This is a genomic window from Pseudomonas sp. PK-RTE-24 (assembly GCF_054052265.1).
The window spans coordinates 2,091,392-2,149,062 of the sequence record NZ_CM133224.1; the positions used below are offsets into that span (position 1 = coordinate 2,091,392).

Genomic DNA, 57,671 nt, shown 5'->3' on the forward strand with positions numbered 1-57,671 from the left:
TTGGCAGCAAGGCTTCCGGCTCCTGCCAGGCCAGCAACGGCAGGGTCAGTGGCGTGGCAATCAGCGCCGCCAGCGAGCTGGTGCGGGTCAGGTAAAACGTCAGTAGCCAGGCACATACTGCCAGCAGCGCGGCGGGTGGATACAGGCCGAGCAGCATGCCGGCGGCAGTGGCAACGCCTTTGCCGCCACGAAAGCGAAAGTACAAAGGGAACAGGTGACCGATCACGGCGCATACGCCAATCCAGGCCTGATCCTGCACTGAAAGGCCCGCGCCCGAGGCGATCAGCACCGGCAGCAGGCCTTTGCACAGATCACCGAGCAGGGTCAGGATCGCCAGTTTGCGACCGGCCAGGCGCAGCATGTTGGTGGCGCCGGCATTACCCGAGCCACTCATTCGCGGATCCGGATTTCCGGTCAGGCGGCTGAGCAAAATGGCAAAGGACAGCGAGCCGAGCAGGTAGGCGAGAATCGCCAGTAACCAAAACATGCTAACTATTCCGGGCGAGGACGCCCTGATTCTAACGGCGCATCGCGCCCTTGTCGTGCAGCGGAGAGAAGTGCTTGGACAGAGTGTTTATCGAGGGCCTGGAAGTCGACACCGTGATCGGTGCCTACGACTGGGAGCGTGGCATCCGTCAGTGCCTGCGTCTTGATCTGAGCTTCGCCTGGGACAATCGCCCGGCCGCCGCCGGTGACGACCTGACCCTGGCGCTCGATTACGCCAGTGTTTCCACGCGCATTCAGGCCTTTGCCGAGCAGGCGCAGTTCCAACTGGTCGAAACCTTTGCCGAGCGTCTGGTTGAAGTGCTGATGGCCGAATTCAAGATCACCTGGGTGCGGCTGAAACTGACCAAACCGGGCGCGGTGCCGGCGGCCAAGGGCGGTGTGGGTGTGGAGATCGAGCGCGGATGTCGCTGACTCAGGTCTACCTCGGGCTCGGTAGCAATATCGAGCGCGAAACCCATATGCGCGCCGGTCTCGATGCGCTGGCCACGTTCCTGGTGGATATCCGTTGTTCGGCGGTGTTCGAGAGCCAACCGGTGGGCATCAAGAGCGGGCCGTTCTTCAATTTCGTGGTCTCGGCCTACACCGATCTGCCGTTGATGGAGCTTGACCGCCGCTTGAAATTCATCGAGGCGGACAACGGTCGTTATGCCCCGGATCGCAAAGGTCTGCCGCTGGATATCGACGTGCTGCTGTATGGCGATCTGGTGGGTAATTTCGATGGATTGATGCTGCCGCGTGCTGAAATCCTGAAAAATGCCTTTGTGCTGTGGCCGCTGTCGTTGATTGCGCCGGATCGGGTGCATCCGGGGGTGGGCAAGAGCTTTGCGACGTTGTGGGCCGAGGCGCAGATTGATCAGGTGTTGGCGCCGGTTGCGTTCGAATGGAATGGGCAGCAATTGACTCCGTCGAATCTTTAAAGCAAAAGATCGCAGCCTTCGGCAGCTCCTACAGAGGAATTTGCGTTTCCCTGTAGGAGCTGCCGAAGGCTGCGATCTTTTGATCTTGCTTCAGGCGTTGTCTTTGTAGATCTTCAATGCTTTCAACCGTTCCCGCTTCAGCGCTTCACCCAGTTCCGGCCCCTTGAAGCCCTTTTCCAGCAGCGGCTGCACCGCCACCGCTCGCGCAGCTTTCGCCGCTCCGCGCAAATAATCCGCCTGTGGATAACTGCGCTGCTCCAGGCCCTTGCGGCCACGGGCGTCCATCTCGCACGCGGCGATAAATTCCTCGAAGCGCTGTGGCCGGCGATAGATATCGAAACTTTGCAGCAACTCCAACAGCGTCGAGGCTTTCAGCTCCAGCGCCCGGTGCCCATGGGTGTGGTATTGCCCGACCAGCAGCGCCAGTTCCTGACAGTCTTTGGGGACTTTGAAGCGCTCGTTGACCGCTTTGATCAGCTTCAGCCCGGTGTGCTCATGGGCGATATGCCGAGGCCATTCGTCTTCCGGCGTCAGGCCTTTGCCCAAGTCGTGCAGCAGGCAGGCCCAGCGCACCGTCAGCGGCTGCCTGTGCAGGGCTGATTGCTCCAGCACGCTCAGGGTGTGCAAGCCGGTATCGATTTCCGGGTGATGAGTTTCCGGCTGGGGTACGCCGAACAGGGCATCGATTTCCGGTATCAGCTCTTTGAGCGCGCCGCAGTCGCGCAATACCTGGATGAAGACCTGTGGATGGTCTTCCAGCAACGCCCGGGAAATTTCCTTCCAACTGCGTTCGGCAGTCAGAGCCTGCAGTTCGCCGGACTGGCTGAGCTGGCGCATGAGATCCATGGTTTCGTCGGCAACCGTGAAACCCAATCCTGCGTAGCGCGCAGCAAAACGGGCAACACGCAGGACACGGAGCGGATCTTCGGCGAATGCCGGGGATACATGGCGCAGGATTCGCGCTTCAAGATCGCGCTGGCCATGGTACGGATCGGTAAGGTTGAGCTGATCGTCCTCGGCCATGGCATTGATCGTCAGGTCGCGGCGAATCAGGTCTTCTTCAAGCGTCACTTCGGGACTTGCGTAGAAGGTGAAGCCGCCGTAACCGCGACCGCTTTTGCGTTCCGTACGGGCGAGGGCATATTCCTCACCGGTTTTGGGGTGTAGAAACACCGGAAAATCGGCGCCAACCGGGCGGTATCCCTTGGCGAGCATTTCCTCCGTGGTGGCGCCCACCACGACCCTGTCGATGTCAGTGACCGGCAACCCCAACAGGCGATCACGTACTGCGCCGCCAACCTTGTAAACCTGCATAAAAAACCTCCGTCAGTCCGACAGGATAACCCTTGCGTCAGACTTTCGGAGGCCGGAACCGGATCAAAGATGAATCACGGCCAGATCGAGCCGGCCGTAATCGCCTTCGCTGTGTTCACTGCGTGGCGGCACGTGATGGGTTTTCATGATCTGGTCGCCTTGCAGGGTTTCCAGATGAATGTCGAAGCCCCAGAGCCGGTGCAGGTGCTTGAGGACTTCTTCGGTGGAGTCGCCCAAGGGTTTGCGGTCGTGCTGCTGATGGCGCAGGGTCAGCGAGCGATCACCGCGCCGATCGATGCTGTAGATCTGCACGTTCGGCTCACGATTGCCGAGGTTGTATTGCGCTGCCAGGGTTTCACGGATGATGCGGTAGCCGCCCTCATCATGAATGGCCGGCACCAGCAAGTCGTCTTTCTGGTCGTCATCGAGAATGCTGAACAGCTTTAGATCACGGATCACCTTGGGCGACAGGTACTGCAGGATGAAGCTCTCGTCCTTGAAACTGCTCATGGCGAACTTGATGGTCGACAGCCAGTCGGAACCGGCGATGTCCGGGAACCAGCGGCGATCCTCTTCGGTAGGCTCTTCGCACATGCGCCGAATGTCGCGGTACATGGCGAAACCCAATGCATAGGGGTTGATGCCGCTGTAGTACGGACTGTCGAAACCCGGCTGGAATACCACGCTGGTGTGCGAGGTGAGGAATTCCATCATGAAGCCGTCGGTGACCAGGCCTTCGTCATACAGGTCATTCATCAGCGTGTAATGCCAGAACGTTGCCCAGCCTTCGTTCATGACCTGGGTCTGGCGCTGCGGATAGAAATACTGGGCGATCTTGCGCACGATGCGCACGATCTCGCGCTGCCAGGGTTCCAGCAGCGGCGCGTGTTTCTCGATGAAATAGAGGATGTTTTCCTGCGGTTCGGCCGGGAAGCGGGCGTTGTCCTTGTCGCTGTATTTGTCCGCGCCTTTGGGAATGGTGCGCCACAGATCATTGATCTGCTTCTGCATGTGCTCTTCGCGATCCTTCTGCCGCCGGCGCTCTTCTTCGGCGGAAATCGGATACGGGCGCTTGTAGCGGTCGACACCGTAATTCATCAGGGCATGGCAGGAATCGAGCAGGTCTTCCACGGCATCGATGCCGTGGCGCTCTTCGCACTGCATGATGTACTGCTTGGCGAACACCAGGTAATCGATGATCGAACTGGCGTCAGTCCAGGTACGGAACAGGTAGTTGCCCTTGAAGAAGCTGTTGTGGCCATAGCAGGCATGGGCCACCACCAGCGCCTGCATGCAGATGGTGTTTTCTTCCATCAGATAGGCGATGCACGGGTCGGAGTTGATCACGATCTCGTAAGCCAGGCCCATTTGTCCGCGACTGTAGGATTTTTCGGTACTGAGGAAGTGTTTGCCGTAGGACCAGTGGTGATAGCCCAGCGGCATGCCCACTGAGGCATAGGCGTCCATCATCTGCTCGGCGGTAATCACTTCAATCTGGTTGGGATAGGTATCCAGCGCGTAGCGGGCCGCGATCCGGGCGATTTCGCGGTCGTAGGTCTGGATCAGCTCGAATGTCCATTCGGAGCCGGTGGAAATGGGTTGGCGCTTCTGCTCTTTGGCGGTCATGTCACTAACCTGCGCTGGAAGAGTTCACGGAAGACCGGATAGATATCTCCGGCCGAGACCAGTTGCTGCTGGGCAAACGTGTCAGAGAAGGCTTCGGCGATGCGTTCGTATTCGTACCACAGGGCCTGATGTTCGCGCGGGGTGATCTCCACGTAAGTGTAGTACTGCACAAACGGCATGATCTGATTGATCAGGATGTCGCGGCAGATCGGCGAATCGTCGTTCCAGTTGTCGCCGTCGGAGGCCTGAGCGGCGTAGATGTTCCACTCGTTGCTCGGATAGCGCTCGGCCATGATTTCCTGCATCAGCTTCAGGGCGCTGGAAACAATGGTGCCGCCGGTCTCACGAGAATAGAAAAACTCCTCTTCGTCCACTTCCCGGGCGCTGGTGTGGTGACGGATGAACACCACATCGATCTTGTCGTAGTTACGCTTGAGAAACAGGTACAGCAGGATGAAAAAGCGCTTGGCGATGTCCTTGGTGGCCTGCGTCATAGAACCGGACACGTCCATCAGGCAGAACATCACTGCTTTGGAGCTGGGGTTGGGTTGCTTGACCAACAGGTTGTATTTCAAGTCGAAGGTATCGAGGAACGGCACGCGGTGAATGCGCGCGCTGAGTTTCTCGATTTCAGCTTCGAGTTCCTGAATATCGCCGAAGTTGTCCGGTTCTTCGCGCTTGAGCCGTGCCAGCTCTTCCTTGGCTTCGCGCAATTTCGCGCGGCTGCTGCCAGACAGGGCGATACGACGCGCATGAGCCGAGCGCAACGTGCGGATGATATTGATGCGTGAAGGGTTACCTTCATTGCTGATCCCGGCGCGGACGGTTTTGAACGTGTCGGTGCCGGTCAGGTTGCGTTTGACCAGGTTCGGCAGTTCCAGATCTTCGAACATGAATTCGAGAAACTCTTCCTGCGTGATCTGGAAGACGAACTCGTCCATGCCTTCGCCTGAATTGCCGGCCTTGCCCGGGCCGCGCCCACCGCCGCCGCCCGGTGGACGGGCGATATGTTCACCGGCCGTGAACTCTTTGTTACCGGGATGCACCACGGTCTGTTTGCCGCCGCGTCCGTGATGAAGTACCGGTTCGTCGATGTCGCGACCGGGAATGCTGATCTGCTCACCGTGCTCCATATCGGTAATGGAGCGGCGACTGACTGCCTCTTCGACAGCCTTTTTGATGTGGTCACGGTAGCGCCGCAGAAAACGCTGGCGGTTCACCGTGCTCTTGTTTTTGCCATTGAGGCGTCGGTCGATCACATAGCTCATAAGGCCCCTCCGGGGAGCTTCAAGTTTTGAGCTGCAAGCTGCAAGTAGAGGCCGATTCACCCGGATGGGGATTCACGCGCGTTCTCCTTGCAGCTTGTGGCTTATAGCTTGCAGCTGCCTCACTGCGACTTGCGGACCCGCAGGTACCATTCGGACAGCAGGCGTACCTGTTTATCGGTGTAGCCACGTTCAACCATTCGCGTAACGAAGTCGTTGTGTTTTTGCTGATCCTCCTTGCTGGCCTTGGCGTTGAAGCTGATGACGGGCAGCAGGTCTTCGGTGTTGGAGAACATTTTCTTCTCGATGACCACCCGCAGTTTTTCGTAGCTGAGCCAGGTCGGGTTCTTGCCGTTGTTGTTGGCCCGGGCGCGCAGGACAAAGTTGACGATCTCGTTGCGGAAATCCTTCGGATTGCTGATTCCGGCCGGTTTTTCGATTTTTTCCAGTTCTTCGTTCAGGGCCACGCGGTTGAGGATCTCGCCGGTTTCCGGGTCGCGATACTCCTGGTCCTGGATCCAGAAATCCGCGTACAGCACGTAGCGGTCGAAGATGTTCTGACCGTATTCGCTGTAGGACTCCAGATAAGCGGTCTGGATTTCCTTGCCGATAAACTCGATGTAGCGCGGCGCCAGGTACTCCTTCAGATAGCGCAGGTAGCGTTCGCGGGTTTCGGCCTGGAACTGTTCCTGTTCGATCTGTTGTTCAAGCACATAGAGCAGGTGCACCGGGTTGGCGGCGATTTCATGCGGGTCGAAGTTGAACACCTTGGAGAGGATCTTGAAGGCGAAGCGGGTCGACAGGCCGTTCATTCCTTCGTCGACACCGGCCGAATCGCGGTACTCCTGAATCGACTTGGCCTTCGGATCGGTGTCTTTCAGGTTTTCGCCGTCGTAGACGCGCATCTTCGAATAGATGTTGGAGTTTTCCGGCTCCTTGAGGCGCGACAGCACAGTGAACTGCGCGAGCATTTTCAGGGTGTCCGGTGCGCAGTGCGCCTTGGACAGGGAACTGTTGAAAAGCAGTTTGTCGTAGATCTTCACTTCGTCGCTGACGCGCAGGCAGTACGGCACTTTGACGATGTAGATCCGGTCGATGAACGCCTCGTTGTTCTTGTTGTTGCGGAAGGTGTGCCACTCCGATTCATTGGAGTGAGCCAGCAGGATGCCGGTAAATGGAATCGCGCCGAGGCCTTCGGTACTGTTGTAGTTGCCCTCCTGGGTAGCAGTCAGCAATGGGTGCAGCACCTTGATCGGCGCCTTGAACATTTCGACGAATTCCATCAAGCCCTGGTTGGCCCGGCACAGCGCACCGGAGTAGCTATAGGCGTCAGCGTCGTTCTGTGGGAATTCTTCGAGTTTGCGGATATCGACCTTGCCGACCAGCGCCGAGATGTCCTGGTTGTTCTCGTCACCGGGTTCGGTCTTGGCCACGGCAATCTGATTGAGGATCGACGGGTACAGCTTGACCACGCGGAACTGGCTGATGTCGCCGCCGAATTCGGCCAGGCGCTTGGTCGCCCAGGGCGACATGATGGTGTTCAGGTAGCGCCGTGGAATGCCGAAATCTTCCTCGAGGATCGCGCCATCTTCGGTGGCGTTGAACAGACCCAGAGGCGACTCGAAGACCGGCGAGCCCTTGATGGCATAAAAGGGCACTTTCTCCATCAGTTGTTTCAGCTTCTCGGCCAGGGACGATTTACCGCCACCGACGGGGCCGAGCAGATAAAGAATCTGTTTCTTCTCTTCCAGGCCTTGGGCGGCGTGGCGGAAATACGAGACGATCTGGTCGATGCATTCTTCCATCCCGTGGAAGTCTTCAAAGGCTGGATAGCGGCGGATCACCTTGTTGGAGAAGATGCGCGACAGCCTCGAATTGGTCGAAGTGTCGAGCAGTTCCGGTTCGCCGATCGCCATCAACAGACGTTCGGCGGCGGAAACGTAGGCGCTGCGATCGTTTTTGCACAGCTCCAGGTACTCCTGCAGAGAGAGTTCTTCCTGGCGTGTGGATTCGAAGCGTTGTTGGAAGTGGCTAAAGATACTCATGACGTCACCTCGCTCGATACGTGGAGCCGACGCCGGATCACTCAGTCGATGCTGGCAGCAGTCGCTGTGGCAGCTGCTGTTTACCCCCCAGAATTCTCCCACGGTCGACAAACCGCGAAAGCTACTCCCGATGACCCGCGCGCCGGTGTACCGGCTCTCCCCTGTTTTGGATGGCCTGCGCTTAAGGATAGTTGGGAATTCGAGAGGTAAAGGCGAGATACGTAATTAGTTGTGGCAGACCGTTCGTCTGCCGCGCGCAGGCCCACGGCAGCCGGGGCCTGCGCCGCGCAAAAAAATTATTCGTCGGTGCCTTGCGCGGTTTCCGAAGGATAGGTCGTACGCCACAGCTCGAAACCGCCATCCATGCTGTAGACATCGGAGAAGCCCTGGCCGACCAGATAGGCAGCTGCGCCTTGGCTGGAATTGCCGTGGTAGCAGACCACGACGGTCGGTGCATCGAGGTCGGCGCCTTGAATGAAAGCGTGCAGGGAATGATTGTCGAGATGTTTGGAGCCGCTGATGTGCAGCGCGGCAAAGGTCGCCGGATCGCGTACGTCGACTACGACTGCGCCCTGTTCACGCAGGGCCTGCGCCTGTTCCGGGGGGATTCGTTTGAATTCGGTCATGACAAAGTACCTGTTGCTCTACTGAAGGCGCAGTCTAACGCGAGGCGTTGACGGGCGAATCGTTGGGGGTGAGTGGGGCGACTGATGGCGCAAGCCCGCCGTGCTCGTCGCATTTGCATGACAGGCGTTCGCCGCTGTCGACGTTCATAAGCGTCAGGCTGCCGCCCCATACGCATCCGGTGTCCAGCGCGGAAATGCCCGGCTCGTGGATATTGCCCTCGAGCGCGGCCCAGTGACCGAAGATGATGCGCAGGCCTTTGGTCTTGCGCTCCTTGTGCTGAAACCACGGCTTGTAGCCGGGCGGTGCGCTGTCGAGGCCTTCCTTGCTTTTGAGGTCGAGCTTGCCCTCAGCGGTGCAAAAGCGCATGCGTGTGAAGTAATTGGTGATTACCCGCAGACGATCAATGCCTTTGAGATCGTTGTCCCATTTTGCCGGTTCATTGCCGTACATACCGTCAAGGTAGGCGGGGAACACGTTGTCGTCACGCAAGGCGGTCTCGACTTCGGCGGCGCACTTCAACGCACGGCGCAGCGACCATTGCGGCGGGATGCCTGCATGGACCATCGCAACATCGCGTGTTTCGTCGTAATGCATCAGCTTTTGCTGGCGCAGCCATTCCATCAGTTGCGGCCCATCGGGGGCCTCGATGATTTCGCGCAGTGTGTCGCTTTTCTTCAGGCGCTCGATCTTCTTCGCGGCGGCCAGCAGGTGCAGGTCGTGATTGCCGAGCACGCAGACCAGCGACTCACGCATGCCAAAGAGAAAACGCAGGGTTTCCAGCGACTGCGGGCCACGGTTGACCAGATCGCCGACCAGCCACAGCCGGTCAAGCGCCGGGTCGAAGGCAGCTTGTTTGAGCAGGCACTTGAGCGGTTCGAGGCAGCCTTGCAGGTCACCGACGGCATACGTCGTCATCAGTGCAGGGCTCCGGGCACGGCGAGGCGAAACGGTTTGATGACGGCATCGAAATGTTTGCCGTCGTCGGCGAGCATTTGATAAGTGCCCTGCATGGTGCCGACCTTGGTGGTCATCACTGTGCCGCTGGTATACGTGTGGCTCTTGCCTGCATCGATCAACGGTTGCTGGCCGACGACGCCTTCACCGCGCACGTGTTCGACATGGCCGTCACCATCGGTGATCACCCAGTGCCGGGACAGAAGCTTGGCCGCAACCTCGCCGTTGTTCTGTACGGTGATGGTGTAGGCGAAGGCGAAACGGTCGTGTTCGGGTTGCGATTGGTCTGGCAGATAGCGGGTGACGACGCTGACATCGACCTGATAACGGGAATCGGACATGCAAGAAGGCCTTAACGAAGCGGAACGCGGGGCGTAGCTGATGGGGAATCAGTCTAGGCAAGTATCGGGCAGTAAACCAGAGTGGTGTGCTGCCCGATAGCGTTCATCGCGAGTCAGTCGGCGGCAGGAGTGGCCGGGACCTGTATCGCGAGCTGGTCGGCCAGACGCACGAATGCAGCCAGATCCAGCTGCTCGGGACGCAGGCTGCCATCGACGCCGGCGGCTTCGATTTCGGCATTGCTGAGCAATTGCTTGAGGGTGTTGCGCAAGGTTTTACGGCGCTGATTGAAGGCTTCGCGCACCACGCGCTCCAGCAACTTGTGATCTTTGGCCGGGTGCGGCAGTACCGCGTGGGGCACCAGACGAACGATCGCCGAGTCGACTTTCGGCGGCGGGTTGAATGCGCCTGGGCCGACGTTGAACAGATGTTCCACGCGGCAATGGTACTGGACCATGATCGACAGACGACCCCAGTCACCGCCACCCGGGCCTGCGGCCAAGCGCTCGACCACTTCTTTCTGCAGCATGAAGTGCATGTCGCGAATGATGCCGGCGTTGTTCAACAGGTGAAAAATCAACGGCGTGGAGATGTTGTACGGCAGGTTGCCGACCACCCGCAGGCTGTTTGGCGCGGCGTTCAGTGTATTGAAGTCGAACTTCAGCGCATCGCCCTGATGCAGGTTGAAATTACTCATGCCGGCAAACTGCTGGTTGAGGATCGGGATCAGATCCTTGTCCAGCTCCACTACGTCGAGTTGCGCGCCGGAGCCCAGCAAACCTTGGGTCAGCGCACCCTGACCGGGGCCGATTTCCAGCAGGCGATCGTCAGGCTTGGCATGGATGGAGCGCAGGATGCGGTCGATAACGCCGGCATCGTGCAGGAAGTTCTGACCAAAGCGTTTGCGCGCCTTGTGTTGATATTGCTCGTTCATAAACGGGTCTCGGCCATCTGGTAGGCGGTTTCCAGGGCGACTTGCAGGCTGCCGGTATCGATCCTGCCGCTGCCGGCCAGATCCAGGGCGGTGCCATGGTCGACCGAGGTGCGGATGATCGGCAGGCCCAGCGTCACGTTGACGGCAGCGCCGAAGCCTTTGTACTTGAGCACGGGCAAGCCCTGGTCGTGGTACATCGCCAGCACTGCGTCGCAGTGCTCCAGATATTTGGGGGTAAACAGAGTGTCGGCAGGCAGCGGGCCACGAAGGTCCATGCCCTCGCCGCGCAGGCGCTCTAATGTCGGTTCGATGATGTCGATTTCTTCATGGCCCAGGTGGCCGCCTTCACCGGCATGCGGGTTGAGACCGCAGACCAGGATGCGGGGCCGGGCGATGCCGAATTTGTCTTGCAGGTCGGCGTGCAGGATTCGCGTGACCCGCTCCAGCCGCTCCGGGGTGATCGCGTCGGCAATCTCGCGCAGGGGCAGGTGGGTGGTGACCAGCGCCACGCGCAAACCGCGAGTGGCCAGCATCATCACTACTTGCGCGGTGTGCGTCAGGTCGGCGAGAAATTCAGTGTGTCCAGAGAACGCGATGCCCGACTCGTTGATCACACCTTTGTGCACGGGCGCGGTGATCATCCCTGCGAAATCACCGTTCAGGCATCCGTTGCCGGCGCGGGTCAGGGTTTCGAGGACGAATGCAGCGTTGGCCTTGTCCAGTTGCCCGGCGATTACCGGTGCGCTGAGCGGCGTGTCCCAGACGTACAGGCTGTTGGCCGGTGCTGGAACATCTGGCCACTGCCCCGGCGCGACATCCAGCAGACTGACGGCCAGCCCCAGCTGCGCGGCCCGCTCAAGGAGTAGGTCGCGGCTGGTGATGGCAATCAGGGGATGTGGCTGGGCTTGCGAGGCGAGCAGCAGGCACAGGTCGGGACCGATGCCGGCCGGTTCGCCGGGTGTCAGCGCGAAACGCTTGGGTTTCACTGCGCTGCCTGGTCTGCACCAGGAAGTTTGATCTCTACGTACGCTTCGTCACGTATCTGACGCAGCCAGGTTTGCAGCTCTTCATCGTATTTGCGGTTACGCAGTACGGACATCGCTTGCTGCTCACGGGCCTGTTCGGTGCCGTCAGTGGCGCGACGGCCAAGGACTTCCAGCACGTGCCAGCCGTATTGGGTCTGGAATGGCTTGGACAGCTGACCTTGTGGGGTCGAAGCCATCACTTCGCGGAATTCCGGTACCAGCACGTTCGGGTCGATCCAGTTCAGGTCGCCGCCGTTGAGGGCGGAACCCGGGTCTTCCGAGTAGTTTTTCGCCAGCTCGGCAAAGTCTTCGCCGGCGGTGATGCGGTCATACAACGATTGCACCAGTGCCTTGGTCTTGGCTTCGTCGCGGATCGGGCTCGGCTTGACCAGGATGTGGCGGACATGGACTTCGTCGCGCATCTGCGCTTCGCCGCCACGTTTGCCCAGCAGCTTCAGAATGATGAAGCCGCCCGGCGTGCGCGCAGGCTGAGTGATGTCGCCAACCGCCATGCTGCTCAGCTCACGATCGAACGGCGGTGGCAGTTGTGCGGCTTTACGCCAGCCCATCTCGCCGCCTTCCAGCGCGTTGTCGCTACCGGATTTGGCCACGGCCATCTGACCGAAGTCGGCGCCTTGCTTGAGCTGCTGGTATACATCCATCGCCTGACGATAAGCGCTCTGAATGGCTTCAGAGTTGGCGCTTTCCGGGGTCGGAATCAGGATGTTGGCCAAGTGCAGTTCTTCGGACAGCTGCATCTTACCGAGGTCGGAGGCGAGGAAGTTCTTCACTTCCTGCTCGGACACCTGGATACGCTCCGCCACACGACGCTGACGCACACGGCTGATGATCATTTCGCGCTTGATCTGATCACGGGCGTCGTCATAGTTCAGGCCGTCACGAGCCAGTGCAGCACGAAACTGATCGACACTCATGTTGTTGCGCTGAGCAATGGTGCCGACAGCCTGGTTCAACTCTTCGTCAGTGATGCGGATGCCCGAGCGTTCACCGATCTGCAGTTGCAGGTTTTCGACGATCAGACGCTCGAGCACTTGCTGATCGAGCACACCCGGAGGCGGCAGACCGCCACCGCGCTTGGCGATGGTCTGCTGAACTTCGTGAACGCGTTGGTCCAGTTGGCTCTGCATGACCACGTCGTTATCGACGATCGCCACCACTTTATCGATGGACTGTACGGCGGCGTTGGCCGCCGTACCCAGGAACAGCGCGCCCAGCAGCACCGGGCGCAGACAATCAGAAAGCTTGGTCTTCACGTTCACGATAACCTTGAATGCCTTTGTCGAGGAAGCTCTCTACCTTGGCGCCAGTCAGGCCGCCGAGTCCCTTCAGAACAATTTGGAGGAAGATGCCATGGTCGCCTTTTTCGTTTTCCGGGGCGTTCTGACTGTTTTCGTCATAGGCGACCCAGTAACGGTTGATCAGGCGCAGTTTCCAGCAGCAGTTGTCGTATTCGAAACCACCGAAGGCTTCCAGCGTGCGATTGCGGTTGTAGTCGTACTGCCAGCGACTGATGGCGTTCCACTGCGGAACGATCGGCCAGATGACCGAGAAGTCATGCTGCTGGATCTTGTAGTAGTCCTTCACGTAGCCAGGTTGACCCGGGGTGCCGTAGTCACCGCCGCCCACAGTCCAGCGACCGGTGTTCTGGTCGTAACGAACCTGGTCGTTACGATAGCGGTAACCGACGTTGACCACCTTGTTCGGGTTGTCTTCCGGCTGGTAGTGGAACATCGCGCTGCCAGAGCGCGGGCTGCGGCTGTCCGGGTCCCAGTTGTAGTCGGCAGTGGTGCGCCAATCGCGGTTCCAGCGGTATTCGTATTCCAGCGCGTATGGCGAAACGTCGGATTTCGCGTCGTCACGATCGTTGAAAGCGATACCCGGCAGTTGGACCTTGCGATCCTTGAAGTACAGAGCCTGGCCAACGCTGATGCGCTGACGCTCGAAACCGTTGTCTTCGATCCAGCGACTGGTCACGCCCAGAGACAGCTTGTTCTCGTCACCGACACGGTCGGAGCCGGTAAAGCGGTTGTCACGGAAAAGCGACGAGTAGTTGAACGTCGTTTCGCTGGTGTCGAATACCGGAATGTCTTCCTGATCTTTCTCAGGTACATAGAGATAGAAGAGACGTGGTTCTAGGGTCTGGCGATAATTCTTGCCGAAATAGGAGGTATTGCGGTCGAAGTACAGTCCACTATCTACGCTGGCTATAGGGACGCCGCGGTTCTGGTTGCGACTGTAGTCTTCACCAGCCAGTAGCGTGCTTTTGCCTTGCTGGTCGAGATCAAGCTGATACTGCGTGTACTGATACTTCAACGATGGTTTGAGGAAACCATACGTCCAATTCATCGGCAGGCTGACGCCCGGCTTCAGATTCAGGCGATCGCCGTTAGCGCGGGCCAGACCGCTGATGTTTGTGTCGAGACGACGCTCGGCAATGCCATCTTCATTGATGAAGTCACCATCACGTAGATCGCGATCGAAACGAACCAGCTCGGTCTCGTAATCGAAATTCAGACCTTCCGGATGGTACGGCAGCTGACCATTGAAGGTGATCTGCGGCAGACGACCATACGGTGTGATGTTGGAAACGGTAGCCAGCTGATATTGCTGAGCATTCAGGCGTGCGGTGTAGTTGTCGCCACGGTAGCTGACCGCACCCTGCTGATTGACGAAATCATCGCTCTTCACACCAATCTGATCGGTCTGCAGATCCTGGAAGTAATACGGATCGCTGATCTTGGTGTAGTCAACTTCTGTGAGCACACGGGAATCGAGACCGCCCTTGTGCTGCCAGTTGTACATATAGCGAGTGTCCTTGTAGTCGGACTGAAGCTTGCGATCGTCGTTCTCATCGTTGAGATACGCCGCACCGAACTGCCCTTCACTCGACTTGGTCAGGTAGCGGAACTCACCCTCCACCAGCATGCCGCGCTTGCTCATGTAACGCGGGTACAACGTGGCGTCATAGTTCGGCGCCAAGTTGAAGTAGTACGGCGTGACCAGCATGAAGCCGGTGTCGCTGCCCGAGCCGATGGTCGGCGGGAGGAAACCTGACTGGCGACGGTCGTCGATCGGGAAGTAGATGTACGGGGTGTACAGAATCGGGATGTCTTTGACGCGCAACGTCACGTTGGTCGCGGTACCGAAACCGGTGGCCGGGTTCAGGGTGATGTTGTTGCCCTTGAGCTGCCAGGCGTTGCTGTTCGGTTCGCACGTGGTGTACGTGCCGTCCTTCAAGCGGATGATCGCGTTTTCGGCACGCTTGGCATACAGCGCGTTACCGCGGATGCGCGATTTGTGCATCACGTATTCGGCGTTGTCGACCTTGGCTTCACCGGTGTCGAGCTGCACATCGGCGTGGTCGCCGACGATCAGCGCGCCGTTGTCACGGATGCGCACGTTGCCGGCCAGTTCGCCACGGCTCTCGGCCTGATACAGATTGGCCTCGTCGGCTTCGACCTGCATGCTGCCCTGACGCATGATCACGTCACCGGCGAGGCTGGCGACTTGTGTGTCCTGCTCGTAACGCGACGCTTTGGCACCGATGAAGGTCGGCGCGTCACTTTTATTCGTCTTGTCATTCATGCCAGGACGAATCGGTTCGATATAGGAACCAGAGCAGTAAGGACCGGTCTCGGCCAATTGCGCAGCGGTGAGCTTCTCGCGCGGAACCCAGTCGAGGTGACTGTAGTCTTCGCTACGGGATTTCAGGCCGCGGCCCTTGGACTCGGTGACCAGTGCGGTTTTCGCGCCAGTGTCGGCGTCGGAACCCTTGTCGGCCGCAGGCTCGCCGGCAGCGCTGACGGCACTGCCGTCATGCACCGGACGCGGCGGCAATGCCGCGGCGGGCGACTTGGGCGCACAGTCCCAGCCACCCGTAGCCGAGACGGAGCAGTCATACTGCTCGGCGGCAACAACGAATTGACTGGCCAGAGGTTGCATAGCCAGCAGACTGCCGGTTACCAACAATGGAAATTTTTTACGAAACGCGGGGGATTTCAATGCCATCTTATTAGTCCGGGCTTCCTGCGTGCCATCTGCCCGCGGTGTGGGCCGCACGCCTCTCGATGGTCTGAAAAAGATGCTGGATAATAAAGCATGACCCGCTTGACGGCTAGCGCCGTCGGAGACCCTTGCAATGCCTGACCAAGATGTACGCTTGCAACACCTGAAAGTTTGGCTCGATGAGCAGTTGGCAAAGCTGTTTGCCGAGCAGGGCTGGGGCACCGTGCCCCCGGCCACGTTGACCGCGGCCAGCAGCGACGCGAGTTTCCGCCGCTACTTCCGCTGGGAGGGCGATGGTCGCAGCTTCGTCGTGATGGACGCGCCGCCACCCCAGGAAAACTGCAAACCGTTCGTGGATATCGCTTTTTTGCTGGCGAAATCCGGAATTAATGTGCCGAAAATTTACGCCGAAGACCTCGAACGCGGTTTTCTTTTGCTCAATGACCTGGGCAACAAGACCTATCTCGACGTCATCGATGGCGAAAATGCCGACGCGTTATTCCACGATGCCCTGCAAGCGCTGTTGGCTTTTCAACAGTTGCCGATGGTTGCGCCGTTGCCCAGTTACGACGTCGCCTTGTTGCGTCGTGAGCTTGAGTTGTTCCCCGAGTGGTACGTCAAGCATGAGCTGGGCGTCGAGTTCGATGCGGCCCAGCAGCAACAGTGGCAGCACATCAGCGAGCTCTTGATCGACAGCGCGCTGGCGCAGCCGAAAGTGCTGGTGCACCGCGACTACATGCCGCGCAACCTGATGCTCAGCGAGCCGAACCCTGGCGTGCTGGACTTCCAGGACGCGGTGTACGGCCCGGTGACCTACGACGTGACTTGCCTGTTCAAGGACGCTTTCCTCAGCTGGCCGGAAGAACGTGTACGCGGCTGGCTGGAAAGTTATTGGCAGCAAGCCTCGGCACTGGACATTCCGGTGCAAGCTGATTTCGAAGACTTCCTGCGCGCCAGCGACTTGATGGGCGTGCAACGTCACCTGAAAGTCATCGGCATCTTCGCGCGTATCTGCCATCGCGATGGCAAGCCGCGTTATCTGGCCGATGTGCCGCGCTTCTTCTCTTATATAGAAGCAGTGATCGCCCGCCGTCCTGAACTGGCGGAGCTGCAAGCGCTGTTCAGCAGCTTGCGTGCTGGAGCGACGGCATGAAGGCAATGATTCTGGCGGCGGGCAAAGGCGAGCGTATGCGCCCGCTGACCCTGACCACGCCGAAACCGCTGGTGCAGGCCGCTGGCGTGCCGCTGATCGAGTATCACCTGCACGCCCTCGCGGCTGCAGGCTTCAACGAAATCGTCATTAACCACGCCTGGCTCGGTCAGCAGATAGAGGATCATCTGGGTGACGGTTCGCGTTTCGGCCTGAGCATCCAGTACTCGCCGGAAGGCGAGCCGCTGGAAACCGGTGGCGGGATTTTCCGTGCGCTGCCGTTACTAGGTGACGATGCGTTTCTGGTGGTCAACGGCGACATCTGGACCGATTACGACTTCAGCGTGCTGCACCAGCCGATCAATGGCCTGGCGCATCTGGTGCTGGCGGACAATCCGGCGCATCACCCGAAAGGCGACTTCACTCTCATCGACGGCAAAGTGCAGGACGGCGAGCCTGATGCGCAGACGCTGACCTACAGCGGCATCGCCGTGCTGCATCCGCAGTTGTTCGATGGTTGCAGCGATGGCGCCTTCAAGCTCGCGCCTCTGCTGCGCAAGGCCATGGCCAAAGATGAAGTGACGGGCGAGCGTCTGAAGGGGCATTGGGTGGATGTCGGTACCCACGAGCGTCTGGCCGAAGCCGAAGCCTTGATAAGAGCGAGTCACTGAGATGCTGTGGCCAGGGACTCTGATTGGAGCCGGAGTGGGGTACGCGATTGCCAGCATTCCGGGGGCCATGCTTGGGGCGTTGTTGGGGCAGGCGCTGGATCGGCGCCTGCACTTGCAGAGCTGGGGACACTTACGCGAAAAGCTCGGCGGCCGGCCGATGCTGCGCAACGATGAACTGCTGTTCGTGTTGCTCGGGCGTCTGGCCAAGAGCGACGGGCGCGTCACTGACGGGCATATCCAGCAGGCGCGCAATGAAATGCGCGCGCTGGAAATGAGCGAGCCGGCGACACGGCGGGCAATTGCCGCGTTCAATCGCGGCAAGTCCGGCAGCGACAATCTGCGCGGCTATCTGCGTCGTCTGAGTTCTCAACCGCACGCGGCCGAAGGTGTGTTGCGCGCCTGTTGGCGAATGGTTTGGGCTGATGGTGGCGCCGGGGTCAGCGAACGCGAGTTGCTGGCGCAGTGGGGCAAGTGGCTCGGCTGGACGTCGCAGCAGGTGCAAGCGCTGGCCAGCGATTACGAGCCGGGCAAGCGGCCGATCGTCAGTGCGGCAGTGAGCTATCAGGAGGCGATGAAGCTGCTTGGGGTGTCGGCGAGCAGCGAGCCGGCACAGATCAAGCGCGCTTACCGGCGATTGCTCAGTCGCCATCACCCGGACAAAATCGCCGGCAGCGGCGCGACCCCGGCGCAGGTGCGTGACGCGACCGAGCGTACGCGGGAACTGCATAGCGCCTATACGCTGATTCGCGAGCGGCGGGATTTTCGCTAGAAGTTAGATGGGTGTTGCTTGTGCTTGCCCCTTCGCGAGCAGGCTCGCTCCCACATTGAATTGTGCATAGATCCAATGTGGGAGCGAGCCTGCTCGCGAATTAAGGGCGATTCGGTGTGACAGTCAGTCAACAGCCTGAGGATTCAACCAGCCTCGCACCCGCCGAAACAATTGTTCCTGCTCAGCCTTCTTGTCCGGCAACACTTTCAGCGCCACCTGGCTGAACGCCGAGGTCTTCAGACGCTTGCTCGCCTGCATGCGCTCCAGCGCCGCGTTGCGATCCAGCGCTCTGTCCATGTAGAAAATATCCACCGTCGGCAGCTTCAGCGTCGGCGTCAGTTCAGCGAGTGGCGGCAGGGCTTTGGCCGGTGCTTGCGCGTCAACCATGACCAGTTTCTCCACCTGCGGCGTTTGTCTCTCACTGAGAAAACGCGCCGCCCAGTAGGCGCCGGTGCCGTGACCGAGCACGACAATGCTGCGCGCGCTCTGCTGTTCGGCGTAGGCAATCGCTGCGTCGATGCGTCCGAAAATGCGCTCGGCGTCGGCTTTGGTTTGTTCTTCGCTGGTCTCGGCCACTACCTGTTCGGCGACTTCCGCTTCACCGCCAGCGGCCTGTTCGATCGGTTGTGCGGTGGTGGCGTCTTTGCTTGTGGTTTCCGGGGCTTTCGGCGCGGCGGCCGGTTCGATTACGCGCGGAGCAATGGCGTCGCTTTGCAGATCCGGCAGGGTGATACTCAGGCTGCTCCACTCGGCATCCGGCAATTTGCCTCGCAACGGGCCAACTGCCTGCGGCCAGTCAGCGGTTTCGCCGGCACCGGGAACGATGATCACCGCGCCTTTGGGTTCGGCGCTGTTGGCCGGTTTCCACAGGGCGAGGAAAGTGTCGCTGCCAGCCTGCAGTTGTTGCTGCTCTTGCGCCGGCAGTTTACGTTGCAGTGCGGCGGCCTCTTCCTGACTACGCTCAAGCAGTGGCTGGCGCTCGGCCGGTTTTTCTTCGGCGGGTTTATCCGTGGCCGCAGGCGCAGGGTCTGCGGCTTCGGCGGAAAACGCACAAGGCAGGATCAGCGACAGGCACAATGCTGGCAGTGCCAGGCGGTAGACAGAGGGCATCGGTTATTCCAGGCCAGAAAGTATCCCGGCAGCCTAATGGGTTGGTCAGAATTTGTCAGTGTATGAGACTTCAATGAAGCGATTTTGCTGCCTGTGGGTTATCGGCTGTTTGTGGTTTCCCTTGATGGGCTGGGCGGCGCCTGCGCCGCCGGGCCATGCCGCGCAATTGTCGCCAGAGCAGCAACAATGGCTGGCGCAGCACAACGAATTGCGCGTCGGCCTGGTGTTGCAGGCGCCCTATGCGACCTACGATCGGCGCCTGCAGCGATTGTCCGGGGCCAATGTCGAGTTGATGAAGCTGCTCGCCAGAACCTTGGGCGTGGAACTGAGCTGGCGCAACTTTCAGGATCTCGGGCAGTTGGAAAACGCTTTGCGCGAGGGCGAGATCGACATCGCTCCGGGCCTCAGCCAGACCCCGAGCGCGCTGCGTCTCTGGCAGTTTTCCGACCCGTACATGCGCGTGCCGCAACTGGTGGTCAGCGATCAGAAAAGCAGCGGCGCGGTCGATCTGGAAAAACTCGACAGCCAGACCCGCGTCGCCGTGCGCATGCCCAGCAGCACCGCCGATTACCTGCGCAGCAATTATCCGCACTTGAATCTGCAAGGCGTGCCGCTGGAGCGTCAGGCCTTGCAACTGCTGTTGAGTCAGCAAGCCTCCTACGCAGTGGTCGACGAAGCGCAGTTGGGGCGTCTGTCGGTGGAGCCGGAGTTTGCCGAACTGGTGGTGGTCGGCGATATCGGCCTGCCGCAGTTGCTGCGCGTGGCCTCGCGGCGCGATTGGCCGGAACTGGCCGGCATCGTCCAGAGCGCCTTGCGCGCAATACCGGCCAAGGATCTGGAACAACTGCACAACCAATGGCTGCAGCCGAAGTACCCACGGCTGACCGAATCGCCGGGGTTCTGGCAGAACCTCAGCCTGTTGTTCGCGGTGATGCTGCTCAGTTGCGCGGCCATCGTGGTCTGGCAGCGGCGCCAACAGCGCAGCCTCGAACAACGCTTGCTCAGCGCCCGCGAAGACATCGCGTTGCGCGCCGCCAGTGAAGAGGCGCTGCGGCTGACACAGTTTTCCATCGACCAAAGCACCGTCGGCATCCTCTGGGTCAATTGGGACAGCCATGTGCGTTACGCCAACCGCGCGGCGGAAAACATGCTTGGTTATCCCTCGGGCGGGCTGATCGAGCGGCCGCTGATCGATTTCGAGCCCGGCCTGCACATGGATCGCTGGCTCAATCTGTGGAAGCGTGCGCGGGCCAGTGAAGAAGGGCCGCTGAGCTTCGAAACCAGCTGCCTGCGCGCCGATGGCAGCGTGCTGCCGGCCGACGTGTCTTTGAGTTTTCTGCGTTTTCGCGACAGTGAATATCTGGTGGTCTACCTCACCGACGTCACCGACCGCCGCCGCGCGCTCGCCGCTTTGCAGGAAAGCGAGGCGCGCCTGCAAGGCATCGCTGCCAACGTCCCGGGTCTGGTGTTTCGGCTGGAGCGGGCACCGGTCACCGGGCAGATCGACTTTGCCTACATCAGCGAGGGCAGCGAAAGTCTGGTCGGCTACGCACCGGCAGCCATCGCTCATCGCGACATGGGCCTGCGCAGCCTGGTGCACCCCGATGACAGGGCCAGTTATCACCGTACCCAGGATCAGGCGCTGGACACTGACAGCGACTGGTCGTGGCAGGGCCGCATCGTCACGCGCCAGGGCGAGCAACGCTGGGCCGAGATCAAGGCGATCACCCGCCAGTTGGAGGACGGCGCCTATGTGTGGGACGGCATCGTCTGGGACATCAGCGAAAGCAAACGCATCGAGCTGGAACTGGCGGCCTCGCGCGAGCAACTGCGCGAACTGTCGGCGCACCTGGAAAGCGTGCGTGAAGAAGAGAAGGCGCGCATCGCCCGGGAAGTCCATGATGAGTTGGGACAGATGCTCACCGTGCTGAAACTGGAGACATCGATGTGCGAATTGGCCTACGCGCAACTCGATCCGGGACTCAACGAGCGGCTCAACAGCATGAAGCGCCTGATCGCACAGTTATTTCAGCTGGTGCGCGATGTGGCGACCGCGTTGCGTCCGCCGATTCTGGATGCCGGGATTGCCTCGGCCATCGAGTGGCAGGCGCGGCGTTTCGAGGCGCGCACGCAGATTCCGTGTCTGGTGCAGGTGCCGGACAATCTGCCGGCGCTCAGCGATGCCAAAGCGGTGGGGCTGTTCCGGATTCTGCAGGAAGCGCTGACCAACGTGATGCGCCATGCTCAGGCACATACGGTGGAGTTGACGCTGGCGCTGGATGGCGATGAATTGTGCCTGACGGTCAGCGATGATGGCGTAGGATTTGTCGCGGCCGAGGGTAGGCCGACGTCGTTTGGTCTGGTCGGTATGCGTGAGCGGGTGCTGATCATGGGCGGGCGGCTGGAGCTTGTGAGTGAGCCGGGGGAGGGCACCAGTCTTCAAGTGTGGGTGCCGGTAAGTGAGGTCTGAGGTTTTGTATTGTGAGTGCTGACGCCTTCGCGAGCAGGCTCGCTCCCACAGGGATTGGTGTGTACCTGAAATCTGGAGAAGAACGTGATCCGTGTACTGGTAGCCGAAGACCACACCATCGTCCGCGAGGGCATCAAGCAACTGATCGGCTTGGCCAAGGATCTGCAAGTGGTGGGGGAGGCGAGCAATGGCGAGCAACTGCTCGAAACCCTGCGCAGCGTGCCGTGCGAGGTGGTGCTGCTGGACATCTCCATGCCCGGCGTCAACGGCCTGGAAGCTATCCCGCGCATTCGTGCACTGAACAATCCGCCGGCGATTCTGGTGCTGTCGATGCACGACGAAGCGCAAATGGCCGCGCGCGCCTTGAAGGTCGGCGCGGCCGGGTATGCGACCAAGGACAGCGATCCGGCGCTGCTGCTCACGGCGATCCGCAAAGTTGCGGCGGGCGGGCGTTACATTGACCCGGAACTGGCCGACCGCATGGTCTTCGAAGTCGGCCTGACCGATACCCGGCCGCTGCATTCGCTGTTGTCAGAACGCGAATTCTCGGTGTTCGAACGCCTCGCTCAGGGCGCGAACGTCAACGACATCGCCCAGCAACTGGCCTTGAGCAGCAAGACCATCAGCACCCACAAGGCGCGGCTGATGCAGAAGCTCAACATCACCTCGCTGGCGGAGCTGGTGAAATATGCGATGGAGCACAAACTCCTCTGACCGTCACCGCCCTCATGTGGGAGCGAGTTGGCATATCCATTAGCGACAGACGCTTTCGCCTTTACTAGCGGCTTGCAGCTTGCCCCTTGCCGCTGCGTTTGCCCAAACGCGCCATCCTTGTAGGGCAATCCCTACCCCCAACCTTCCATCCGGCTGAGGCGATTCTCTCCTGCGCCCCGATTTGCGCGCCTGTCAGCAACCACTAGGCTTAATCCACAAGCAGTCATCAACAACAAAGGTGTGGGTATGAGCCAGGTCGATACAAGCGCAGGGACCAGTGATGTGCTGGTCAGCTTTCGTGGTGTGCAGAAGAGCTACGACGGCGAGAACCTGATCGTCAAAGACCTCAACCTGGACATTCGCAAAGGCGAATTCCTCACCCTGCTCGGGCCGTCCGGTTCCGGCAAGACCACCAGCCTGATGATGCTCGCCGGATTCGAAACGCCGACCGCCGGTGAAATCCTTCTGTCCGGGCGTTCGATCAACAACGTGCCGCCGCACAAGCGCGATATCGGCATGGTGTTCCAGAACTACGCGCTGTTCCCGCACATGACTGTCGCGGAGAACCTTGCTTTCCCGTTGACCGTGCGCGGCCTGAATAAAAGCGATGTCAGCGAGCGGGTGAAGAAAGTCCTCAGTATGGTTCAGCTCGATGCCTTCGCCTCGCGTTATCCGGCGCAGTTGTCCGGCGGTCAGCAGCAGCGTGTGGCACTGGCCCGCGCGTTGGTGTTCGAGCCGCAACTGGTACTGATGGACGAACCGCTGGGCGCCCTCGACAAACAACTGCGTGAACACATGCAGATGGAGATCAAGCACCTGCACCAGCGCCTCGGCGTGACCGTGGTCTACGTGACCCACGACCAGGGCGAAGCACTGACCATGTCCGACCGCGTCGCGGTGTTCCATCAAGGCGAGATCCAGCAGATTGCGCCGCCGCGCACGCTTTACGAAGAACCGAAAAACACCTTCGTCGCCAACTTCATTGGCGAGAACAACCGCCTCAACGGCCGCCTGCTCAGCCAGAGCGGCGAGCGCTGTGTGGTCGAGTTGGGCCGTGGCGAAAAGGTCGAGGCGCTGGCCGTCAACGTTGGCCAGACCGGCGAGCCGGTGACCCTGTCGATCCGTCCGGAGCGCGTCAGCCTCAACGGTTCGAGCGATCAATGCGTCAACCGCTTCTCAGGGAGGGTGGCGGAATTCATCTATCTGGGCGACCACGTCCGGGTGCGCCTGGAAGTCTGCGGCAAGACCGACTTCTTCGTGAAACAACCGATTGCCGAGCTCGATCCTGCGCTCAGCGTCGGCGACGTGGTACCGCTTGGCTGGCAGGTCGAGCACGTTCGTGCGCTCGATCCGCTTTTAGAGGCGCACTAAGCGCCCCGGCAATACCAACACCAACCCTGCACGTGGAGAGAACAATAAATGTTGAGATCCCTGAAGTTCACCGCCCTGACTCTGGGCCTGATGGGTGCGACCGGCGCAATGGCCGCCGGCCCGGACTTGACCGTGGTGTCGTTTGGCGGGGCGAACAAGGCGGCGCAAGTCAAAGCCTTCTATGCACCGTGGGAAGCGGCGGGTAACGGCAAGATCGTCGCTGGCGAATACAACGGCGAGATGGCCAAGGTCAAAGCCATGGTCGACACCAAGAGCGTGTCGTGGGATCTGGTCGAAGTTGAATCGCCAGAGCTGTCCCGGGGTTGCGACGAAGACATGTTCGAGCAACTCGACCCGGCCCTGTTCGGCAAGACCGAAGACTACGTCAAAGGCGCCATTCAGCCGTGCGGCGTAGGTTTCTTCGTCTGGTCGACCGTACTGGCTTACAACGCTGACAAGCTGAAAACCGCGCCGACCAGTTGGGCGGATTTCTGGGACACCAAGAAATTCCCGGGCAAGCGCGGCCTGCGCAAAGGCGCCAAGTACACCCTCGAATTCGCGCTGATGGCCGATGGCGTGGCGCCCAAAGACGTCTACAAAGAGCTGGCGAGCAAGGGCGGCCAGGATCGCGCCTTCAAGAAGCTCGATGAGCTCAAGCCAAGCATTCAGTGGTGGGAAGCCGGTGCACAACCGCCGCAGTACCTCGCTTCCGGTGACGTGGTGATGAGCTCGGCGTACAACGGTCGCATTGCGGCGGTGCAGAAAGAATCCAACCTGAAAGTGGTGTGGAACGGCGGCATCTACGACTTCGACGCCTGGGCTATCCCGAAAGGTCTGGATGCCAAACGCGCCGAAGCGGCGAAGAAATTCATCGCCTTCTCGGTGCAGCCGCAGCAGCAAAAGACCTACTCGGAAAACATCGCCTACGGCCCGGCCAACACCCAAGCCGTGCCGCTGCTGGCCAAGGATGTCCTGAAAGACATGCCGACCACCCCGGAAAACATCGCCAACCAAGTGCAGATCGACGTCAGCTTCTGGGCTGACAACGGCGAGCAACTGGAACAGCGTTTCAACTCTTGGGCTGCCAAATAAGCCAAGCATGCGGACCGATGGCTTTCCGGATGATCGTTCCCACGCTCTGCGTGGGAATGCCGCCCGGGACGCTCCGCGTCCCTGTGTGACGCAGAGCGTCACTGGAATTCATTCCCACGCAGAGCGTGGGAACGATCACTGGCAAAAGTTCGAGGTGGTTCGCCACCTCTGTAACGATCAAAGATTTGCGGAGTACGTCATGGCCATCGCCGTTCCCCTGAACGAGGGCGCCAGCCCCACCTTGAAGCAGAAGCTCAAGCACGCCGAGCGGGTCAACCGCTGGAAGGCCCAGGCACTGATTGCGCCGCTGGTGCTGTTTCTGCTGCTGGTGTTTCTGGTGCCGATCGTGGCGCTGCTCTATAAAAGCGTCGGCAACCCGGAAGTGGTTGGCGGCATGCCGCGCACTGTCACTGCCATCGCGAGTTGGGACGGCCGTGGTCTGCCCGCCGAACCGGTGTACAAGGCGGCCAGCGAAGACCTCGCCGAAGCCCGCAAAAACCAGACGCTGGGCGATCTGTCCAAGCGCTTGAACATGGAGTTGGCCGGCTACCGCAGCCTGCTGACCAAAACCGCCCGGGCGCTGCCGTTCGCCAGCGAACCGGCTTCTTATAAAGAAGCGCTGGAAGCGCTCGATGAACGCTGGGGCGACCCGGCCTACTGGCAAGCGGTGAAACGCAACACCAGCAGCATCACTCCGTATTACCTGCTGGCGGCGGTCGATCACCGTATCGATGACCTTGGCGAACTGGCCCCGGCCACCCCGGATCAGGCGATCTACCTCGACATCTTCGCCCGCACGTTCTGGATGGGCCTGGTCATCACCGTGATCTGCCTGCTGCTCGCCTATCCACTGGCTTATCTGCTGGCGAATCTGCCTTCGCGGCAGAGCAACCTGCTGATGATTCTGGTGTTGCTACCGTTCTGGACCTCGATTCTGGTGCGGGTCGCAGCGTGGATCGTGCTGCTGCAATCCGGCGGTTTGATCAACAGTGCGCTGCTGGCCATGGGCATCATCGATAAACCGCTGGAACTGGTGTTCAACCGCACCGGCGTTTACATCTCGATGGTGCACATCCTGCTGCCGTTCATGATTCTGCCGATCTACAGCGTGATGAAAGGCATCTCGCCGACCTACATGCGCGCGGCGATTTCCCTCGGCTGTCATCCGTTCGCCAGTTTCTGGCGGGTTTACTTCCCACAGACCTATGCCGGCGTTGGCGCCGGCTGCCTGCTGGTGTTCATCCTCGCGATTGGCTACTACATCACCCCGGCGCTGCTCGGCAGCCCGAACGACCAAATGGTCAGCTACTTCGTCGCTTTCTACACCAACACCAGCATCAACTGGGGCATGGCCACCGCGCTCGGCGGCTTGCTGTTGCTGGCGACCGTGGTGCTTTATCTGATCTACAGCTGGCTGGTCGGCGCCAGTCGCCTGCGCCTGAGCTAAGGGGAATTTGCGATGCTGAGTCCTTACATGTCGCCCATTGAACGGGTGTGGTTCTACAGCCTGCGGATTCTCTGCGGCCTGATCCTGTTGTTTCTGATCCTGCCGGTGCTGGTGATCATTCCGCTGTCGTTCAACTCGGGGAGTTTCCTGGTCTATCCGCTGCAGGGTTTCTCGCTGCAGTGGTACCACGACTTCTTCGCCTCGGCGGAATGGATGCGTGCACTGAAGAACAGCATCATCGTCGCCCCGGCGGCGACGGTGCTGGCGATGATCTTCGGCACCTTGGCGGCGATCGGCCTGACCCGTGGCGACTTCCCCGGCAAGTCGCTGGTGATGGCGCTGGTGATTTCGCCGATGGTGGTGCCGGTGGTGATCATCGGCGTGGCCAGCTATCTGTTCTTCGCGCCACTGGGGCTGGGTAACAGCTTCTTCTCGCTGATCGTCGTGCATGCGGTATTGGGTGTGCCGTTTGTGATCATCACCGTGTCGGCGACGTTGCAGGGCTTCAATCACAATCTGGTGCGTGCTGCTGCGAGTCTCGGTGCATCGCCGCTGACTGCATTCCGCCGGGTGACCTTGCCGCTGATTGCGCCGGGAGTGATTTCCGGGGCGCTGTTTGCCTTTGCGACTTCTTTCGATGAGGTGGTGGTGACGCTGTTTCTCGCCGGGCCTGAGCAGGCGACATTGCCTCGGCAGATGTTCAGCGGGATTCGCGAAAACCTCAGCCCGACGATTGCAGCGGCGGCGACGTTACTGATTGCCTTCTCGGTGATTCTGCTGCTGACCCTGGAATGGCTGCGCGGGCGTAGCGAGAAACTGCGTACTGCGCAGGTCTGAGATCAAGGTCAAAAGCCACCCCTCACCCCAGCCCTCTCCCCAAGGGGGCGAGGGGGAAGGGAGCAGATCTTCGTGGCTTTCGCGGCCGGAGTTCGACTCGGTAATTCAGGTCGATGTATTTCGAGAGTACAACCCGGTCAGTCCCCTCTCCCTCCGGGAGAGGGTTAGGGTGAGGGGCTCTTGATCTTCCTATCCGATCAACCATTCACACCCTGAATAGCAGACAACCCCAAATCCCCAGCTAATCTTGTGCCCGGCTCCCATATCTATAAGAGGCTGCGCACCATGAGTCTGTCCCAGTTCAAAATCGCTCATAAACTGATCACCGGCGCCGCAGCCATCGAACAACTGGCCGCCGAACTCACCCGTCTGGACATCGATAACCCGCTGATCGTCACCGACGCCGCGCTGGTCAAGTCCGGTACTGTCGAGCTGGCGCTGGTGCAACTCGGCGGGCGCGAATACGAGATTTTCGACCGTGTACTGCCCGATCCGGAAATCGCCATCGTCGAAGACTGCATGCGCGCCTATCGCGAAGGCGGCCATGACGGTTTGATCGGCCTCGGGGGCGGCAGCGCCATCGATATTGCCAAAAGTGTCGCCGCCTACGCCGGATATCACGGCGCGCTGGAAGATCTGTTCGGCGTCGATCAGGTGCCGCGCAAAGGCCCGCCGCTGATCGCCATCCCGACCACCGCTGGCACCGGCTCTGAAGTCACCAACGTAGCGATCCTGTCGGACAAGGTCGCGCAGTTGAAAAAAGGCATCGTCAGCGACTATCTCCTACCGGATGTGGCGCTGGTCAGTCCGCAAATGACCCTGACCTGTCCGCGCAGCGTCACTGCCGCCAGTGGTGTCGATGCACTGGTGCACGCCATCGAATCCTACCTGTCGGTGAATGCCTCGCCGATCACCGACTCCCTCGCCATTGGCGCAATCAAGTTGATCGCCAGCGCCTTGCCCAAGGCCTACGCCAACGGCGCCAACCTGCAAGCCCGCGAAGACATGGCCACCGCCAGCCTCATGGCCGGCATGGCGTTCGGTAACGCCGGGGTCGGTGCGGTGCATGCGTTGGCGTATCCGCTGGGCGGGCGCTTCAACATTGCCCACGGTGTCAGCAACGCCTTGCTGCTGCCCTATGTGATGACCTGGAACAAAATGGCCTGTGTCGAACGCATGCAGGATATTGCCGAAGCCATGGGCGTGAAGACCGCGCATCTGAGCGCCAGCGAAGCCGCGGACAAAGCCGTGCAGGCCATGACCGACCTGTGCGCGGCGGTGGAAATCCCTGCCGGGCTGCGCAGTTTCGGCGTACCTGAGGAAGCAATTCCGGCGATGGCCGTGGAGGCCGCCGGCATCGAGCGCTTGATGCGCAACAACCCGCGCAAACTCAGCGCCGGCGACATCGAGAAGATCTACCGCGCGGCTTACTGAGGCGCGGTCGCTGAGGGCTCATGGCACAACCCAATCATCGCGGTCCCGGTGCGCGCGTGGAAACTTGAGGTATACAATGCGCGCCATCGTGATTTAGCTCAGCACAGGTGCGTCATGCAGCCCTTCGTAATTGCTCCGTCGATCCTCTCCGCCGACTTCGCCCGCCTCGGCGAGGAAGTGGACAACGTTCTCGCCGCCGGCGCCGACTTCGTCCACTTCGATGTCATGGACAACCACTACGTGCCCAACCTGACGATCGGCCCGATGGTCTGCGCGGCGCTGCGCAAGTACGGCGTCACCGCGCCGATCGACGCGCACCTGATGGTCAGCCCGGTGGACCGCATCGTCGGCGACTTCATCGAAGCCGGCGCGACTTACATCACCTTCCACCCGGAAGCCACTTTGCACGTCGATCGCTCGCTGCAACTGATCCGCGAAGGCGGCTGCAAGTCCGGTCTGGTGTTCAACCCGGCGACTCCGCTGGATGTGCTCAAGTACGTGATCGACAAGGTCGACATGGTCCTGCTGATGAGCGTCAACCCGGGCTTCGGCGGGCAGAAGTTCATTCCCGGCACCCTCGACAAATTGCGTGAAGCGCGGGCGATCATCGACGCTTCCGGTCGCGACATCCGTCTGGAAATCGACGGCGGCGTCAACGTCAACAACATCCGCGAAATTGCCGCTGCTGGCGCTGACACCTTCGTCGCCGGCTCGGCCATTTTCAACGCGCCGAACTATCAGGAAGTCATCGACAAGATGCGTTCCGAACTGGCACTGGCGCGCCCATGAGCGGTTTTGAGCAGTTGTTCCCGGGGCAGCTGCCACGGTTGGTGATGTTCGATCTGGATGGCACGCTGATCGATTCGGTTCCCGACCTGGCAGCGGCGGTGGACACCATGCTGCTCTCCCTCGGCCGTCCGCCGGCAGGTATCGAAGCGGTGCGCGAATGGGTCGGCAATGGCGCGCCGGTGCTGGTGCGTCGGGCCTTGGCGGGTGGCATCGATCACTCGGCAGTGGACGACGCTGAAGCCGAGCGCGCACTGGAGATTTTCATGGAGGCGTACGGCGCCAGCCATGAACTGACCGTGGTCTATCCCGGTGTGCGCGACACGCTCAAGTGGCTGCACAAACAAGGCGTGGCCATGGCGTTGATCACCAACAAGCCGGAGCGCTTCGTCGCGCCGCTGCTCGATCAGATGAAGATCGGGCGCTACTTCAAGTGGATCATCGGCGGCGATACCCTGCCGCAGAAGAAGCCTGACCCGGCGGCGCTGTTTTTCGTGATGAAAATGGCCAACATTCCGGCCTCGCAATCGTTGTTCGTCGGCGACTCGCGCAGTGATGTGCAGGCCGCGAAAGCAGCGGGGGTCAAGTGTGTGGCGCTGAGTTATGGCTACAACCATGGCCGGCCGATTGCCGAGGAATCCCCAGCACTGGTGATCGACGATTTGCGCAAACTAATTCCCGGTTGCCTGGATCTGGCCGGTGGGATAACGTTGCCCGACGCTGTTCAACCCCCTTCTGGAAACGCCATCGTGGTGGTCACCCGCAAACTCTGGATGAAAGTCATCAAGGCCCTGGCCCGCTGGCGTTGGCGCGCCTGACTGATTCTGGCCGGCCCTGCCGGCGCGTTTGCATACCTGACTGATTGCACCTCACCCCACGAGGCACCTTATGAATCGCGAAGAATTCCTGCGTCTGGCCGCTGACGGCTATAACCGCATCCCGTTGGCCTGCGAAACCCTGGCCGACTTCGACACGCCGCTGTCGATCTACCTGAAACTGGCCGACCAGCCCAACTCCTACCTGCTCGAGTCGGTGCAGGGCGGTGAGAAATGGGGCCGTTACTCGATCATCGGCCTGCCGTGCCGCACCGTGCTGCGGGTGCACGACCATCACGTCAGCATCAGCGTTGATGGCGTCGAGACCGAAAGCCACGAGGTTGAAGACCCGCTGGCGTTCGTCGAAACCTTCAAGGCGCGCTACAACGTGCCGACCATCGCCGGCCTGCCGCGCTTCAACGGTGGTCTGGTCGGTTACTTCGGTTATGACTGTGTGCGCTATGTCGAGAAGCGTCTGGGCAAATGCCCGAACCCGGATCCGCTGGGCGTGCCGGACATTCTGCTAATGGTCTCCGACGCCGTTGTGGTGTTCGACAACCTGGCTGGCAAGATGCACGCGATCGTCCTCGCCGACCCGGCCCAGTCCGATGCCTTCGAGCAAGGCCAGGCGCGTTTGCAGGAACTGCTCGAGCAACTGCGTCAGCCGATCACCCCGCGTCGTGGCCTGGATTTCAGCAAACAGCAATCGGCCGATCCGGTGTTTCGTTCCAGTTTCACCCAGGACGATTACGAAAAAGCCGTCGACACCATCAAGGAATACATCCTTGCCGGCGACTGCATGCAGGTGGTGCCGTCGCAGCGCATGTCGATCGACTTCAAGGCTGCGCCGATCGATCTGTATCGCGCGCTGCGTTGCTTCAACCCGACGCCGTACATGTACTTCTTCAACTTCGGCGATTTCCACGTCGTCGGCAGCTCGCCGGAAGTGCTGGTGCGCGTCGAAGACAACCTGATCACCGTGCGCCCGATCGCCGGCACGCGCCCACGCGGCGCCACCGAAGAAGCCGACGTGGCGCTGGAGCAGGACCTGCTCTCGGATGACAAGGAGATCGCCGAGCACTTGATGCTGATCGATCTGGGCCGCAACGATACCGGGCGAGTCTCGGAAATCGGCTCGGTGAAGCTCACCGAGAAAATGGTCATCGAACGTTATTCCAACGTGATGCACATCGTCTCCAACGTCACCGGCCAGTTGAAGTCGGGCCTGACCGCGATGGACGCACTGCGGGCGATCCTGCCGGCGGGTACGTTGTCGGGTGCGCCGAAAATTCGCGCGATGGAAATCATCGACGAACTTGAGCCGGTCAAGCGTGGCGTGTATGGCGGTGCGGTCGGTTACTTCGCCTGGAACGGCAACATGGACACCGCCATTGCCATTCGCACGGCGGTGATCAAGAACGGTGAATTGCACGTGCAGGCCGGCGGCGGCATCGTCGCCGACTCGGTGCCGGCGCTGGAATGGGAAGAAACCCTGAACAAACGCCGCGCGATGTTCCGCGCCGTGGCCCTGGCCGAGCAAACCCCGGACGCCTGATCCACGCAATTTCCCATGTGGGAGCGAGCCTGCTCGCGAAGAGGTGAGTCAGTCACCGTTGATGCTGACTGACCCAGCGCTTTCGCGAGCAGGCTTGCTCCCACATTGGGTTTTGTGTTGAGGCATAAAAAAAGCGGCGCCTGTCAGGGCGCCGCTTTTTTTGCATCCATCACTCAGAAATCCAGCACAACCCCGACATTCAGGCCCTGCTGCTTGAAGTCATCATCCTTGCGGAACGTATAACCCCCACGCAGCGCCAGATCAGCCGTCAGCTTGTGACTGACGCCCAGGCTCAAGCGGTTCAGGTGACTTGCCGGTGTGTAGCCTTCAAGGGTGAAGTCATTGGCCGGCAGGGTGTTGAGGGCGATGTTGACCTTCTGCACGTCATCTTCGTACTCACGCTCGTGGGCGTATTCGCCATACACCTGGGTTTGCGCGGTGAAGTTGTACTTGCCTTGAATCCCCAGGCCCAAGCGTTTCGAATCGCGGCTCTGGTCATCGAAGGTCAGCGCGGTGGCGCGGTTGCTCTTTTCCGAGTAACCGTTGACGTCGACACTGGCGTAATCGGCGCTGACAAACGGCGACAGATGCCATTGGCTGCCCGGTTGCGCAATGTCATAGCCCAGGCGCGTGCTGAACGCCCACAGACTGCCGTCGGTATCGCCTTTCTCCGCGCCCTCGCTGGCGCCGAGGTCGAACTTGCGCTTGAGGTTGTCGTAGTCGAGTTTGCCGCCGGTCAGCGCCGCGTCGGCCCACCAGCGGTTCTGCTGGAACTGGGCAAACGCGGTGGCCATGTAGCTGTTGAGTTTGTAATCGGAGTCGTTGTGCCCGGCCTCGAGATTCTGCCGGTACAAACCGGCTGCCACGCCCACGCGCCAAGCCTCATTGAGGCGATAGCTGCCGCCGACGTTGAGGTTGTAACCGCTGCCATCGGCGCTGGCGCCGCTGCTTTGGCTGTCGACATCCAGACGCTGTCCGCCGGCGGAGACAATCGCACGCCATTGGCCGACCGCTTGCCAGTTCTCCCAGTCCGCCTGCCATTGATTGCGCAATTCATCCTGATGCGCGCGCACGGTGCCGTGGGCCATTTCCGGTAGCAGGCTCAGTTCCCATGGCGCAGCCAACAGCGAATAGGCGTAATCGGCGATCAGTTTTTGCCCGGATTCGGTCGGGTGTACGCCATCGTTGTAGATCAGCTTGGTCGGATCCGGCGTGGCGCTGTTGATCCCGTAACGGGCGTTTTCCGTGCAGCTATTGCCACTGAAGCAGGTCGCGGTGAGGTTCTGGTCGGTAGCCAGACCAAAGCGCCCCGGGTCGGCGAAGACTTCCGAGAGCAGCACCGGAATGTTCAGCGGAATGACTTCGGCGTCGATGCCTTGCAGGCGCGTCACCAACTGACTGTTGAACTGGTTGGCGAGGGTGCTGCTGAACGCTTGCAGCGGCGTGCCGTTCAGAGCAGGTGTCAGGCCCACGTCGGGCAGCAGCCAGACCATCACGTATTTGGCGCCAGCGGTCTGCAGGGTCTGCACGCTGTCGGCCAGTCGATCGGCTGCGGCGTTGGCCTGGGGCAGGCTGAGGATGCGGCCCTGGAGGAAATCGTTGCCGCCACCGGAAATGTAATACAGCGCATTCGGGTCGGCGCGGAAGCCGTTCGACGGCAGGTACCCTGCGCGGGTGCGTTCACCGGTGGCCGATTGTGTAGTGATCGAATCGAGAATCTGGTCGGTGCGATAGCCACCGACTGCCCAGTTGTTGCCGTCGGGCTGGCCGTTTTCCGCGCGCACCGCGGAGCTGGAAGAGGCTGTCTGGTCGGGCGAAAAGCCCAGGCGGCCGCCAAGCAACTGGGTGGAATTCAATGAAAAAACTTCGCCGCTGCCATCCTGATACACCGGCCCGGTACGGTTGGTGTAACGCTCGGTGGAGCCCGCCGGGCCGCCCGTGTCGGCGAAGGTGCCGGCATCGTTGAGGCTGTCACCGAAGACGATGAAACTGGAATAAGGATTGGGCGCTGCATTGGCCTGGGCGCAGGCGAGTGCGAGCAAGCAGCTGGCCAGCGGTACAAACAACGTCTGTCTGATCATGAGCAAGTCCGTTTATTTATTGTTGTAGGTGAACGAAACGACAGTACCAAAAACGTACGGCCTTTTGCCATCGGTCGCGAATCCTTCTGCCGTTTTATAACCCGCAGGCCCCGCCATATTGCACGCTCCGCCCAGCTAAGTTACTGTGCCGGAACGTATGAACGAGACCTTCCCCGTGTTGATCACCAGCAAACTTCTGGATCAAGTCATCAAGGCACACGCCCGCTGGCGTTGGCGCGCCTGAATCTTCTCTGCCGGCTCCGCCGGATCTGTATCGCTTTGCCTTCCTTGTCTGTTTGAAATGCCGCTGTGCTGGCGCCCTGTGCGCGTCCGACATCGCGCAGCCACCCGCGGGCAAGTCATCTGAAGGCTGTCATCAAGTCAGAATTCAAGAGGTTCGAAACGCCATGTTGCTGATGATCGACAACTACGACTCCTTTACCTACAACGTTGTGCAATACCTCGGCGAGCTGGGTGCCGAGGTCAAAGTGGTGCGCAACGACGAACTGACCATCGCCGAAATCGAAGCGCTGAATGCCGAGCGCATCGTGGTTTCCCCCGGGCCGTGCACGCCCACCGAGGCGGGCGTTTCCATCGACGCGATCAAGCACTTCGCCGGCAAACTGCCGATCCTCGGCGTCTGCCTCGGTCACCAGTCCATCGGCCAGGCCTTCGGCGGTGATGTAGTCCGCGCCCGCCAAGTCATGCACGGTAAGACTAGCCCGGTATTCCACGAGGACAAGGGCGTGTTTGCCGGCCTCAATCATCCGCTCACCGTTACCCGTTATCACTCGCTGATCGTCAAGCACGACAGCCTGCCCGATTGCCTCGAGCTGACCGCATGGACCCAGCACGATGACGGCTCGGTCGACGAGATCATGGGCCTGCGTCACAAGACCCTGAACATCGAGGGTGTGCAGTTCCACCCCGAATCGATCCTCACCGAGCAGGGTCATGAACTGTTTGCCAATTTCCTCAAACAAACCGGCGGCACGCGCTAAGGACTTCCCATGAATATCAAGACAGCCCTGAGCCGTATCGTCGAACACCTCGACCTCAGCACCGATGAAATGCGCGATGTGATGCGCGAAATCATGACCGGTCAGTGCACCGAAGCGCAGATCGGCGCGTTCATGATGGCCATGCGCATGAAGAGCGAGAGCATCGACGAAATCGTCGGCGCCGTGTCGGTGATGCGCGAGCTGGCCGATCAGGTCGAGCTGAAAACCCTCGACGGCGTCGTCGATGTGGTTGGCACCGGCGGTGACGGTGCGAATATCTTCAACGTATCGACCGCGTCTTCCTTTGTTGTCGCAGCGGCCGGTTGCACCGTGGCCAAGCACGGCAACCGCGCAGTGTCCGGCAAGAGCGGCAGTGCCGATCTGTTGGAAGCTGCCGGCATTTATCTGAACCTGACCCCGGTGCAGGTCGCGCGCTGCATCGACAACGTCGGCATCGGTTTCATGTTCGCCCAGACTCACCACAAAGCGATGAAGTACGCCGCCGGCCCGCGCCGCGAACTCGGCCTGCGCACGCTGTTCAACATGCTCGGCCCGCTTACGAATCCGGCCGGTGTGAAGCATCAGGTGGTCGGTGTGTTCACTCAGGCGCTGTGCCGGCCATTGGCCGAAGTCTTGCAAAGACTGGGCAGCAAACACGTTCTGGTCGTGCATTCGAAGGACGGCCTGGATGAGTTCAGCCTCGCCGCGCCGACCTTTGTCGCTGAATTGAAAAACAACGAAATCACTGAGTATTGGGTCGAACCGGAAGACCTCGGCATGAAGAGCCAGAGCCTGCACGGTCTATCGGTTGAAGGCCCGGAAGCGTCGCTGGCGCTGATCCGTGACGCCCTCGGCAAGCGCAAAACCGAAAACGGCCAGAAAGCTGCCGAGATGATTGTGCTCAATGCCGGTGCGGCGCTGTATGCCGCCGACCTCGCAAGCAGTCTGAAACAAGGTGTGGAGCTGGCGCACGACGCGCTGCACACCGGCCTCGCTCGGGAAAAACTCGAGGAGCTGGGTGCCTTTACCGCGGTATTCAAAGTGGAGAATGAAGGATGAGTGTACCGACGGTTCTGGAAAACATTCTGGCGCGCAAGGTTGAGGAAGTCGCCGAGCGCAGCGCTCGGGTCAGCCTGAGCGAGCTGGAAAGTCTGGCCAAGGCGGCCGATGCACCCCGTGGTTTTGCCCAGGCTTTGCTGGCGCAAGCGAAGAAGAAACAACCGGCCGTGATTGCCGAAATCAAAAAGGCTTCGCCGAGCAAAGGCGTGATCCGCGAAGACTTCGTGCCGGCAGACATTGCCAAGAGCTACGAAAAGGGTGGGGCCACCTGTCTGTCGGTGCTGACCGATATCGACTACTTCCAGGGCGCCGATGCCTACCTGCAACAGGCGCGCGCCGCCTGCAAATTGCCGGTGATCCGCAAGGATTTCATGATCGATCCGTACCAGATCGTTGAAGCCCGCGCGCTTGGCGCCGATTGCGTGTTGTTGATCGTCTCCGCCCTGGACGACGTGAAAATGGCCGAGCTGGCCGCCGTGGCCAAAGGCGTCGGTCTCGACGTCTTGGTGGAGGTGCACGACGGTGACGAGCTGGAGCGCGCGCTGAAGACCCTCGACACGCCGCTGGTCGGGGTCAACAACCGCAACCTGCACACATTCGACGTCAGTCTGGAAACCACCCTCGACCTGCTGCCGCGCATCCCGCGCGATCGCCTGGTGATCACCGAGAGCGGCATCCTCAATCGGGCCGACGTCGAGCTGATGGAAATCAGCGATGTGTACTCGTTCCTGGTCGGCGAAGCGTTCATGCGCGCGGAAAATCCGGGCATTGAATTGCAGCGCCTGTTCTTTCCGGAGCGTGGTGTGCCGATCAGTGGTTCGACCCTCGACTGACCGAGTCGACCTCATTCGCGAGCAGGCTCGCTCCCACATTTGGAATGCATTTCCCCCTGTGGGAGCGAGCCTGCTCGCGAAGGGGCGCTAAATTCCGCTAAAGAGATTCAATCTGCCGGAGCTCACCATGTCGCTGCCAACCCCGCTGACCATCGAATCCGGCCTGCAAGCCGAACAGGACTTGCTGGCCTCGGTCTGCGCCGGCGACGCCGAATTCGGCCTGCTGTTCTGGCAACCCACCGATCGCGCGCTGGTCATGCCGCGCCGCCTCAACCGTCTCCCGCATTTCGACCACGCCTGCGAAGTTTCCGCTGCTGCTGGCTGGCCGGTGCTGTTGCGTGAAACCGGCGGTGAGCCCGTCCCGCAATCCGCTGCGACCGTCAACATTGCCTTGGTATATGCCCCGCCTCGCAGCGAAGGCGATCTGAACCGCATCGAAACCGGCTACCGCCGCCTGTGCGATCCGATCTGTCAGTTGCTGGATGAGTTGGGTGGCACCTCGTCGGTCGGGGAAATCGACGGCGCATTCTGCGACGGCCGTTTCAACGTCAATCTCGACGGTCGCAAGATGGTCGGCACCGCCCAGCGCTGGCGCCAGAGTCAGGGCGGCCAGCGTCCGGTTGGCCTGGTGCATGGTGCGATGCTGATGGATGACGAGCGCGAAGCGATGGTTGCTGCGGTCAATCGCTTCAATGAAGCCTGCGGCCTGGATCAGCGGGTGAGGGCGCAAAGCCACATCGCCCTGCATGAGAAATTCAACGCGCCACAGGCATTGGCGCGTCTCGATGAATTGTTTCGTTTGATGCTGGCGCAGATTTACGTCTAGCGCGTGCCGAAGACCACCATGGTCTTGCCTTTCACATCGACCAGGTTGCGTTCTTCAAGATCCTTGAGCACGCGGCCGACCATCTCCCGTGAACAACCGACAATCCGGCCGATCTCCTGGCGGGTGACCTTGATCTGCATGCCGTCCGGGTGAGTCATGGCGTCCGGTTGTTTGCACAACTCCAGCAGGCAGCGGGCGACTCGGCCAGTGACATCGAAAAACGCCAGGTCGCCGACTTTGCGCGTGGTGTTACGCAGGCGTTGTGCGATTTGTCCGCTGAGGGCGTAAAGAATGTCTGGATCCTGCTGCGATAACTCGCGGAACTTGGCGTAACTGATTTCTGCGGTTTCACATTCAACCTTGGCACGCACCCAGGCGCTGCGTTCCTGCTCCTGACCTGCCTGCTCGAACAGACCCAGTTCGCCGAAGAAATCCCCGGCGTTCAGGTAAGCGATGATCATCTCGCGACCATCGTCGTCTTCGATGAGGATGGTGACCGAGCCTTTGATGATGAAAAACAGCGTGTCCGAGCGATCCCCGGCGCAGATGATATTGCTCTTGGCCGCATGACGCCGGCGCTGGCAATGCATCAACAGCTTGTCGATGTTCTTGATTTTGGGTGTGGGGGTAATAGCAACCATGGTTGTATCCCGAAAAGACTGCACGGTGATGTTTGAGTTTTTATGAGGCGCTGAAGGCGGTCGCTACAGAGCTGACGAATTGGCGCCAGCGAATTGGCGCCAGCTTACCAGACACTTCGTCGAGAATTCGAGAAATTACCTACAGCCAGAAAGCATCCGTCCTAGGACGTCGTTCCTGTCGGGACAAAGCGCTGTGCTAAGCTGGCGACCCTTTTTTTACAGTGGAGTCTGGGCGATGAAGGCACGCATCCAATGGGCTGGCGAAGCCATGTTCCTCGGCGAATCCGGCAGCGGTCATGTCGTGGTAATGGACGGCCCGCCAGATGCCGGTGGCCGTAACCTCGGGGTTCGCCCGATGGAAATGCTCTTGCTGGGTGTCGGCGGTTGCAGCAACTTCGACGTGGTCAGCATCCTGAAGAAGTCGCGCCAGGCCGTTGAAAGCTGTGAAGCCTTCCTTGATGCCGAGCGTGCGACTGAAGATCCCAAGGTGTTTACCAAGATCCACATGCACTTCGTGGTCAAGGGCCGGGGCCTGAAGGAAGCTCAGGTCAAGCGCGCCATCGAGCTGTCGGCCGAGAAGTATTGCTCGGCGTCGATCATGCTCGGCGCGGCTGGCGTGGCAATCACCCACGATTATGAAATCGTCGAACTCGGCTGAACCGACATTCAACTATCATAAAAGCAGTGCAGACTCTGGCGATCCCCCGCTGACGTCTGCATAATGCGCCACTTTTTTCAGGGCAGTGATCGGTCAGCCGACGGGTCATCCGCCTGAACAGATAACCAAAATCGCCATCGCGAAGAGGTGTTAACCGTCCTACGCAGGTGCGTTGTTCGCACTTGACGGGCATGCTTGATCACGCGGCCGCGCCGCATACATAGAGAGTTTTTAACGGTGAAAAGCAAACTCAAGCTCCACGGGTTCAATAACCTGACAAAGACCTTGAGCTTCAACATCTATGACATCTGCTACGCGGAGACCCCGCAAGACCAGCAGGCTTACGTCGAGTACATCAATCAAGAGTACAACGCGAAACGCCTGACGCAGATTCTCACAGAAGTTGTCGAGATCATTGGTGCCAACATCCTGAACATCGCCAGTCAGGACTATGAACCCCAGGGCGCCAGCGTCACGATTCTGATTTCGGAAGAGCCGGTAACCCCGACTGACAGCCAGATCGAAGAATCGCCGGGCCCGTTGCCCGAAATCATTCTGGCCCACCTCGACAAGAGCCACATCACGGTGCACACCTATCCGGAAATCCATCCGGACGACGGTATTGCAACGTTCCGTGTGGATATCGACGTGTCGACCTGTGGTGTCATTTCACCGCTCAAAGCGCTCAACTTCCTCATTCACCAGTTCGATTCGGACATCGTGACCGTGGATTACCGTGTGCGCGGTTTCACCCGTGACGTTGAAGGCAACAAGCACTTCATCGACCACGAGATCAACTCGATCCAGAACTACCTCTCCGAAGACACTCGCGACGCGTACCAGATGACCGACGTGAACGTGTATCAGGAAAACCTGTTCCACACCAAAATGCTGCTGAAGAACTTCGAACTGGACAACTACCTGTTCGGCGACGCCACCAGCAACCTCTCGCCCGAGCAACGTGCCCAGGTGACCGACCGTGTGAAACACGAAATGCTGGAAATCTTCTACGCGCGCAACATGCCGACCTAAGATTCCCGGAAACAAAAAAGGCGACCTCCTGGTCGCCTTTTTCATGCTTCAGACAAAACCCCTGTGGGAGCGAGCCTGCTCGCGAAGAGGTCATCAGCACCGACACGGATCTCAGATCCGATAAGTACTCTTGGTCATCACCTTCGCCAACAAACTCATGCCGAACTTCACTGGCGCCGGAAAACGAAACCCGCCCGCATCCAGGGCACTTTCCGCATGGTGTTCTTCATCGATGCGCATCTGCTCAAGAATTGCCCGGGACTTCTCGTCCTCGGCCGGCAATTGCTCCAGATGTTCGTTCAAGTGTTTGCAGACCTGATGCTCGGTCGCCGCAACGAAACCAAGGCTAACCTTGTCGCTGATCAGTCCGGCCACCGCGCCGATACCGAACGACATGCCGTAAAACAGTGGATTCAGCACGCTGGTGTGGCTGCCCAACTGATGGATGCGCTGCTCGCACCAGACCAGATGGTCGATCTCTTCTTCAGCCGCGTGCTCCATGGCTGCGCGTACCTGCGGCAACTTGGCGGTCAGCGCCTGCCCCTGATACAGCGCCTGGGCGCAGACTTCGCCGGTGTGGTTGATGCGCATCAGGCCGGCGACGTGGCGAGTGTCTTCATCGCTCATCTGCGTATCCGGCTGCAGAATCGCTGGCGACGGGCGGTACGGCTGGCCACTGAAGGGCAACAGAGTGCGCATCGCGGCATCGGCTTGCAGCAGCAGACGGTCTATGGGCGAGTAGTGACGTTGGGTAGTCATGCTGACCTCCGGGAAGAATCTCGGCGGCCAGTTTAACCGAATCGGCCGGCGAGGGTTTGCGCTGGGTCACTTGCTGCGCGGTCAGGCTTTTTTGTGGGAGCGAGCCTGCTCGAGAAAGCGGATTATCGGATACTGAAGTGTTGAATGTATCGGCGCCTTCGCGAGCAGGCTCGCTCCCACAGTTGGTTGTCGCCAGTCAGCCCGGCGGCCAGTTCATCTGGCGCTGACCCAGCACGTGCATATGAATGTGATAGACAGTCTGCCCACCAAGTTCATTGCAGTTCATCACCACGCGGAAGCCCTCTTCGCAACCCAGTTCCAGCGCCAGACGCTGCGCGGTGAACAGGATGTGCCCGGCCAGCGCCTTGTCGTCTTCGGTCAGGTCGTTGAGCGTGCGCACCGGTTTTTTCGGGATTACCAGAAAGTGCACCGGAGCCTGGGGGGCGATGTCGTGGAAGGCCAGAACCTGGTCGTCCTCGTAAATGATCTTCGCCGGGATTTCCCGGTTGATGATCTTGGTGAACAGAGTATCCACTGCTGTTTCTCCGTTGAGTTGGGCTGAATCGAGTGTACCGCTTCGAAGTCGTCTTCCTAGCGGGGGCAGTAAGCTTTGTTGACCATGCCGACAATCGTCCGGTTAAGCCAGCGCGAACCCAGCCGCGGCAGGAACGCCAGCCAGCGATTGCGTCGTCCCGGAATGATGATGGCGCGGTTTTTATCTAGTGCGCGTACGGCATGCAGTGCCACTTCTTCCGGACTCATCAGCGAGTGGCTGCTTTCGATCTTTTCGCTACTCATCTGTGCGGTACGGAAGAACGGTGTGCGCGTCGGGCCGGGGCACAGCACCGAAACTTTCACGCCGCTTTGTTTGAGCTCCACGCGCAGGGCTTCGGAAAAATGCAGCACATAGGCTTTGCTGGCGTAGTACGTGCTCATCCATGGGCCGGGGCTGTACGCAGCCACCGAGGCGACATTGAGGATCTGCCCGCCACCCAGCAGCGCCATGCTGTTGCCCACCGCATGACAGAGGCGGGTGAGGGCGAGAATGTTGACCTCGATGAGGTCCTGCTCGGTCATCCAGTCCTGCGCGAGGAATGGCCCGCAAGTGCCGATGCCGGCGCAGTTGACCAGTAGATCGATCTGCCGGTCACCTTCTTCGAGCTCCAGCAAAAAACCGGAAAGGCGCAAAGGTTCGCCGAGATCGCAGGCGCGAAACAATACTTCGACATCGAAGCGCTGGGTCAGCTCGATGGCGATACTTTCCAGCTGATCACGCTGCCGTGCCACCAGAATCAGGCTGCGGCCGCGCCGGGCCAGTGCTTCGGCCATGGCCAGGCCGATGCCGCTGGAAGCACCGGTGATCAGAGCGTAACGGGTCATGCAGTTCTCCATCGCAACAGCTCCGCGCCGGCGACGCGATTGTCGCGGCAGGGAGCGCTGTTCATTCTTGCGCAGAGTCTACAGGGGCCTGCGCCGGTTCGGCTGCCTCGTCGGCGGAAATCACTGGCGGTTCGACGACCTCAACTTCGTCGGTGGTCACCGCGCCGCTGTCATAGCTGCTCTCCAGATTGCTTTCATATTCTTCCTGCACAGCCGAGAAGCCGCCAAGAAGGCCTCCGGCAAAAATCAGTGCGAAGAATACGATCCATAACGAGCACAGCACTTTGACCGCCGTGCTGTTCGGCGGTGGTGGCGGGCCATAGCGGTTGGCGCCGGCATTGCCGGGTACGACCATCATCACCAGAGGGAAAAAACTGCCGACGAACGGCACCAGATTCAACAACCACAGCCAGCCCGACCAGCCGATATCGTGCAGGCGCTGAACGCTGAACAGAATGCTGACGATCATGAAACCGAGGAACAGGAAGACCGCCAGAATGCCGCCGAGGATCAGGCCGGTGGTTGAATCGCCACTGACCAGACCCAAGGCAATCAAGGCAAACACACCGACGATGGGCAGGGTCACCAGGCTCAGGACCATGGTCCAGGCGAGAAAGCGCAGGCGACCGATCCGGCCTTCGACGCTGAATGGCTTGAGCGTGGCGAATGGCGGCAGAGCTTCACCGACATTGGCGCGCGGTGGGGCGTAAGGCGAGTCCGGTTCCGCCACCGCTGCAGGGTTATCGTGGACATCCGCCAGATTCAGCTCGATGGCGGTTTCCGCTTCGATCCGCGCATCGATCCCGGTTTTGTTCAATGCCTGCAGATACGTCTGGGCATCGCTGTGGGACAGATCACGTTTGAGGGCGACGGTGCGGCCACTGAACAGGCGCTCGATGGCGGCCACATCGCTTTTGAACAGATCCGCCAGATTCAGTTTGGCGGTGGTGAGGTCGACGCCGGGCTGCAGCGCGCCGTCGAAGACGATCTTGTAACGGGTGTCGCTCATGGCCGAGGCATCCTTGTCGCGATTGGGTTTGCAGTAGTCAGTTCAAGGCCAGTCTGACAGCGACTGGCCGGGGGTATTGCTCAGCGCGGCCAGCGTTCCGGCAGCTGTGCGGCGCGCGCCTGAGCCTGACGATATTCTGCATCGAGCCGCGCAATCAACTGATCCACGCTTGGCAGGTCACCAATCTGGCCAACACCCTGGCCCGCCGACCACACGGTCTTCCAGGCTTTGGCTTCATCGTTGATCGGCTTGAGCTTGTCGCCGAAGTTCACCTCGCCCTTGCCTTGCAGTGCCGCCATGTCGAAACCGGCCGCCTCCAGGCTCTGGCGCATGAAACTGGCCGGCACTCCCGACACTGCTGGAGTATGAATGATGTCGGCAGCCTTGGCTGTCAGCAGCATGTCTTTGTAGGCGTCAGGCGCGTGACTTTCTGTGGTGCCGATAAATCGCGTACCGAAGTAGGCCAAATCCGCGCCGAGCAGTTGCGCGGCGAGAATCTCATGGCCGTGGTTCAGACATCCTGCAAGCAAGAGTGTCTTGTCGAAGAACTCACGGATCTCGGCAATCAGCGCAAACGGGCTCCAGGTACCAGCATGCCCGCCGGCACCGGCCGCAACGGCAATGAGCCCGTCGACACCGGCTTCAGCGGCTTTCTCGGCATGGCGCCGCGTGGTCACGTCGTGAAACACCAGACCGCCATAGCTGTGCACCGCGTCGACCAGTTCCTTCACCGCGCCGAGACTGGTGATCACGATCGGCACCTTATGCTCCACGCAGATGTCCAGATCCGCCTGCAGGCGCGGATTGCTGTGGTGAACAATCAGGTTCACCGCATAAGGGGCCGGATTATCCAGCGTCGCCAGGCCCGCTTCGATCTGTTCCAGCCAAGCCTTGAACCCACTGCTTTCGCGTTGGTTCAGCGCCGGAAAGCTGCCGACCACACCATTGCGGCAGCAGGCGAGCACCAGTTCCGGATTGGAGATCAGGAACATCGGTGCCGCCACCACGGGCAGACGCAGACGTTGTTCGAGCAAAGCGGGCAGCGACATTGTGAACACCCCGAAGATTTTTATTGATTGAAGTTAGAACGGCTTGACCACGACCAGAATTACGATAGCCAGCAATATCAGAACCGGCACTTCATTGAACCAGCGATAAAAGACATGGCTGCGGGTGTTTTCGCCACGGGCAAAGCGTTTGACCTGCGCGCCGCACATGTGGTGGTAGCCGATCAGCAATACGACCAGGGTCAGTTTGGCGTGGATCCAGCCGCCCTGGCTGAAAAGGCTAGGGTTGAGGTAGATCAGCCAGCCACCGAAGATCAGCGTGGCGATCATCGCCGGGCCCATGATGCCGCGATACAGCTTGCGCTCCATGACGCTGAAGCGTTCCTGGCTGATCGTGTCTGCGCTTTGCGCGTGGTAAACGAACAGGCGCGGCAAGTAGAACAGTCCGGCAAACCAGCAGACGACGCTGACAATGTGAAACGCTTTGAGCCATAGATAGAGCATTTTTGGGTATTCCCTCATTCACGGTAGCCAGATAGTAGAGGCTTGAGCGTCCGCGCGTCACCTTGGCGGTTGTCGCAGGCGCGCGCGGCCCCTATTATCGACGGCTTTCCAGTGGGTTCGTTGAGGGCAGGTTTATGGTCAAGGTCGGTATCGTCGGCGGCACGGGTTACACCGGTGTCGAACTGCTGCGTCTGTTGGCACAGCATCCGCAGGCAGAAGTGGTCGTCATCACTTCCCGATCCGAGGCCGGTCTGGCCGTGGCTGACATGTACCCGAACCTGCGCGGTCACTATGACGGGCTGGCGTTCAGCGTGCCGGACGTGAAAACCCTTGGCGCCTGCGATGTGGTTTTCTTCGCCACGCCACACGGTGTGGCTCACGCCTTGGCAGGCGAGCTGCTGGCGGCGGGCACCAAGGTCATCGACCTGTCCGCCGACTTCCGTCTGCAAGACGCTGATGAATGGGCCAAGTGGTACGGCCAGCCGCACGGCGCACCGGAATTGCTGGACGAAGCGGTCTATGGTCTGCCGGAAGTCAATCGCGAGCAGATCAAGAAAGCGCGCCTGATCGCGGTACCGGGTTGCTATCCGACCGCAACGCAATTGGGTTTTCTCCCATTGCTGGAAGCAGGTCTGGCTGACGCATCGCGTTTGATCGCCGACTGCAAATCCGGTGTCAGTGGTGCCGGGCGTGGTGCGGCTGTAGGTTCTTTGTACTCCGAGACGTCGGAAAGCATGAAGGCCTACGCGGTAAAAGGTCATCGCCACCTGCCGGAAATTCGCCAGGGCCTGCGTCGCGCGGCGGGCAAGGATGTCGGCCTGACCTTCGTCCCGCACCTGACGCCGATGATTCGCGGTATTCACTCCACGCTCTATGCGACCGTAGTCGATCGCTCGGTGGATCTGCAGGCGCTGTTCGAAAAGCGCTACGCCAACGAACCGTTCGTCGATGTAATGCCAGCCGGCAGCCATCCGGAAACCCGTAGCGTGCGCGGCGCCAACGTGTGCCGCATCGCCGTGCATCGTCCACAGGATGGCGATCTGGTGGTGGTACTCTCGGTGATTGACAACCTGGTCAAGGGCGCCTCGGGCCAGGCGGTGCAGAACATGAACATTCTGTTCGGACTGGATGAGCGCTTCGGTCTGTCACACGCCGGTATGCTGCCGTAACGGCCGTCACAGGTCAGGCGCCGCAAGCTTGAAGCTCACCGCTTGAAGCTTGCAGCTGCCTTTCTAATAGTTGACCAATTTTCTAGGACAAGCGGATAATGCGCGTCATCACGCATTATGGCGGCGTAACGCCGGGAGATAGTCAGCATGAGCGTCGAATCCTTCACCCCCACGGCTTTGCAATTCACTCAAGGTGCTGCGCACAAGGTGAAGAGCCTGGTCGATGAAGAGGGGAATGATCGCTTGAAGCTGCGCGTATTTGTTACGGGCGGCGGTTGTTCAGGGTTTCAATACGGTTTCACCTTCGATGAAGACGTGGCTGATGACGACACCATTGTCGAGCGCGAAGGCGTGAGTCTGGTGGTTGATCCGATGAGTTTCCAGTACCTGGCCGGCGCGGAGGTGGACTACCAGGAAGGTCTGGAAGGTTCACGCTTCGTGATCAAGAACCCGAACGCGACAACGACTTGTGGTTGCGGGTCGTCGTTCTCGATCTGATCGCGCTTTACAGCACACAACAAAACGCCGCAGAGCCTTTCGGTTCTGCGGCGTTTTTGTTTCTGAAGGTTATGCCGGGTAGATGGCGCCGAGTACGCGCAGGCCGCGAGCGCCGGTGACGCTTGGCCGATTGGCGGCGATGCCTTCCAGGCAGCAATGGGCGAGCCAGGCGAAGGCCATGGCTTCCACCCAATCCGGATCAACCCCGTGAGTTGCGGTGCTGGCGACTTGGGTATTTGGCAGCAGGTCCGCCAGACGTTTCATCAGCGTGGCGTTGTGCGCGCCGCCGCCACAGACCAGCAGTTCCTGAGTGCCCGATTGAGCGCTTTGTAGCGACTCGACGATGGTCAGCGCCGTAAGTTCGAGCAGCGTGGCCTGAACGTCTTCGGCAGCGAAAGTCGGCAGACGCGATAGATGCTGTTCCAGCCATGGCAGATTGAAGACTTCCCGGCCCGTACTTTTCGGGCCTTTGGTCACGAAGAACGGGTCGCTTAGCAGTGCCTTGAGCAGGGTTGGTTCAACCTTGCCGGTTGCAGCCCATTTGCCATCCCGGTCATAGTTCTCGCCACGTTGCCGGTGAATCCAGGCGTCCATCAGAACATTTCCCGGGCCGCAGTCGAAACCGGCTACAGGTTTGTTCGGCTCAATCAGGCTGAGATTGCTGAATCCGCCGACATTCAAGACTGCCTGGTTACCAGTACGCTCTTCAAACAAAGCTTCGTGAAAGGCTGGTACCAGAGGCGCACCTTGGCCACCCGCTGCGACATCGCGGCTGCGGAAATCACCGACGACGGTAATACCGGTCAACTCAGTCAGCAGGGCTGGATTACCGATCTGCACGGTAAACCCGCGCGCCGGCTCATGGCGAATGGTCTGACCGTGGCTGCCGATAGCGCGGATTGCTTCGGGCTTGAGTTGTTGCTGCGCGAGGAGGGTGTGAATGCCCGACGCGGCAAGTTCGACCCAGTGTTGCTGGGCAATCGCCGAGCGGGCGATCTCGTCGGGGCCGCTGGCGCACAAGCCAAGCAGCTCGGCGCGCAGGGAGTCAGGCATTGGCAGGTAGTGGGTGGCGATCAGTTTGATCGCCGAGGTCTGCTCGATCAGGGCGATGTCCAGCCCGTCGAGACTGGTTCCGGACATCACACCGATATACAGGGCCATGGCTTAGCGCTTGCTCGAAGCCAGCATGGTGGCCTTCTCTTGATCCATGCGCGCCATCAGTGGCTGGCTCTGCGCGAGGAAGCGCGCGCGTTCGGACTTGGCGATCGGATCGGCCATTGGCAGCTTCTGGCCCAGCGGATCGACGTGAACGCCGTTGACCTGGAACTCATAGTGCAAATGCGGGCCGGTGGACAGTCCGGTGGTGCCGATATAGCCAATGACTTGACCTTGCTTGACGCTGCCACCGGTTTTCACGCCTTTGGCAAAGCCTTGCATATGGCCATAGAGCGTACGGTAAGTGTTGCCGTGCTGAATGATCACAGTGTTGCCGTAACCACCACGACGACCGGCCAGCAACACTTTGCCGTCACCGGCAGCCTTGATCGGCGTGCCTCGCGGCGCTGCGTAGTCGACACCTTTGTGGGCGCGGATCTTGTTGAGGATCGGGTGCTTGCGGCCCATGGAAAACTTCGAGCTGATGCGGGCGAAGTCAACAGGGGTGCGGATGAAGGCCTTGCGCATGCTGTTGCCATCGGCAGTGTAATAGCTGCTGTTGCCTTGTTTGTTGGTGTAGCGAACGGCGGTGTAAGTCTTGCCGCGGTTGGTGAAGCGCGCCGACAGGATCGGGCCGGTGCCGACGGCCTTGCCGTTGATGACTTTCTGCTCGTAGATCACATCGAATTCATCGCCCTGACGAATGTCCTGCGCGAAATCGATGTCGTAGCCAAAGACACTGGCCATGTCCATGGTCATGCTGTGAGAAAGGCCGGCGCGGGCTGCGGACTGCGACAGTGAGCTGTTGATGACACCGTGGACGTAGGCAGTGCGAACAGTTGGCTTGGCAGTCACTCGGTTGAACGAATAACCCTTGTCATTCTTGGTCAGGGTGATGGTTTCAACGTCGCTGACCTTGCTGTGCAGGCTGGTCAACTGGCCTTCCGGACTCAGTTCGAACTCGAGTTTCTGGCCACGCTTGAGCTGGCTGAACTGTTTGGCTTGCTTGTCGCTTGCCAGTACTTCGTGCACGGAGGCTGCAGGCAGACCGACTTTTTCAAACAGGGTAGACAGCGTATCGCCTTTGGAAACCACGACTTCACGGTGCCCAGGCTCTTTCGGTTTCTCAGCAGGCGCCACAGGTGCTGGCGCGGTTTCAGCGGTTTGCGCGGCGTTTTCGTCGCTGTTTTCGATTTGGGCGAACGGCGAAGCTGCGGGCTCGTTTGTGGCTTGAGCCGCATCGGCAGCGTCTTGATCTTGTGTCAGTTGTTCAGCAGGACTTTCCAGTTCAAGACTCAGAGTCGTCTTTTTGGCTTCAACATCGCTGGAGGGAAATACCAGCAGCGCCAGGCTGAGAAGGGCGGCGATTCCACTTGCGGCGAGCAGGTGGGTCTTCGGGTAAAGCGGGGGCGCTTTAGACGGTTCTGTGGTCATAGGTAATTTTTGACTTTGAAATAGATGAATTGGAAAAGATGAATGACATGATGAAGATGAAATAACTGTATAAAATATAACCAAATCATCGCTGAAGCAAGTCTACAGACCTCGGGTCTGTGGATTGGTGTCCGTGCGCCGGGCAAAACTTGTAATTGGTGCGCGTTCTTGTATGGTTGGTTCCCTTTGAATCTGAGCCTTGCGGGTCTGTTATGAAGTCGGTTGAAGAGCAGCTAGCGCTGATTAAACGTGGTGCGGAAGAACTGTTGGTCGAGTCCGAGCTGGTCGAGAAGCTCAAGCGCGGCCAACCGCTGCGTATCAAGGCTGGTTTCGATCCAACCGCTCCGGATCTGCATCTGGGTCATACGGTGCTTATTAATAAGCTGCGCCAGTTCCAGGAGCTGGGGCACCAGGTCATCTTCCTTATAGGTGACTTCACCGGGATGATCGGCGATCCAAGTGGCAAAAGCGCAACGCGTCCACCGCTGACGCGTGAACAGGTTCTGGAAAATGCTGAGACTTACAAGACTCAGGTTTTCAAAATCCTTGATCCGGCGAAAACCGAAGTTGCCTTCAACTCCACTTGGATGGACAAGATGGGGCCGGCGGATTTCATTCGCCTGACTTCGCAATACACGGTCGCTCGCATGCTTGAGCGCGATGACTTCGACAAGCGCTACACCACCAACCAGCCAATCGCTATTCACGAATTCCTCTATCCGCTGGTTCAGGGTTATGACTCGGTCGCGCTGCGCGCCGATGTCGAGCTGGGCGGTACCGATCAGAAATTCAACCTGCTGATGGGGCGTGAGTTGCAGCGTGGGTATGGTCAGGAGGCACAGTGCATTCTGACGATGCCATTGCTGGAAGGTCTGGATGGCGTGAAGAAGATGTCCAAGTCGCTGGGCAACTATGTCGGTATCCAGGAAGCACCAGGCGTCATGTACAGCAAGCTGGTTTCCATCCCGGATGCGCTGATGTGGCGTTACTTCGAGTTGCTCAGCTTTCGCTCGATGGATGAGATCAACGCCTTCCGGGCTGACGTCGAAGCTGGAGCGAATCCACGCGACATCAAAATCAAGCTGGCTGAAGAGATCGTTGCGCGCTTCCATGGTGAAGAGGCTGCGGCGAATGCTCACCGAGGCGCCGGCAACCGCATGAAGGATGGCGAGCTTCCAGATGACTTGCCTGAGATCGAACTGTCTTCGGTTGAGGATATGCCGATCGCTGCCGTCCTTAATAAGGCAGGCCTGGTTAAGAACTCGGCGGCGGCGCGTGATCTGTTGGCGGCGGGCGGAGTCCGGGTCGATGGCGAAGTGGTTGATCGCTCCTTTATATATGTACTGGGCACGACTCACGTTTGTCAGGCCGGCAAGAAGGCTTTTGCGCGTATTACGCTGAAATCTGAATAAAGTTGAAATTGGGGGTTGACGGCGAATTCTAGAAGTCTATAATTCGCCCCACTTCCGGCGCGGTCGAAACGGAAAACTGCTTGAGATTCAAAGAGTTGCGCGGTTTTCGACAGTGGCTTGCTTCAGATCATCGAAGTCTGGAAGGAGTTGAAAGAGCGGTGATGTTTGGCTCTTTTGACGGTTCGATCTTCTCGGTCGAAAGCGGAGAAAAAGAGGTGTTGACAGCAGCGATTAACGCTGTAGAATTCTCCTCCCGCTAACGAGAGATCGGAAGCGCAAGTGGTTGAAGTTGTTGAAGAATTCTTCGAAAGCTTCTGAAAATAATCACTTGACAGCAAATGAGGCTGCTGTAGAATGCGCGCCTCGGTTGAGACGAAAGGTCTTAACCAACCGCTCTTTAACAACTGAATCAAGCAATTCGTGTGGGTGCTTGTGCAGTCAGACTGATAGTCAACAAGATTATCAGCATCACAAGTTACTCCGCGAGAAATCAAAGATGTAACCAACGATTGCTGAGCCAAGTTTAGGGTTTCTTAAAAACCCAAAGATGTTTGAACTGAAGAGTTTGATCATGGCTCAGATTGAACGCTGGCGGCAGGCCTAACACATGCAAGTCGAGCGGATGAGAGGAGCTTGCTCCTGGATTCAGCGGCGGACGGGTGAGTAATGCCTAGGAATCTGCCTGGTAGTGGGGGACAACGTTTCGAAAGGAACGCTAATACCGCATACGTCCTACGGGAGAAAGCAGGGGACCTTCGGGCCTTGCGCTATCAGATGAGCCTAGGTCGGATTAGCTAGTTGGTGAGGTAATGGCTCACCAAGGCGACGATCCGTAACTGGTCTGAGAGGATGATCAGTCACACTGGAACTGAGACACGGTCCAGACTCCTACGGGAGGCAGCAGTGGGGAATATTGGACAATGGGCGAAAGCCTGATCCAGCCATGCCGCGTGTGTGAAGAAGGTCTTCGGATTGTAAAGCACTTTAAGTTGGGAGGAAGGGTTGTAGATTAATACTCTGCAATTTTGACGTTACCGACAGAATAAGCACCGGCTAACTCTGTGCCAGCAGCCGCGGTAATACAGAGGGTGCAAGCGTTAATCGGAATTACTGGGCGTAAAGCGCGCGTAGGTGGTTTGTTAAGTTGGATGTGAAATCCCCGGGCTCAACCTGGGAACTGCATCCAAAACTGGCAAGCTAGAGTATGGTAGAGGGTGGTGGAATTTCCTGTGTAGCGGTGAAATGCGTAGATATAGGAAGGAACACCAGTGGCGAAGGCGACCACCTGGACTGATACTGACACTGAGGTGCGAAAGCGTGGGGAGCAAACAGGATTAGATACCCTGGTAGTCCACGCCGTAAACGATGTCAACTAGCCGTTGGGAGCCTTGAGCTCTTAGTGGCGCAGCTAACGCATTAAGTTGACCGCCTGGGGAGTACGGCCGCAAGGTTAAAACTCAAATGAATTGACGGGGGCCCGCACAAGCGGTGGAGCATGTGGTTTAATTCGAAGCAACGCGAAGAACCTTACCAGGCCTTGACATCCAATGAACTTTCCAGAGATGGATTGGTGCCTTCGGGAGCATTGAGACAGGTGCTGCATGGCTGTCGTCAGCTCGTGTCGTGAGATGTTGGGTTAAGTCCCGTAACGAGCGCAACCCTTGTCCTTAGTTACCAGCACGTAATGGTGGGCACTCTAAGGAGACTGCCGGTGACAAACCGGAGGAAGGTGGGGATGACGTCAAGTCATCATGGCCCTTACGGCCTGGGCTACACACGTGCTACAATGGTCGGTACAAAGGGTTGCCAAGCCGCGAGGTGGAGCTAATCCCATAAAACCGATCGTAGTCCGGATCGCAGTCTGCAACTCGACTGCGTGAAGTCGGAATCGCTAGTAATCGCGAATCAGAATGTCGCGGTGAATACGTTCCCGGGCCTTGTACACACCGCCCGTCACACCATGGGAGTGGGTTGCACCAGAAGTAGCTAGTCTAACCTTCGGGGGGACGGTTACCACGGTGTGATTCATGACTGGGGTGAAGTCGTAACAAGGTAGCCGTAGGGGAACCTGCGGCTGGATCACCTCCTTAATCGACGACATCAGCTGCTGCATGAGCTCCCACACGAATTGCTTGATTCATTGAAGAAGACGATAGAAGCAGCTTTAAGCTCCAAGCTGATAGCTCTGAGCTAACAGTTACAAGCTCGAAATTGGGTCTGTAGCTCAGTTGGTTAGAGCGCACCCCTGATAAGGGTGAGGTCGGCAGTTCGAATCTGCCCAGACCCACCAATTTTGTTATGGGGCCATAGCTCAGCTGGGAGAGCGCCTGCCTTGCACGCAGGAGGTCAGCGGTTCGATCCCGCTTGGCTCCACCATAAACTGCTTCGAAGTTTGAGAGTTTAGAAATGAATATTCGTACTGAATATTGATTTCTAGTCTTTTGATTAGATCGTTCTTTAAAAATTTGGGTATGTGATAGAAAGATAGACTGAACGTTACTTTCACTGGTAACGGATCAGGCTAAGGTAAAATTTGTGAGTTCTCTTAGTTGAGAAATTCGAATTTTCGGCGAATGTCGTCTTCACAGTATAACCAGATTGCTTGGGGTTGTATGGTCAAGTGAAGAAGCGCATACGGTGGATGCCTTGGCAGTCAGAGGCGATGAAAGACGTGGTAGCCTGCGAAAAGCTTCGGGGAGTCGGCAAACAGACTTTGATCCGGAGATGTCTGAATGGGGGAACCCAGCCATCATAAGATGGTTATCTTGTACTGAATACATAGGTGCAAGAGGCGAACCAGGGGAACTGAAACATCTAAGTACCCTGAGGAAAAGAAATCAACCGAGATTCCCTTAGTAGTGGCGAGCGAACGGGGACTAGCCCTTAAGTGGCTTTGAGATTAGCGGAACGCTCTGGAAAGTGCGGCCATAGTGGGTGATAGCCCTGTACGCGAAAATCTCTTGGTCATGAAATCGAGTAGGACGGAGCACGAGAAACTTTGTCTGAATATGGGGGGACCATCCTCCAAGGCTAAATACTACTGACTGACCGATAGTGAACTAGTACCGTGAGGGAAAGGCGAAAAGAACCCCGGAGAGGGGAGTGAAATAGATCCTGAAACCGTATGCGTACAAGCAGTGGGAGCAGACTTTGTTCTGTGACTGCGTACCTTTTGTATAATGGGTCAGCGACTTATTTTCAGTGGCGAGCTTAACCGAATAGGGGAGGCGTAGCGAAAGCGAGTCTTAATAGGGCGTCTAGTCGCTGGGAATAGACCCGAAACCGGGCGATCTATCCATGGGCAGGTTGAAGGTTAGGTAACACTGACTGGAGGACCGAACCGACTACCGTTGAAAAGTTAGCGGATGACCTGTGGATCGGAGTGAAAGGCTAATCAAGCTCGGAGATAGCTGGTTCTCCTCGAAAGCTATTTAGGTAGCGCCTCATGTATCACTGTAGGGGGTAGAGCACTGTTTCGGCTAGGGGGTCATCCCGACTTACCAAACCGATGCAAACTCCGAATACCTACAAGTGCCGAGCATGGGAGACACACGGCGGGTGCTAACGTCCGTCGTGAAAAGGGAAACAACCCAGACCGTCAGCTAAGGTCCCAAAGTTATGGTTAAGTGGGAAACGATGTGGGAAGGCTTAGACAGCTAGGAGGTTGGCTTAGAAGCAGCCACCCTTTAAAGAAAGCGTAATAGCTCACTAGTCGAGTCGGCCTGCGCGGAAGATGTAACGGGGCTCAAACCATACACCGAAGCTACGGGTATCACCTTCGGGTGATGCGGTAGAGGAGCGTTCTGTAAGCCTGTGAAGGTGAGTTGAGAAGCTTGCTGGAGGTATCAGAAGTGCGAATGCTGACATGAGTAACGACAATGGGTGTGAAAAACACCCACGCCGAAAGACCAAGGTTTCCTGCGCAACGTTAATCGACGCAGGGTTAGTCGGTCCCTAAGGCGAGGCTGAAAAGCGTAGTCGATGGAAAACAGGTTAATATTCCTGTACTTCTGGTTATTGCGATGGAGGGACGGAGAAGGCTAGGCCAGCTTGGCGTTGGTTGTCCAAGTTTAAGGTGGTAGGCTGAGATCTTAGGTAAATCCGGGATCTTAAGGCCGAGAGCTGATGACGAGTTACCCTTTGGGTGACGAAGTGGTTGATGCCATGCTTCCAAGAAAAGCTTCTAAGCTTCAGATAACCAGGAACCGTACCCCAAACCGACACAGGTGGTTGGGTAGAGAATACCAAGGCGCTTGAGAGAACTCGGGTGAAGGAACTAGGCAAAATGGCACCGTAACTTCGGGAGAAGGTGCGCCGGTGAGGGTGAAGGACTTGCTCCGTAAGCTCATGCCGGTCGAAGATACCAGGCCGCTGCGACTGTTTATTAAAAACACAGCACTCTGCAAACACGAAAGTGGACGTATAGGGTGTGACGCCTGCCCGGTGCCGGAAGGTTAATTGATGGGGTTAGCTAACGCGAAGCTCTTGATCGAAGCCCCGGTAAACGGCGGCCGTAACTATAACGGTCCTAAGGTAGCGAAATTCCTTGTCGGGTAAGTTCCGACCTGCACGAATGGCGTAACGATGGCGGCGCTGTCTCCACCCGAGACTCAGTGAAATTGAAATCGCTGTGAAGATGCAGTGTATCCGCGGCTAGACGGAAAGACCCCGTGAACCTTTACTATAGCTTTGCACTGGACTTTGAATTTGCTTGTGTAGGATAGGTGGGAGGCTTTGAAGCGTGGACGCCAGTTCGCGTGGAGCCATCCTTGAAATACCACCCTGGCAACTTTGAGGTTCTAACTCAGGTCCGTTATCCGGATCGAGGACAGTGTATGGTGGGTAGTTTGACTGGGGCGGTCTCCTCCTAAAGAGTAACGGAGGAGTACGAAGGTGCGCTCAGACCGGTCGGAAATCGGTCGTAGAGTATAAAGGCAAAAGCGCGCTTGACTGCGAGACAGACACGTCGAGCAGGTACGAAAGTAGGTCTTAGTGATCCGGTGGTTCTGTATGGAAGGGCCATCGCTCAACGGATAAAAGGTACTCCGGGGATAACAGGCTGATACCGCCCAAGAGTTCATATCGACGGCGGTGTTTGGCACCTCGATGTCGGCTCATCACATCCTGGGGCTGAAGCCGGTCCCAAGGGTATGGCTGTTCGCCATTTAAAGTGGTACGCGAGCTGGGTTTAGAACGTCGTGAGACAGTTCGGTCCCTATCTGCCGTGGACGTTTGAGATTTGAGAGGGGCTGCTCCTAGTACGAGAGGACCGGAGTGGACGAACCTCTGGTGTTCCGGTTGTCACGCCAGTGGCATTGCCGGGTAGCTATGTTCGGGAAAGATAACCGCTGAAAGCATCTAAGCGGGAAACTTGCCTCAAGATGAGATCTCACTGGAACCTTGAGTTCCCTGAAGGGCCGTCGAAGACTACGACGTTGATAGGTTGGGTGTGTAAGCGCTGTGAGGCGTTGAGCTAACCAATACTAATTGCCCGTGAGGCTTGACCATATAACACCCAAGCAATTTGCTGACCTGAAAAGGCACCAGATTGCGGTGTGTGAAGACGAAACGAACCGAAAGTTCGAAATTCACAAACACCTAGCTGTCACATACCCAATTTGCTGAAGCGAGGCCATCTGGTCACGAGTCAGTACCCGAATTTCTTGACGACCATAGAGCGTTGGAACCACCTGATCCCATCCCGAACTCAGCAGTGAAACGATGCATCGCCGATGGTAGTGTGGGGTTTCCCCATGTGAGAGTAGGTCATCGTCAAGATTAAATTCCGAAACCCCAATTGCGAAAGCAGTTGGGGTTTTGTTTTGCCTGCGAGAAATGTGCCCGCTTGATTTCTATGCAACGGCCCGGGGCATGGCTATTATGCGGGCCTCATTGTGAGGCGATACCTGCATGCTGACGTTGTTGAATCTACTGAAGGATGGACGATTCCATTCCGGACAGGACTTGGGCGTTGCCCTGGGAATTAGCCGAAGTGCTGTATGGAAGCAGCTACAACAGCTTGAAGCTGAACTTGGCCTGTCGATCCATAAAGTTCGCGGTCGCGGATATCAATTGTCGGCGCCTCTGATGCTCCTTGATCCTCTTGAAATAACCAGGAAGATGCCGCAATGGCCGGTGCGTGTGTTCGACTCCGTCGACTCGACAAATGCCGAAGCTCTGCGCTCCATCAGTGAGGGCGCCCCCGCGCCGTTTTTGGTGCTCGCGGAGCGACAATTGGCAGGCCGTGGTCGTCGAGGCCGCAAGTGGGTGAGCCCATTTGCGGAAAATCTTTATTACAGCTTGGTTCTTCGAATAGATGGCGGCATGCGTCAGCTTGAGGGGTTGAGCCTTGTTGTTGGCTTGGCCGTGATGCAGACCTTGCGAAGCGCCGGCGTGCCCAATGCCGGTTTGAAGTGGCCCAACGATGTTTTGGTGGGTAACAAGAAAATAGCCGGCATCCTGCTCGAACTCGTCGGCGATCCGGCGGATGTATGTCATGTTGTATTGGGTATAGGAATCAACGTGAATATGCAGGTTGCCGATGAGGTCGACCAGCAATGGACTTCTATAAAACTGGAGTCAGGCAAAGCCTGCGATCGCAATGCTCTGGTGGTTGAGTTGAGTAATCAACTCAAAGCTTATACCCATAAACACCAGCTCAACGGGTTCGCAAGTCTGCAGGCAGAATGGGCGGAAAATCATCTGTGGCAGGGTCGATCCGTGTCGTTGATCGCGGGTAACAGCCATATCGATGGGATAGTGCTCGGGATTGATAGCCAAGGCGGGTTGCGCTTGATTGTAGATGGTGTTGAAAAAGTCTTTAGTGGTGGAGAGCTCAGCCTGAGGTTGCGTGATGATTCTTGAGCTTGACTGCGGCAATAGTTTTATCAAATGGCGCGTGCTGGATGCGTCGGCGAGTGGGCTGGTCTCGGAAGGAGTTGTAGATTCCAATCAGGCTTTGCTTGAGAGTCTACGGATCATAAAGTCGCTCTCGCTGCGCAAGTGTCGTTTGGTAAGCGTCAGGACTAACGAGGAAACCAGCGCTTTAACCGAAATGCTTGAGCGCGCGTTCGGTATTCCTATCGTGTGTGCGAAACCCGCCCGCGAGATGTCCGGTGTTCGAAACGGCTATGAAGACTATGAGCGTCTGGGGCTTGATCGCTGGCTGGCGATGCTCGGCGGCTTCCACCTGGCTGCCGGAAGTGCTTGCCTGGTTCTCGATTTCGGTACCGCGGTCACTGCCGATTTTGTCGCGGCTGACGGTGAGCATCTCGGGGGGTTCATTTGTCCTGGTATGCCTTTGATGCGAAACCAGTTGCGCACCCATACCCGTAAAATTCGTTATGGTGATGAAGCAGCAGAGCGCGCCCTTTCCAGTCACGTCCCGGGACGGACCACCGTTGAAGCGGTGGA

50 protein-coding genes, 2 tRNA genes and 3 rRNA genes (2 of these 55 running past the window's edge) are annotated in these 57,671 nt (G+C 58.9%); 32 read left to right on the forward strand and 23 right to left on the reverse strand.

The genetic code is table 11. From position 1 onward, the window contains the following. Positions 1-487 carry the 5' portion of a glycerol-3-phosphate 1-O-acyltransferase PlsY gene (gene plsY / locus ACV8MC_RS09235; RefSeq protein WP_041476705.1) on the reverse strand. Its footprint begins 83 nt before the window's first position, so the window shows 487 of its 570 coding nt (coding positions 1-487); the start codon lies at positions 485-487; its stop codon lies off the left edge, out of view. Between the two features lie 74 nt (positions 488-561). On the opposite strand from plsY, the gene folB reads away from it, so the two are divergent. Then, on the forward strand, positions 562-918 hold the full coding sequence (folB, locus tag ACV8MC_RS09240) for a dihydroneopterin aldolase (RefSeq protein WP_016772885.1): 357 nt from the start codon (positions 562-564) through the stop codon (positions 916-918). Then, the gene (folK, locus tag ACV8MC_RS09245; RefSeq protein WP_457265083.1) at positions 909-1,424 is read left to right on the forward strand and encodes a 2-amino-4-hydroxy-6-hydroxymethyldihydropteridine diphosphokinase; all 516 of its coding nucleotides are present in this window, start codon (positions 909-911) and stop codon (positions 1,422-1,424) included. The genes folB and folK overlap by 10 nt, the downstream gene beginning before the upstream one ends. A gap of 90 nt (positions 1,425-1,514) precedes the next feature. On the opposite strand, the gene ACV8MC_RS09250 is transcribed toward folK, so the two are convergent. From ACV8MC_RS09250 to ACV8MC_RS09300, 11 genes are all read right to left on the reverse strand, one after another. Next, a complete protein-coding gene (locus tag ACV8MC_RS09250; RefSeq protein ID WP_457265085.1) occupies positions 1,515-2,738 on the reverse strand; it encodes a multifunctional CCA addition/repair protein in 1,224 nt (407 codons plus the stop codon). Between the two features lie 63 nt (positions 2,739-2,801). Then, entirely contained in the window at positions 2,802-4,364 is a 1,563-nt protein-coding gene (locus ACV8MC_RS09255) for a SpoVR family protein (protein WP_024014545.1), read from the reverse strand. Then, complete coding sequence (locus ACV8MC_RS09260) at positions 4,361-5,632, reverse strand: YeaH/YhbH family protein (RefSeq protein ID WP_039757709.1); 1,272 nt, start codon at positions 5,630-5,632, stop codon at positions 4,361-4,363. Before ACV8MC_RS09260 ends, ACV8MC_RS09255 begins: the two co-directional genes overlap by 4 nt. A 119-nt stretch (positions 5,633-5,751) precedes the next feature. Further along, complete coding sequence (locus tag ACV8MC_RS09265; RefSeq protein WP_016772892.1) at positions 5,752-7,674, reverse strand: PrkA family serine protein kinase; 1,923 nt, start codon at positions 7,672-7,674, stop codon at positions 5,752-5,754. Between the two features lie 296 nt (positions 7,675-7,970). Further along, positions 7,971-8,300 (reverse strand): thiosulfate sulfurtransferase GlpE, encoded by a 330-nt coding sequence (gene glpE, locus ACV8MC_RS09270; protein WP_056786663.1) that lies wholly within the window; start codon positions 8,298-8,300, stop codon positions 7,971-7,973. 34 nt (positions 8,301-8,334) lie between these two features. After that, on the reverse strand, positions 8,335-9,216 hold the full coding sequence (locus ACV8MC_RS09275) for a symmetrical bis(5'-nucleosyl)-tetraphosphatase (RefSeq protein ID WP_252868386.1): 882 nt from the start codon (positions 9,214-9,216) through the stop codon (positions 8,335-8,337). After that, positions 9,216-9,596: a Co2+/Mg2+ efflux protein ApaG gene (gene apaG / locus ACV8MC_RS09280; RefSeq protein ID WP_457265089.1), complete on the reverse strand. Its 381-nt coding sequence runs from the start codon at positions 9,594-9,596 to the stop codon at positions 9,216-9,218. The genes ACV8MC_RS09275 and apaG overlap by 1 nt, the downstream gene beginning before the upstream one ends. 113 nt (positions 9,597-9,709) lie before the next feature. Continuing rightward, complete coding sequence (gene rsmA, locus ACV8MC_RS09285) at positions 9,710-10,528, reverse strand: 16S rRNA (adenine(1518)-N(6)/adenine(1519)-N(6))-dimethyltransferase RsmA (RefSeq protein WP_016772896.1); 819 nt, start codon at positions 10,526-10,528, stop codon at positions 9,710-9,712. Then, entirely contained in the window at positions 10,525-11,514 is a 990-nt protein-coding gene (pdxA, locus tag ACV8MC_RS09290) for a 4-hydroxythreonine-4-phosphate dehydrogenase PdxA (protein WP_016772897.1), read from the reverse strand. The genes rsmA and pdxA overlap by 4 nt, the downstream gene beginning before the upstream one ends. After that, entirely contained in the window at positions 11,511-12,833 is a 1,323-nt protein-coding gene (gene surA, locus ACV8MC_RS09295) for a peptidylprolyl isomerase SurA (RefSeq protein ID WP_252886887.1), read from the reverse strand. The genes pdxA and surA overlap by 4 nt, the downstream gene beginning before the upstream one ends. Beyond that, positions 12,808-15,582, reverse strand: coding sequence for an LPS-assembly protein LptD (locus tag ACV8MC_RS09300; RefSeq protein ID WP_150636794.1), 2,775 nt, complete (start codon positions 15,580-15,582; stop codon positions 12,808-12,810). Before ACV8MC_RS09300 ends, surA begins: the two co-directional genes overlap by 26 nt. A gap of 130 nt (positions 15,583-15,712) precedes the next feature. On the opposite strand from ACV8MC_RS09300, the gene ACV8MC_RS09305 reads away from it, so the two are divergent. Genes ACV8MC_RS09305 through ACV8MC_RS09315 form a run of 3 tightly spaced genes read left to right on the forward strand, consistent with a single transcriptional unit; the run spans position 15,713 to position 18,169 of the window. Then, on the forward strand, positions 15,713-16,732 hold the full coding sequence (locus ACV8MC_RS09305) for an aminoglycoside phosphotransferase family protein (protein WP_095181413.1): 1,020 nt from the start codon (positions 15,713-15,715) through the stop codon (positions 16,730-16,732). Next, a complete protein-coding gene (gene murU / locus ACV8MC_RS09310) occupies positions 16,729-17,400 on the forward strand; it encodes an N-acetylmuramate alpha-1-phosphate uridylyltransferase MurU (RefSeq protein ID WP_457265092.1) in 672 nt (223 codons plus the stop codon). The genes ACV8MC_RS09305 and murU overlap by 4 nt, the downstream gene beginning before the upstream one ends. A 1-nt stretch (position 17,401) precedes the next feature. Beyond that, complete coding sequence (locus tag ACV8MC_RS09315; RefSeq protein ID WP_457265094.1) at positions 17,402-18,169, forward strand: TerB family tellurite resistance protein; 768 nt, start codon at positions 17,402-17,404, stop codon at positions 18,167-18,169. 123 nt (positions 18,170-18,292) lie between these two features. Here ACV8MC_RS09315 and ACV8MC_RS09320 read toward each other — a convergent pair whose 3' ends face one another. Continuing rightward, positions 18,293-19,279 carry an alpha/beta hydrolase family protein gene (locus tag ACV8MC_RS09320; RefSeq protein WP_056786690.1) on the reverse strand — a complete coding sequence of 329 codons (987 nt, stop codon included), beginning with the start codon at positions 19,277-19,279 and terminating at the stop codon, positions 18,293-18,295. Positions 19,280-19,352: 73 nt separating this feature from the next. Between ACV8MC_RS09320 and ACV8MC_RS09325 the strand changes: the two genes are divergently transcribed. From ACV8MC_RS09325 to trpE, 10 genes are all read left to right on the forward strand, one after another. Continuing rightward, entirely contained in the window at positions 19,353-21,749 is a 2,397-nt protein-coding gene (locus ACV8MC_RS09325; RefSeq protein WP_457265096.1) for a PAS domain-containing sensor histidine kinase, read from the forward strand. Positions 21,750-21,833: 84 nt separating this feature from the next. Next, a complete protein-coding gene (locus ACV8MC_RS09330; protein ID WP_003228820.1) occupies positions 21,834-22,463 on the forward strand; it encodes a response regulator in 630 nt (209 codons plus the stop codon). 246 nt (positions 22,464-22,709) lie between these two features. Next, positions 22,710-23,834, forward strand: a complete 1,125-nt coding sequence (locus ACV8MC_RS09335) for an ABC transporter ATP-binding protein (RefSeq protein WP_041476689.1) — start codon at positions 22,710-22,712, stop codon at positions 23,832-23,834. Positions 23,835-23,882: 48 nt separating this feature from the next. After that, a complete protein-coding gene (locus ACV8MC_RS09340) occupies positions 23,883-24,926 on the forward strand; it encodes an ABC transporter substrate-binding protein (RefSeq protein ID WP_016772907.1) in 1,044 nt (347 codons plus the stop codon). A gap of 199 nt (positions 24,927-25,125) precedes the next feature. After that, the gene (locus tag ACV8MC_RS09345; protein ID WP_016772908.1) at positions 25,126-26,373 is read left to right on the forward strand and encodes an ABC transporter permease; all 1,248 of its coding nucleotides are present in this window, start codon (positions 25,126-25,128) and stop codon (positions 26,371-26,373) included. A 12-nt stretch (positions 26,374-26,385) separates the two neighbouring features. After that, positions 26,386-27,210, forward strand: a complete 825-nt coding sequence (locus ACV8MC_RS09350; RefSeq protein ID WP_016772909.1) for an ABC transporter permease — start codon at positions 26,386-26,388, stop codon at positions 27,208-27,210. A 285-nt stretch (positions 27,211-27,495) separates the two neighbouring features. Continuing rightward, positions 27,496-28,644: an iron-containing alcohol dehydrogenase gene (locus tag ACV8MC_RS09355; protein ID WP_016772910.1), complete on the forward strand. Its 1,149-nt coding sequence runs from the start codon at positions 27,496-27,498 to the stop codon at positions 28,642-28,644. A 114-nt stretch (positions 28,645-28,758) separates the two neighbouring features. After that, positions 28,759-29,433, forward strand: a complete 675-nt coding sequence (gene rpe / locus ACV8MC_RS09360) for a ribulose-phosphate 3-epimerase (protein ID WP_007918813.1) — start codon at positions 28,759-28,761, stop codon at positions 29,431-29,433. Then, positions 29,430-30,248: a phosphoglycolate phosphatase gene (locus ACV8MC_RS09365; protein WP_041476686.1), complete on the forward strand. Its 819-nt coding sequence runs from the start codon at positions 29,430-29,432 to the stop codon at positions 30,246-30,248. The genes rpe and ACV8MC_RS09365 overlap by 4 nt, the downstream gene beginning before the upstream one ends. Positions 30,249-30,318: 70 nt before the next feature. Then, positions 30,319-31,800 carry an anthranilate synthase component I gene (trpE, locus tag ACV8MC_RS09370; protein ID WP_256808143.1) on the forward strand — a complete coding sequence of 494 codons (1,482 nt, stop codon included), beginning with the start codon at positions 30,319-30,321 and terminating at the stop codon, positions 31,798-31,800. 173 nt (positions 31,801-31,973) lie between these two features. Here the strand turns inward: trpE and estP are convergent, their stop codons facing one another. Beyond that, positions 31,974-33,881: an esterase EstP gene (gene estP, locus ACV8MC_RS09375; RefSeq protein ID WP_457265101.1), complete on the reverse strand. Its 1,908-nt coding sequence runs from the start codon at positions 33,879-33,881 to the stop codon at positions 31,974-31,976. A gap of 407 nt (positions 33,882-34,288) precedes the next feature. On the opposite strand from estP, the gene ACV8MC_RS09380 reads away from it, so the two are divergent. The 4 genes from ACV8MC_RS09380 (at position 34,289) to ACV8MC_RS09395 (ending at position 37,600) form a co-directional block, all read left to right on the forward strand. Continuing rightward, positions 34,289-34,882 (forward strand): aminodeoxychorismate/anthranilate synthase component II, encoded by a 594-nt coding sequence (locus ACV8MC_RS09380; protein WP_457265103.1) that lies wholly within the window; start codon positions 34,289-34,291, stop codon positions 34,880-34,882. 9 nt (positions 34,883-34,891) lie between these two features. Then, a complete protein-coding gene (trpD, locus tag ACV8MC_RS09385; RefSeq protein ID WP_041476682.1) occupies positions 34,892-35,941 on the forward strand; it encodes an anthranilate phosphoribosyltransferase in 1,050 nt (349 codons plus the stop codon). Continuing rightward, entirely contained in the window at positions 35,938-36,774 is an 837-nt protein-coding gene (trpC, locus tag ACV8MC_RS09390; RefSeq protein ID WP_041476681.1) for an indole-3-glycerol phosphate synthase TrpC, read from the forward strand. Before trpD ends, trpC begins: the two co-directional genes overlap by 4 nt. A 127-nt stretch (positions 36,775-36,901) precedes the next feature. Continuing rightward, the gene (locus ACV8MC_RS09395) at positions 36,902-37,600 is read left to right on the forward strand and encodes a lipoate--protein ligase family protein (protein WP_056786703.1); all 699 of its coding nucleotides are present in this window, start codon (positions 36,902-36,904) and stop codon (positions 37,598-37,600) included. Here ACV8MC_RS09395 and crp read toward each other — a convergent pair. Further along, positions 37,597-38,241, reverse strand: coding sequence for a cAMP-activated global transcriptional regulator CRP (gene crp, locus ACV8MC_RS09400; protein WP_041476679.1), 645 nt, complete (start codon positions 38,239-38,241; stop codon positions 37,597-37,599). The two genes, ACV8MC_RS09395 and crp, sit on opposite strands and share 4 nt — an antisense overlap. Positions 38,242-38,476: 235 nt before the next feature. Between crp and ACV8MC_RS09405 the strand changes: the two genes are divergently transcribed. After that, complete coding sequence (locus ACV8MC_RS09405) at positions 38,477-38,899, forward strand: OsmC family protein (RefSeq protein WP_016772921.1); 423 nt, start codon at positions 38,477-38,479, stop codon at positions 38,897-38,899. Positions 38,900-39,136: 237 nt separating this feature from the next. Further along, the gene (speD, locus tag ACV8MC_RS09410) at positions 39,137-39,931 is read left to right on the forward strand and encodes an adenosylmethionine decarboxylase (protein WP_024014530.1); all 795 of its coding nucleotides are present in this window, start codon (positions 39,137-39,139) and stop codon (positions 39,929-39,931) included. A gap of 111 nt (positions 39,932-40,042) precedes the next feature. Here speD and coq7 read toward each other — a convergent pair whose 3' ends face one another. From coq7 to hemJ, 6 genes are all read right to left on the reverse strand, one after another. Next, positions 40,043-40,690 carry a 2-polyprenyl-3-methyl-6-methoxy-1,4-benzoquinone monooxygenase gene (coq7, locus tag ACV8MC_RS09415; protein WP_041476678.1) on the reverse strand — a complete coding sequence of 216 codons (648 nt, stop codon included), beginning with the start codon at positions 40,688-40,690 and terminating at the stop codon, positions 40,043-40,045. Between the two features lie 196 nt (positions 40,691-40,886). Next, a complete protein-coding gene (locus tag ACV8MC_RS09420; protein WP_017128660.1) occupies positions 40,887-41,225 on the reverse strand; it encodes a histidine triad nucleotide-binding protein in 339 nt (112 codons plus the stop codon). A 56-nt stretch (positions 41,226-41,281) separates the two neighbouring features. Next, positions 41,282-42,070 (reverse strand): SDR family NAD(P)-dependent oxidoreductase, encoded by a 789-nt coding sequence (locus ACV8MC_RS09425; RefSeq protein WP_122612457.1) that lies wholly within the window; start codon positions 42,068-42,070, stop codon positions 41,282-41,284. 61 nt (positions 42,071-42,131) lie between these two features. Beyond that, positions 42,132-43,079 (reverse strand): DUF805 domain-containing protein, encoded by a 948-nt coding sequence (locus tag ACV8MC_RS09430; protein ID WP_323619726.1) that lies wholly within the window; start codon positions 43,077-43,079, stop codon positions 42,132-42,134. A gap of 80 nt (positions 43,080-43,159) precedes the next feature. Beyond that, positions 43,160-44,128 carry an NAD(P)H-dependent flavin oxidoreductase gene (locus tag ACV8MC_RS09435; RefSeq protein WP_056786714.1) on the reverse strand — a complete coding sequence of 323 codons (969 nt, stop codon included), beginning with the start codon at positions 44,126-44,128 and terminating at the stop codon, positions 43,160-43,162. Positions 44,129-44,161: 33 nt separating this feature from the next. Further along, positions 44,162-44,590 (reverse strand): protoporphyrinogen oxidase HemJ, encoded by a 429-nt coding sequence (gene hemJ / locus ACV8MC_RS09440; RefSeq protein ID WP_039757756.1) that lies wholly within the window; start codon positions 44,588-44,590, stop codon positions 44,162-44,164. A 134-nt stretch (positions 44,591-44,724) separates the two neighbouring features. On the opposite strand from hemJ, the gene argC reads away from it, so the two are divergent. Both argC and erpA read left to right on the forward strand, forming a co-directional pair. Then, positions 44,725-45,759, forward strand: coding sequence for an N-acetyl-gamma-glutamyl-phosphate reductase (argC, locus tag ACV8MC_RS09445; RefSeq protein WP_042610443.1), 1,035 nt, complete (start codon positions 44,725-44,727; stop codon positions 45,757-45,759). A 147-nt stretch (positions 45,760-45,906) separates the two neighbouring features. Further along, complete coding sequence (gene erpA, locus ACV8MC_RS09450; RefSeq protein WP_007918905.1) at positions 45,907-46,257, forward strand: iron-sulfur cluster insertion protein ErpA; 351 nt, start codon at positions 45,907-45,909, stop codon at positions 46,255-46,257. A 69-nt stretch (positions 46,258-46,326) separates the two neighbouring features. On the opposite strand, the gene ACV8MC_RS09455 is transcribed toward erpA, so the two are convergent. Next, on the reverse strand, positions 46,327-47,418 hold the full coding sequence (locus tag ACV8MC_RS09455) for an anhydro-N-acetylmuramic acid kinase (RefSeq protein ID WP_252876991.1): 1,092 nt from the start codon (positions 47,416-47,418) through the stop codon (positions 46,327-46,329). Positions 47,419-47,421: 3 nt separating this feature from the next. Further along, a complete protein-coding gene (locus ACV8MC_RS09460) occupies positions 47,422-48,846 on the reverse strand; it encodes a peptidoglycan DD-metalloendopeptidase family protein (RefSeq protein ID WP_041476672.1) in 1,425 nt (474 codons plus the stop codon). Between the two features lie 212 nt (positions 48,847-49,058). Here ACV8MC_RS09460 and tyrS point away from each other — a divergent pair, with 212 nt between their 5' ends. From tyrS to ACV8MC_RS09505, 9 genes are all read left to right on the forward strand, one after another. After that, complete coding sequence (gene tyrS, locus ACV8MC_RS09465; RefSeq protein WP_016772931.1) at positions 49,059-50,258, forward strand: tyrosine--tRNA ligase; 1,200 nt, start codon at positions 49,059-49,061, stop codon at positions 50,256-50,258. A gap of 80 nt (positions 50,259-50,338) precedes the next feature. Then, complete coding sequence (locus ACV8MC_RS09470; protein ID WP_457265109.1) at positions 50,339-50,518, forward strand: hypothetical protein; 180 nt, start codon at positions 50,339-50,341, stop codon at positions 50,516-50,518. A 293-nt stretch (positions 50,519-50,811) separates the two neighbouring features. Then, a 16S ribosomal RNA gene (locus ACV8MC_RS09475) occupies positions 50,812-52,348 on the forward strand. 123 nt (positions 52,349-52,471) lie between these two features. Continuing rightward, a tRNA-Ile gene (locus ACV8MC_RS09480) sits at positions 52,472-52,548 on the forward strand. A gap of 10 nt (positions 52,549-52,558) precedes the next feature. Next, positions 52,559-52,634, forward strand: a tRNA-Ala gene (locus ACV8MC_RS09485). A 238-nt stretch (positions 52,635-52,872) separates the two neighbouring features. Beyond that, positions 52,873-55,766, forward strand: a 23S ribosomal RNA gene (locus ACV8MC_RS09490). Between the two features lie 154 nt (positions 55,767-55,920). After that, positions 55,921-56,036 (forward strand): 5S ribosomal RNA (gene rrf, locus ACV8MC_RS09495). Together the 16S, 23S and 5S rRNA genes with 2 tRNA genes alongside form the textbook arrangement of a ribosomal RNA operon. 132 nt (positions 56,037-56,168) lie before the next feature. Continuing rightward, the gene (birA, locus tag ACV8MC_RS09500) at positions 56,169-57,122 is read left to right on the forward strand and encodes a bifunctional biotin--[acetyl-CoA-carboxylase] ligase/biotin operon repressor BirA (protein WP_056786912.1); all 954 of its coding nucleotides are present in this window, start codon (positions 56,169-56,171) and stop codon (positions 57,120-57,122) included. Then, positions 57,112-57,671: the 5' portion of a pantothenate kinase gene (locus ACV8MC_RS09505; RefSeq protein WP_056786910.1), read on the forward strand. 193 nt of this gene lie beyond the right edge of the window; 560 of the gene's 753 nt are visible here — the first part of the coding sequence; it begins with the start codon at positions 57,112-57,114; its stop codon lies off the right edge, out of view. The genes birA and ACV8MC_RS09505 overlap by 11 nt, the downstream gene beginning before the upstream one ends.

Coding starts and splice junctions, on each gene's coding strand:
- ACV8MC_RS09350 (WP_016772909.1), top strand. CDS start 26,386: ATGCTGAGTCCTTACATGTCGCCCATTGAACGGGTGTGGTTCTACAGC.
- ACV8MC_RS09380 (WP_457265103.1), top strand. CDS start 34,289: ATGTTGCTGATGATCGACAACTACGACTCCTTTACCTACAACGTTGTG.
- glpE (WP_056786663.1), bottom strand. CDS start 8,300: ATGACCGAATTCAAACGAATCCCCCCGGAACAGGCGCAGGCCCTGCGT.
- ACV8MC_RS09455 (WP_252876991.1), bottom strand. CDS start 47,418: ATGGCCCTGTATATCGGTGTGATGTCCGGAACCAGTCTCGACGGGCTG.
- ACV8MC_RS09405 (WP_016772921.1), top strand. CDS start 38,477: ATGAAGGCACGCATCCAATGGGCTGGCGAAGCCATGTTCCTCGGCGAA.
- trpC (WP_041476681.1), top strand. CDS start 35,938: ATGAGTGTACCGACGGTTCTGGAAAACATTCTGGCGCGCAAGGTTGAG.
- ACV8MC_RS09315 (WP_457265094.1), top strand. CDS start 17,402: ATGCTGTGGCCAGGGACTCTGATTGGAGCCGGAGTGGGGTACGCGATT.
- rsmA (WP_016772896.1), bottom strand. CDS start 10,528: ATGAACGAGCAATATCAACACAAGGCGCGCAAACGCTTTGGTCAGAAC.
- ACV8MC_RS09265 (WP_016772892.1), bottom strand. CDS start 7,674: ATGAGTATCTTTAGCCACTTCCAACAACGCTTCGAATCCACACGCCAG.
- ACV8MC_RS09250 (WP_457265085.1), bottom strand. CDS start 2,738: ATGCAGGTTTACAAGGTTGGCGGCGCAGTACGTGATCGCCTGTTGGGG.
- estP (WP_457265101.1), bottom strand. CDS start 33,881: ATGATCAGACAGACGTTGTTTGTACCGCTGGCCAGCTGCTTGCTCGCA.
- murU (WP_457265092.1), top strand. CDS start 16,729: ATGAAGGCAATGATTCTGGCGGCGGGCAAAGGCGAGCGTATGCGCCCG.
- ACV8MC_RS09460 (WP_041476672.1), bottom strand. CDS start 48,846: ATGACCACAGAACCGTCTAAAGCGCCCCCGCTTTACCCGAAGACCCAC.
- ACV8MC_RS09335 (WP_041476689.1), top strand. CDS start 22,710: ATGAGCCAGGTCGATACAAGCGCAGGGACCAGTGATGTGCTGGTCAGC.
- ACV8MC_RS09430 (WP_323619726.1), bottom strand. CDS start 43,079: ATGAGCGACACCCGTTACAAGATCGTCTTCGACGGCGCGCTGCAGCCC.
- folK (WP_457265083.1), top strand. CDS start 909: ATGTCGCTGACTCAGGTCTACCTCGGGCTCGGTAGCAATATCGAGCGC.
- ACV8MC_RS09340 (WP_016772907.1), top strand. CDS start 23,883: ATGTTGAGATCCCTGAAGTTCACCGCCCTGACTCTGGGCCTGATGGGT.
- hemJ (WP_039757756.1), bottom strand. CDS start 44,590: ATGCTCTATCTATGGCTCAAAGCGTTTCACATTGTCAGCGTCGTCTGC.
- apaG (WP_457265089.1), bottom strand. CDS start 9,596: ATGTCCGATTCCCGTTATCAGGTCGATGTCAGCGTCGTCACCCGCTAT.
- ACV8MC_RS09355 (WP_016772910.1), top strand. CDS start 27,496: ATGAGTCTGTCCCAGTTCAAAATCGCTCATAAACTGATCACCGGCGCC.
- erpA (WP_007918905.1), top strand. CDS start 45,907: ATGAGCGTCGAATCCTTCACCCCCACGGCTTTGCAATTCACTCAAGGT.
- argC (WP_042610443.1), top strand. CDS start 44,725: ATGGTCAAGGTCGGTATCGTCGGCGGCACGGGTTACACCGGTGTCGAA.
- ACV8MC_RS09305 (WP_095181413.1), top strand. CDS start 15,713: ATGCCTGACCAAGATGTACGCTTGCAACACCTGAAAGTTTGGCTCGAT.
- ACV8MC_RS09425 (WP_122612457.1), bottom strand. CDS start 42,070: ATGACCCGTTACGCTCTGATCACCGGTGCTTCCAGCGGCATCGGCCTG.
- birA (WP_056786912.1), top strand. CDS start 56,169: ATGCTGACGTTGTTGAATCTACTGAAGGATGGACGATTCCATTCCGGA.
- ACV8MC_RS09435 (WP_056786714.1), bottom strand. CDS start 44,128: ATGTCGCTGCCCGCTTTGCTCGAACAACGTCTGCGTCTGCCCGTGGTG.
- ACV8MC_RS09260 (WP_039757709.1), bottom strand. CDS start 5,632: ATGAGCTATGTGATCGACCGACGCCTCAATGGCAAAAACAAGAGCACG.
- ACV8MC_RS09365 (WP_041476686.1), top strand. CDS start 29,430: ATGAGCGGTTTTGAGCAGTTGTTCCCGGGGCAGCTGCCACGGTTGGTG.
- ACV8MC_RS09395 (WP_056786703.1), top strand. CDS start 36,902: ATGTCGCTGCCAACCCCGCTGACCATCGAATCCGGCCTGCAAGCCGAA.
- crp (WP_041476679.1), bottom strand. CDS start 38,241: ATGGTTGCTATTACCCCCACACCCAAAATCAAGAACATCGACAAGCTG.
- tyrS (WP_016772931.1), top strand. CDS start 49,059: ATGAAGTCGGTTGAAGAGCAGCTAGCGCTGATTAAACGTGGTGCGGAA.
- ACV8MC_RS09325 (WP_457265096.1), top strand. CDS start 19,353: ATGAAGCGATTTTGCTGCCTGTGGGTTATCGGCTGTTTGTGGTTTCCC.
- trpD (WP_041476682.1), top strand. CDS start 34,892: ATGAATATCAAGACAGCCCTGAGCCGTATCGTCGAACACCTCGACCTC.
- rpe (WP_007918813.1), top strand. CDS start 28,759: ATGCAGCCCTTCGTAATTGCTCCGTCGATCCTCTCCGCCGACTTCGCC.
- ACV8MC_RS09255 (WP_024014545.1), bottom strand. CDS start 4,364: ATGACCGCCAAAGAGCAGAAGCGCCAACCCATTTCCACCGGCTCCGAA.
- trpE (WP_256808143.1), top strand. CDS start 30,319: ATGAATCGCGAAGAATTCCTGCGTCTGGCCGCTGACGGCTATAACCGC.
- ACV8MC_RS09345 (WP_016772908.1), top strand. CDS start 25,126: ATGGCCATCGCCGTTCCCCTGAACGAGGGCGCCAGCCCCACCTTGAAG.
- ACV8MC_RS09275 (WP_252868386.1), bottom strand. CDS start 9,216: ATGACGACGTATGCCGTCGGTGACCTGCAAGGCTGCCTCGAACCGCTC.
- ACV8MC_RS09300 (WP_150636794.1), bottom strand. CDS start 15,582: ATGGCATTGAAATCCCCCGCGTTTCGTAAAAAATTTCCATTGTTGGTA.
- coq7 (WP_041476678.1), bottom strand. CDS start 40,690: ATGACTACCCAACGTCACTACTCGCCCATAGACCGTCTGCTGCTGCAA.
- ACV8MC_RS09320 (WP_056786690.1), bottom strand. CDS start 19,279: ATGCCCTCTGTCTACCGCCTGGCACTGCCAGCATTGTGCCTGTCGCTG.